Consider the following 51,241-nt stretch of genomic DNA (forward strand, 5'->3'; position numbering starts at 1 on the left):
ATCTTCCCTCAGGCGCGTGCATGCACGCTCCCTGAGGGAACCCCTCCAGCGTCCATCACCGTTCTTGCTCAAATCCCCACGCTTTCGGCATCACGAAAGCTGCTTATGCACAGTAGGCGCAGCTGCTCTGACCCGCTTTGCACAGTCCCACGCCAGCAACCAGCCGATACCCCACCACAGCGCCAATCTGCTGGTCCTCAGGAGCCAGCTGTATCTCGTCGGCTGAGACGAAACTGCCGGTCGATATGTCCAAGAGGCTGTTGTAGAGTTTCGACGCACCGAGCGCCGTGTTGATGAGCTCGGCTTGCTTGAAGCTTGCCCGGATGTAGTGCGACGCGGCCTCTGCGCTCTTGTGGCCGAGGAACGCTTGGATGCTAGCCCTATCATGCCCCGCATCGGCGAGCGTTTGCGCCCCGGTGTGACGGAGCGAGCGCGCCGTGCTGTCCAGTTGCACGGAGAACCGCTTACAGAGAACCACTGCCCTGTCCCAGAAGGTAATTGGTCCGGTTGCGTTGAATAGCCGCAGCCGCCCGTGAGCGAGCGCCGTCGCGTGCAGCCTCGCGACGAGCGGAACCCACTCCGGTTTGACTTGGCGTAGCAACTCGAATTCGTTGCCTGGTGTTTGCTTTGCAGCATGGAACGAGAGCACGCAAGCAAGGTCGTCGCTTGCATCACGGAAGAAGCGGACATGCGTCACGTCGAGGCACAGCGCCTGAACTGGTCGCATACCGTGTTGGTAGGTGATAAGCAGTGCGACAGCGCCCTCCACCTGTCTGTCGGTCAAGTCGTCCTCGCTCGCCGCCGCATCCAGAACTCGAACAATAGCTGCCTGGGCGTCAACGGAAGCCACACGCTCTCTCTTGCCTATGCTTCGCTTGTTCTGCCGGAGGCCTTCCTTCACGAAGGTGTCCAAGCTCTTCACGAGAGGCATGTGAACTGCTCGCCAGTGGCCGGCGCCAGCCTTGCAAGCTAGCTTCAACACGGCCTTCGCGACGTTCGTCTCCAGCGGGTGGCTCAGCACAGTGGTCCAGGTCTCTCGCAGCTTTTCCGCAGGGGTAGCGAGCAGTTCCAAGATGGCTGGCCATTTGGCTATGAGGACGTTGGCGAAGGTCCGGAATGGTGCTGGGGAGGACGCCCGTCGTGTCAGCAGAACAAGCGCTCGCTGTAATTCGCCAACTTGACCCTCGGCGAACTCCAGCCGTACCGTGCTGCCAGCTGCAAAGACCTCCCAGTGACGGTCCGCCAACCTCACCACCGACTCCCGTCCGGAATACTTGTCGAAAAGGGTCATCAACGCGGGGGCAGCGGGCCACTTCCAGTCCAAGGGAGATTTCCCACCATGCTCGGACTGAGGTTGCGGGAGGGCGATTTCAATGGCGTGGTTCACGCAGAAATCCCCCGCATAAGACTAGTCTTTTCAGCAAACAGTGTGTTCCATGCTTGCATCAAGTCGTCCTGAATCGCCGCACGTGCGTAGTGCTCAGGCATGGCTGACCTCGCTGACCATCCGAAGAACGCCCGCATCCGTTGGATTGCCAACTCGCGGTCGGGGTTCAGCTCCATAAACATCGTGTATCTGGCCGTGGCGCAGGTGTGTCGCAGGTCGTGAGGCGAAATGTTCGTCTTGCCGCCAGATCTATCGAAGAGGCTTTGGATTGCCTCGGGTGCCAGGGCATCCGTCAGTTTCCTGAAGACCTTACTTAGTGCCTCGGCAGAGAGCGGGGCCCCCGCCTTGGTGGTCAGTAGGAAACCATGTCCGGCATCGGTAGGTCGATGCTCGGCGGCGAAGTGCTGGTAGAGCAGAGCTAAGTCCTCTGACACCGGAATTTGCCTGTGGGATTCCAGAGTTTTGATGCGTGGCGTGGTCGACCTCGGATCGTTCTCGAACACCGTGGTGATGTCAAGCCAACGAACCACCTCTCCTGACTCCGGGTCCACGTCTTCCTTCAAGGAGTCACAGGCCAACAGCAGTGCTTCGCCACGACGGAGCCCAGCCAGCAGCATTAGGTTGACGATGAGCCAGTTCCGCACGCGCGTTTGATACCCCTTGAAAGGATTTCGAGGCGAGCTGGGATGCGCTACCTCAAGGAGGTCCAGCAGCGTTGTTTTCGGCAGCGCACGAATGAAGCGGAAGCCACCGAGACGGGGGGCGCGCATCCTGCCCATGGCTGCCAGCATAGAAGCAGCTGCGGCCCACTCTGGGTTACTAGGCGCTAAGCGTTTGGCCAGCGATTGCACGAATGCTCTGACTACGCCCCACCGCTGAACATCAGTCGTGTTGTAGGCCGGGTCGGAGGTTGTCGTTAGATAGAACGACTCCACCATGAGCATCACGCCCTCAGCGTCCCGAGTGCTCATACCCTCGTCGAAGGCGTCGGCACCGAAGCGTTCGTCACAGTACCGATAAAAGCTGTCCAGATGCTGGAGGTACAGCTTTCGCGTGCTGGTCGCCTGAGAACTACTCGTGAGGCCTAGGGACCACGCCGTGGACCATAGTCTTGGCATGTGTCTCACGGGGTCAACGATGACATGTTCAGGAACTGCTTGAGTACGGACGAGCACTGGAGATAACGGTTGGGGATACCTCTACGTACAGAGCTTTCCCTCTAAGTGAAATGCAACACTAGCCATGGTACCTCTTAATCGACGATAGCTCTATCGATGATTCCCCCGGTGAGGGGGTCAGGGTTAGTTGCTAACCCTCCTGGACTCGCTTCGGTCCAACCTTCCGGAAGCTTCTGTTCGCGTGATTCCATAGTTCTGCGCATAGCCTGTCGCTTCGCATTCCCCAATAAGTTCTCGTTCATCCCGCTGCTCGCTCCATAGTTGTGTTGACTTGGGAGATATGCAGCACAGGATCATGCAAACATGAAGGCCTGGGCGCCACCTTCGCCTCGTCGCCATCTGCCGCAAAAATTGAAGCCCGCAACACGAAAGTCGTGTCTGCGGGCCATGGGTTGGTGGTCAATGGGACAGGCTCAGTCGGAACTGGTCACCGGGTGCGGGCTTGAGGCGAGACGCGGCCGACGACATCCATCGACTCATTTCTGATGACCGGTGCTCGATCGTGTTCGATACCCCGCACTCCCGAGCTTTCACGCGGGCACCGAAGTCATACGCCATGGAGTCCGCGGAAGCGATCCAATCCATCATCTTGAGCTCCGCGAGACAGCTCCCCTTAATACCGAACAAGTGAGCGCGAACACCTTTAGGCAACCGTCCCTCCAATCCCGAGAGAATGGCGTACAGGCCGTGAGTAGGGTGATTCAGCGAACGCCGGCATACTGAACCGACACCGATCAGAGCGGGTGGGGCCAGCCACGGTTGCCAGCGCTCCCATACTTGCATTGTTAGATCGAGACTTCGTAGATACGTCTCCACGTTCCATCCCTGCAGTACGGGTACGATTGGCTTGATCATGTTCGCCACTTCGCGCGCAGTTAGGGTCCTTGCGAGCCTGTTTTGCCACTCGTACAACACGCGTAACGACGCCTCCAGCAAAGTTGCCGTTGTGTTCACGCGGTAGTCCACTTCCTCTTGGTTGCCCGCAACCTGCGGCTCGCAGCAAAGGTCGGGACTAGACATCCAGCGAGCACCACACAGATTTGCAAACTCCAGGTACTGCTCGAGGGACCATGGATAGACGCCGGCAATGCCGTCTTGTCGGCCCTTCTTCTGCCAAAGACTGATCGCCGAGTAACCAGCTGAGTCTAGGGCGAAATCCATCTCAGTCAGATCCGTCGCCGCCGGCATTACAAATTCACGCTTCGTTGGGTTCCAGAACGCGTTCGCGCTCACCATCGCTGGGTAGCCTTGCTCGAATGCGTGGAAGGCCAGGCGGCCACCGCGGTGCGGAATGCCAATCCGCATGACCAACTCATCTTCCAGGATCGCATTCACCTGTCCTACCGGCATTCCCATCGTCTCTCCATTCATATCGCAGCACTCCAAGGTTGATTTGACCTGGGAGGGATGCAGCACAGCGTCAAGTAATCTTTTGGGATACGGGGGCGCCATGCCGAGTACAGTGCACGCGGGCTGTTCAGCGGGCAGGCTGGGCCTAAAGAAAAAACCCGCCGGCTCTCGAGGAGCGCGACGGGCGGGTTTCACGTTTGCGACAAGCTGCGCGGCGCCTGATCAACACCGGCTTCCTTCAGGATCGCCTCTTCGGTCCAACCGTTCGATAGGAGAAATGCCACCTGTGCTTCAGTACCGTCATTGTTGATTCCCGTGGCACGAGCAGAGCACTCATCGTGCACTACACTATCGAGCACGGATTCATCGCCCGCTTCCAGCACGAGACCAGCGATACGACGGGTGTCAGGCTCTGCCAATGATTCGCTCTGGGCGTCCTGGAGGAACTTGACCACCATCGACATCCCCAAATGGTGCCGGACGTCATCGTAGGCATTTAACTCCACGCCACGAAGGAAGGGATCGTCCGGCCGGCTCTTATGCCAAGCGACTTTCCACCGACGGGCGGCAGATGCGATGTACGCCTTCTCTTCATCTGTGATGCTCGCCTGAAACGCTTCCTCTGCAGCGTCAACTGCTAGCACTGCCGCCTTGTTTGTTGCTTTGCAGCTCCCAATCACGGCTCGAAGGGCGTTGCGCAGCTCGAACACATCGGTGCGTCTCGCGATCTTCGGTAGGTTCATGCTATTGCTCATTTCGCTTCTCCAGATTTGCGTGCGAAGTGCGTCCCAAGCGGGAAGCTCGTCCCCGCGGGTTGAATGATTGGTGTTGACTTGAGCCAGAATCGATGTCTTGACGCTGAAGGTATGAGCCACAGGTTCGCGCAAGGTAAGACGGTCTAGCGCCAGCGGCGCGCTGCTTGCGGGAAAAGGAAAAGCCCGCAGCACGAATGTCGTGTCTGCGGGCGGTGGGTTAGTGTGGTCAATACGATCGAGCCCTGACAAGCTTCATCAGCCGGTCGTCGAGCTGCTCGTAACCTGAGAAGACAAGTGACAGCTGATCCTTGATTTCCCGTTGGGTTTGGCCATCCTGTACGGGAATGGCCACGGAGATGACGCAGCGTGCCGGCATGGGATCGAAGTCCACCGGGAAGACAATCATGGAACCCGATGCCCGTTCTCGCATAGCCAGGACAGCTTGCGTGCACTCGGACATGACAAGCTCCTCGTCCGGAAGATCCTCAGCATCCCTGCCCCAGAACTCATCACTGAAGGCGACTTCCAGATTGCCAAGAACATAAAAGCGATCGTTGATCGTCGCGAGGTACGGGAGTACATACCCGGGGCCATCCTGGAACGGAACTGCAGCCAGGATGCCTTGAGGAGCATCGCCGGTATGCAGTTCGCCGCAGGCGTTGGTGTTGAACTCGATCGTCGGATAGTTGAGGGCCAGTGACAGCATTCGATGTCTCCTTGCGAGTGCGTGGCGTGGGAGCCGTTGGTGGATAGCTTGTTATGCCGCACAGCGCAGTGGAAGATCTGCCTACCCATTCCTGGCGGGGAGAGAAGAACAAAAGAAGGGGTGCGTCAGACCGATGGTCGATGACGCGCCCCTTGTCGAGGGTTGAGCTGGCTCTACGCCTTACTGTAGCGACGGCCTGGGCCATCGTTGTAGGCCACTTTTCCGGGCGAGAACTTGCCTGAGTACTCAAAGCCTTTGTCCCGTACGGCATTCCGGACTATGAGCTTATTCGAGCTTTGGTCGCGCTCCTTGTGGATGACGCAGTGCGCCTTCTCGACTTGCAGGAGGAACTCGATGTCGTCCTGAGCAACGAGCAGCTTGTCCTGCAGTCGCTTCCTACCACTGATTTGTCTGCCGATGATGGCCGCGCACAGTGCGGCGATCGCACTGGTCAGAATACTACCGACGGCACTAATGATCGCGGCTTGAACAGCCGGATCTTCCAGGTGAATGAAAGATTGCACAGAGCTCTCCTGATGGGTTGACTTGCGGAGAGGTATGCGAAACGCCGCGGCGTAATTTCAGCACTAAAGCGGCAGGCAGTCGGGGGGGGGGACTGCAGTGGTGGGCCAGCCGGCAGAACGCCGCCGGTGGCCTGGTCCATCATACTACTCAGCGATCAAGAACCTATTCGGATTCCGCCCTAGCCAAGAGGGCTGCCTCCCGCGGCCAGACCACGTCTTGCCGGTCTTGGGATCGCGATACTTCGGCGCGATAGGCTGGCCCTTCTTGGGACCTCGCCGCGATCGCTTGGCAATGTCGTCCACTGTAAGGCCATACTCCGCCATCAGTTCCTGAATCCTCTGAATGACACCCGCCACCTCTGTCTGGCGAGTCTCCGCGATCTGCGCCTCTAATTTTTCCTTCTGAGCAAGAAGGTCTTTCAATGTAGCCATTCACCGGTCTCCAATTTACCTTACGTATAACATCCTACTATAGACAAGGCCGGGGCAGGACTCGGAATAAAGCCCAATTTTGTTCGGCATCGGATTACTCCCCGCGCTGCAGGTAAAGCCCACAAACCAAAAAGCCCGCCTTTTTAAGGGCGGGCCTCGTGGTGCAAGGTTGGCCGTTAGGCCATTTCCAACTCAGGAGCGTCAGAATTCGGTGAAAGAGTGTTTGTCACTCAACATGGATACATTAGACCGCAGCCAAATTCTGTTGGCAACTACTATTACCCCGGGGTATCAGCCGCGCATTCCACTGACACACTCGAGCGCAGGATTGAGATTGAACCCCGGTGCGCCGCGGAACATCTCCGCCGCACCCCGGAGGTAGGAGAGCATCATTTCGGTTACCAGCCATCTCCTGCCCAGACGTTCGGCTGCCAGCCCCGTCTTCACGGTCCCGGCAAAGAGGTCAACCACCAACTCACCAGGTTCAGTGCAGAGGCGGATAAAAAAGTCCGCGATATCGGTCGGCTGCATGGCGCCGTGGATTGGAAGGCCAAGGGCCTTCGCATGCTGGCGATAGGCGCGCGTGTCCGAACAGGCATGGCCGCGCTCTATGACGTTCCGCGGAATCTTGCCGGAAGTAACCTTGCCAAAGGAGCTTGGCCGCAGCCGGTACGCTCCGTCGCCGTAGATGGCAGTCCGGTTGGCGCCGCCGCTCTGCATGAGCTCCATGTGTCGATCTGTATGCGGTTCAAGTACGCGCCGGTTGTCCGATCGAACCTTCAATGGATCGTTTGTCAGCCAGAGCACCTGCTCGTATGCGGCGGAGAGCTGGACCCGTTTCACGCAGGCCCAGTATGTGGGGCCCGGCGGCTTCGAATAGTTCACCCAGGGGATGCGGTCCATAAGGCTCAATCCGAGCCGATCGCGAAGTGCCAGGGTAAGACGTTCGGGGTAGAGGGAACGCGCCGGACTCTTCTCCTCGAATATGTCCAGACCGATGTTTAGGATCACCGAGGCCCCTGGGATTAGATTTTTGGCAATCGGCTCCACTGCATGGCAGATGAAGTCAACGTAATCGGCCTCCGTCGGGTTCCCGTACGCACGTGGCCGTCGCAATGGATAAGGGGTCGAAGTGACCACGAGCGCGATCGGCTCGTCAAAACTGGGGAAGGTGCTTTCGGCCTTGCTCCATATTGCAACGCCGAGATCTGTACTGAAGGCAACCAGTTTCGTCGTCGCCTGCGCCTTGCACAGATCCTTGCTCGCCGCATCGGCGAGCTTCCAGACCCCCCGCTCACCCTCGACACGCTCAAGGACCCCGGCCCGCCGGAGAGTTTGCTGGTACCAACGAAGGCGGCGCTTCTCTGTACTGTGCATCGCGCCACTCGCGCCAACCGGCACGCGGCGCTCCAGCGCAGCCGCATCAATGGCGCCACTGTCCGCCAGAACCTCGTACAACCGCTGGTTGTCGAGCGCCCCATTTGGGGCGTCTGCATAGGCCGCGGTGATGTGCCCAAACAAATCCAGTTGCGTCGTTGATGATTCCATTTATCGCCTCATGCGTCATAACACGTATGCATAATACGTAAGTCGAATGATGCAGGCAAATCCCGGCGCCCGGTGGCTCCCTTCCACCCGTGCCGCCGTACTCGCGCGTGGCCAGGGCAAAGCCTCGCGAAGGCGCCGGCGGCCCACGCAGCAGCTCATGCGTCCGCATGTGATGCATCTCTATGAACCAACAACGGCGGCTTAGCCGTCTACCATTCAAGGAGAACCAAGGATGATCCACAACGAAGAACTCAGCTTGCCCCACACCAACGCCAGTCCTGCACGGTTGTTCACCGATGCCGACCCCGTGGCGATGGGGCTCGTCTACCTGACCGAAGGCGGCTCCCGCCGACGCTCACCTCAATCGGAGGAGCGCGCTCGTCGCCTGGTGGCTTGCTGGAATGCCCTGATCGGAATGAGCACCGAGGACATCGAAACCATGGCGGCAGAAGCCAAACGCAAGCGCCAAGTACTCGCCGCTGATGAAGCCTTGCTTCCAACGAACTGACCCACCGGTTCCACGCCTACGACGGCTCGAACTCCTCTGCCCGCGTGCTCGACTTCGGTCGGCCGCGGGTTTTTTGTTGGAGCACTGACGACGCGCGCACCTCGCAGAAACGGGTACGGCGATCATTACAGGCCGATGTGGGGCATCCCTCTCTGCAATGTCAACTCAGGAGAGACTCAAATGCATCAACAACTGGCTGTTCGACAAGCGTCGCTTTCAGTAGAGGCCGTCATCTCGAAGCGGGTACGTCTGTACGACAATGGCGGAAAGACTCTTGATCGCTATACCGCCGTGTACCTGTTCGATCGTGAGCGAACTGGTATGTACGGGGCACGTGGCATGAACGAGAGCCCGTTCCATGGTATCGGCGCCTACTGTTCTGCAGCTCCTGGCCGGCATCTTGGCCGCCGTGTCAGCCTCGCGGATCTACCAAGCGACTGTCAGCGCCTGGTGCGTACCGACGTCGGCAGTTTCATTGCGGCGCAGACCGAATCACAAGCGGACTGATTTCCACCGCGTTGAAGAATGAACCCGACCCGCATCCGTTAGAGGATGCGGGTTCATTTTTTTACTTGAGTCAGCGCTCCCTGGAAGCGATTATCGGAATCGTAGGCAGTGATGACAACGCTACCAAACGTGTCTGCCTCTGCGCTCCAGTTTTCTGGCAGCGCCACCGGGACTTTCACCTCTCGTTGATTGATCTTCATGAGCACCCAACATTCACCTGGCGAGGTCGCCGCAAACTGACGCTCCCACGGCACCTGTGGCCGCAAGCAAGCCGTCCAGAGGATCGTGGCTATCTTCCGCTGTCTTGTTGTCACCCGACTCGGGGGCCCTCTGACAGCGAACTGGCTCCGGGCGATCTAGCCACCCGATCATGTGCGTCAGTAATCGGATGAGTGCCCGGCTGAGGCGACCAAGATGGTCAGTCCGAAGGGCCACAATCGAAAAGCTACCGTGCTCCGCATGGTGAGAACTACTCGCGAAGGTTTGTCCAATGTCCATCATCGCGCCGATCAATACCGCCTTGCCATACGCCTGGTCGTTGTAGCTAGCGATTTCCGCTTCCGTCGGCTCTATTTGACGCGACATGATCTCACCCCCTGCAAATTAGAGAGACCACACCACACCCAACGTCAGCAACAAAAGGCCAAGCACACGCACGAGTTTGGCTGAAATGGTGTCAGTGAGAGTGGCACCGATACCGCCGAGCAAGAAGGCTAAAGCTATCCCGATATGCTGCAACGATGCAGGGATGGACAACGACGAATGTGCGATTTCAAGCAGCTCTGGCGTCAGTAGGAGCACAAGTATTGCAAAAAGCGGAAAGAGCCATTTGAGATTGCGGTCCAAGTATGAAGTAACCACGCTATGTTCTCCTTCGATGATGCCTATAGGCCGGGCTTTGCCTCGAGCTTCGTGCCCAAAGGCGATGCCACAAGGTTGTTGATCTCGTCCGCGCGCTTCTGTTTTGCTGCGAGCGCGTACTGCTCTGCCGACGAAGGATTGGCCCGAATCTTCTCCACGAGAATTCTTAACTCGTCCAGCGAATCACTGGTTGGACGCCCTCTGGCCGCACGCCAGTCGGCTACAAACTGAGACACCGACTCAATCCGCAATGCTTCGAGCTCGGCAAGCATCTGTCGCTGCTCTCGATCCCGGGCCTCTTGCGCCTGAGCCCGATAAATCTCCAGTTGGACATCCCCATCGCGCCCAATCCCACTGGACAGAATGGCGGCCACGACGACTGCAATTGCGCCCAACAACAGAATCCGCATCACCTACGACCCTCCCCGTATCAATCTCGCTGGTCGGCATGCGGATCTTCCTGGGAGGAATCCCGTCCCATACCGGTAACTTGTCAGTCCGAATCATATCACGTATGCATAACACGCACCGATAATACAGAAGGTTCATTTTCGCACCGGCACGGATGGCCGCAGCAGCAATGCGCGTAGAATTGATGCCCCAGCTACGACACCGAGAACCGAAGAATGTCAGCCACAATCCCACTGCTTCGCCAAGCCATCGAACCCATCCTGGGGACCATTCAAGATCGAGTACATGCTGTGTGGATCGACACCGCCGGGAACACGCTTACGGTGCGCTTCCAGACGACCCCTGAGGACTCCGCCGGCATGATGTTGCACGTGGTCGTCAAGGATGCAGCTCAGAGGATTGGTATCCCGAACATCCTGACCCAAGGTATTGGCGTGCGAGGGCTTGGACGCTCGCTCATTGCCTCAGTGCGATCAGTGGCGGGCCAGGTCGGCTATCGCCTTTTCATCGACGACATGGTTCAAGGCTTCTATCGCAAGAGCCTTGAATGGGGCGCCATCGAGGTAGATCACGAGACGGTAGAGATCACCGATGCTACGCGCCTTGCCGACGTTACACCGGGCCACAGCACGTTCAAGGCCATCAACGCCAGATTCCTGACAGACGAACAAGTGCTGGCCGCACAAGAGCGATTCCTTGCGGCTAACCCTAGTGTTCTTGCCGAACTCAATGCTTTTTCGCCAGAGCTCGCCAAGATTTACCACATCAATCTGGAGGATCAGCGCAAGAAGCTGGCAGCCGAGGCCATCGCCACGCAAGCGCGGCGAAAGGGTATCGACGCCTTCGAAGTATGGCTGGAGCACGCCATCGAATCCCCCAGCGAGCGCACGAGCATCCTGGAGCGCCGCCAGGAACTGATTCGCGCTGCGATTGGCAACTAACAGAAGCCGTTCACATTGGCCGTCCCAGCGACTGGGAGCCCCCTCGTTGGAACGGCGTCAGAAGTTGTAAGTAATGGCGCCCTGGCTCTCCGAGATCCATTTCTTGGCGAGCAGGGCCTTGATGATCGACTCAACCTCGCGATCGGCGAGAGTCGCGGGGCGGAACATCGAATGAATGTGCTTGGCTAACGTGGCACGCCGGCGCGGCCGTGCCGCCTTCCGCGAGCGAGACAATATCTCTCTGGCCTTCTCCGCTGTGCACTCGCGCGTGGTGCCGCCGGCTGGTTTTGCAGCCTTGGCACTATCTGGCTTTGTTGGCGCTTTGCTCGCCGGCGCAGGCACTGCCTGGGGTACCGACCTTGGAACCACGCTGCTTGCCTCTGCCTGAAGGGATCGCATGACATGCGGTTCCGCGACATGCATGCCATTGCTCTGCAAGGCCGGTTGCGTCGGCCTTGGCGCCGGCGTCACGGCCCCAAAGTCAACCACAATCGGCTCTGCTGCCGGCGGCGCGTATGGGGCGTCTGGGGTGTATCCGAATGCTTCTGCGATGGTCGTAACACGGCTGGCGGGGATTCCGTGCTGAGTCCGGAGCCAATCGAGTAGCGGATCAAAGCCCTTGTCCCGAGACAGGACCACCACCGGTCCCTGCTCACCAGCCTGCGCCATTCGGCCGAGCTCGAAGGCAATATGAAAGTCAAGTGCGTTTGGACCGGTGCCGCTCGAGCGCACCCAGCGAGCGCGCTCCCCCATCTCCTGCAGCCCCATGGCCACCTCGATCGGTACTTTCCGCTGCAGCTCGCCCGCGAACACGGCGATGCGGGTGTCCGGCGCTAGCCGCCCAAAATCGATCGCCTGCACATTCTCGAAGTCGACAAGCACGACAGGGCCACCCATCACTTCGACCCCAGTCCTACTGCCCCCACCAGGCCGCCGAGCCGGCCAACGCTTCCCTGAAAATCCTGCACTCGAAATCCTCCCGATGCACGTTTTATGTACTTTTGACAAATTCTACCAATACTCACTGCGCCGGCGTAACAGCCGGTACACGGTCGACGTTGTCACTTCGGGATGACGCGATTGCGTCGGTGGTATTCGGTAGCTGCTATCGGGCCCAAACGGAGGAATCTGCCCATGCAGTGGGGCCAGGGGCCTACGCTGCCTCGCTGGCGAACAAATCGTTGACCTCCTGGTGCGCGAAGATCTCAGCAGCCCAGCCTCCCTCATTCCCAGCGATCTGCTTTGCAACGGAGGCGAGATAGGTGCGGTTGCCTGGTCCCGAGACGGAAGTGATGACCTCCTTGATGACCTAGTTGGGCAGACGCCTGAGAAGTCCCCTGGAGCGGCTTGCATTTAAGCTGCGGCCTCGCGGAGGATCATCGGCTTCACGGCCGCAGAACCGCTCAGATGAAGACCCGATCGCCCGCTACAGGGGGGTCTTCAGGCTTGGCACTCGACTCTTCAGCGGGGGCTACTGCCTTCGGCGAGAACCGAACAGAGTGGAGGCCGCAGAGCTCTTCCATCTCAGCATCGCCCAACAGATCGTGCACGTTGTACAGCCTGTAAAGAATGGCGGCCACCGAGCGGCGATGCGAAGCTGCGATGTCAACGTAGGGCACCTTGCGCTCAACCTCATCCTTGAGGAGCGCATCTTCCTCCGGCGACCACTTCGATCCCTTGGATTCCAGCCCAGGAGCGCGATCAGTGTCTGCCTTGGGCGTCGCACCGTCGGATGTCCCCACCAGCCGTGTGCGCGCGAGATCTATCCAGACCTGGCGCTTGTCATTCTGGCTGGCGTGGAATTGAACGCTGGCGATGACAAGCAGCGGATCGACATCCAGACCCAGTGCGACTTTCCAGGCTTCGTCCACGGACAGCGACGCCTTCCCAGTGCGCCATTGCGAAAAATGCTGCTTCGACACGCCGAGATACTCGGCAAGGGTGACGTCCGCATGGAAGCCCTTGGCGAGCTTGAGGCGATCCAGCCATTCGACTGGCGACGGCATCTCGACCTGCCCGGCCTCGGGTACGCGCTTCCTTGCGTCAGCGGCGGCACCCGCCTTCTCAGGCACGGTCGGCAGTGGCACCCCCTGCAGCTGGCTGAGGGCCGCGGCGCCGGCGGCAGCGGCGTGGCGGATGTTGGAGTTCAATCTCACAACACCGTCTGAGTAGGTACGCCCGGTTTCCTCAAGTCCCGCCGACAGATTGAGGAGGATCTTGATGCTTCGTTTCGACTGAGCGTTGATGGACATGACAGACCTCCCGTATCACTTGACGAACTGCGGCGCTGCTCGCCGCCTCTACGCAAGCACCCCACTCCACTGCACCGCGACGATCGCGCCGGCGAACAGCAGAACGTCCCTCACCGCGTCAAACCCGATGTCGGTGGCCGCAGCGCCTTGCGCTCGCGCGAACCGCCAGCCTTGAATTGCGAGGACGAAGGCAAGTAGCGACGTCAAGAAGAACGGCCGAACGATCTCTGGCACAAGCGCCGCGAGCACGCCGAGCAACAGCCCGTCCCGAACCCCCTGAGTCACATCGCTGATAGCCAGCGTGCCAAGGCGGAAGACCGCCGGCTCGCCCTGTCGAGAAGGCAGATACGACATCCTCGCCACGTCATCAGCTTGCGCCAGCCTGGTTCAGTGCCTCACCAGCAGCGGCCCCACCGACTCTTGCCACACCGCGCTGGCAAGCCACGGGTAGAAGATCGCGATCACCAATCGGTAGACCGCATAGAAGCAGCCCGCCCGCATTGCGGTCGAAAGAAGCTCGAGCCTGTCCATGGTCACCGGCCTACGGGCAAGGAACTGGGACGGGCGCGATCGTCAGCGATAGCAATGAGCAGCGCCGCGGCGAAGATTGCAGCAACAATGCCAAAGCTGCCGGCCAGGTCAAGAATCGTGACCGGCACAGCGTCAAGCGGCGAGTTTGTCTCCGGCACAAATGACGCAACCCAACGGCATGCCGACAGGAGCTCTTTCTCTATGAGGATGAGTGCCCCGATCCCAAGTGCAAGGGCAATAACGAAGCCGAAATGGGACAGGCTTGCAGCCACGCGATCTTCCAGCAGTACCGGGGCTTTGGGCGTCTTGCGCCAGAGGAAGTAGAGAACCGCGATTGCCGCAGCAGAGAGAAGGACGAAGCCGATTGAGTGGAGCATGATCATACTGGTAGGTATTGTGGAGATACTCAAAGCCCGAGATCCGCACGGATCTTCGCGACCTCAGGCATCTTCCGGTACCGGATTGCCTTGACCCCTACGGTCTTCAGCAGCTGGTCGCGGCGGCGGTCAAGCGCCTTCTGCGCGCTCTTGTCATGCGTCGCGTCGTCGAGCTCGATGACAGCGACCACACGGAATTCCTTGTTGCAGACGATGAAGTCGCCGCGGTTGTGGGCCACCTGGTGACGCGCCTTTGTCTTGTCGACCAACGCCATGGTCTTGACCTTGAGGAACGCTCCAAACACCACCTGTGGTGCGACGATCAGGTCCCGGCCGGCGGCCTCTTTCAGGCGCCAGAACAAGTCCTGCTCATGCTCGGTCAACAGTGGGATCGTTTGGTAGTGTTTGGGGGAGTACTTCGACCCCGACTGCAGCCTCATGACGACGAGGTAGACGAGCACCGCGAGGATCGCGCAGACGACCACAAGACCGGTGTAACTGATCTCCATAGTCAAATCCTCGCTAGGCTGCGTGCCTCTACTAGCGCCCCCGCAAGCTTGTTCGTTTGCTGAGAGAAGTAGGCGAACTGTTTGGTATGCACCCCCAGCCTCACCATCTCGGGCAGGTTGTGGGCGACGTCGGAAAGCTCGTAGATCAACGCGGCGGCCCTGGAACGGCGATCCGCCGCACCCCGATCAGTTGGGGAAAATCGTCCGAAAACGCCGCGGCGAGGCTTTGGCTCTGCCACGATCCCGCTGAGCTTGCGAATCTGCATGAACGCCTCACCACACAGGAAGAGGGCCTCGGATTCCACCGTCTGTGGTGGCGCTGGTTCACTGACTAGTTGGTTCATGGGCGGTAGTGATGTCGTCGAATACATACGCTTCGATACGTAACACGTATCTATACTATATCATACGCAAAATCGTCGCCAGAGTGAGAGCGGCAGACATCCACCGGCCTGTCGGCTGATCGTTTTGTCCTTGCCAGAGCTCTGCATAGAGAGAGGGGGCGCACTACGTGTACGAAATCTGGCTTATCGAAGCGAATGGCGAGCGCGTGTTGGTTCGTGACGACGTCCTAGACCCAAACTTGGCACAGACACTCGTGAGCTGCGGGAACCAAGGTGCCGCACTCCGAGGTCAAGCGCACCGCTATGAAGCCGTGCCGGAGCCATTCGCCGATGCCGATAAGGCTTCCTAACGCAACAGGAATGCACCGGGCGGGAGATCCGCCCGGCCCTCCGGGAAACACAATGCAGACCGAAATCACTGAGTATCGGCAGTCACAGCACAGCCAAATTGATCAGGCTCGAGCAGAAGCGGTTGAGCGACTGCACCAGGCGACGGCGATCTATACCGCGGGGCCGGTGGTGGACCAACTCCTTGGGCGGCTTGACTGGCCTCGGGATGGGCGCCGGCTGGTCGACCCGAGCTGCGGTGACGGCATGTTCCTTGAGCGTGCCCTTGGAAAGCTCCTTGCAGCCAGCAAGCACTCGCGCCTAACAAGCGCCAGTCTGCTGGCGCAAGTCGAGGGCTGGGAGGTGCACGCAGGCGCGTGCATCGAGGCGCGTGCACGTGTCGCAGCTACGCTGTGCCGACATGGCTATGACCACGCGACTGCCACCAAAGTGGCCGAGTCGATGGTCCATAACCGGGATTTCCTGACTGACGGGCCGCAAACGGCCGTCTATCACGTTGTCGCCGGCAATCCGCCCTACCTGCGCTGGGTCAACGTCCCGCCCGTTCTGCAGGACCTCTATTCCGGCCATGTCCCGGATTTCGCTGCGAAAGATCTTCTGCATAGCTTCCTGGAGCGTTGCAGTCGTGCCATTCATCCGGATGGTCAGATCGGGTTTGTAACTGCCGATCGTTGGCTCCAGAATGCCGGGGCCGCGAAACTTCGCGCGACCTTAGGGACCCGGCTTGCCATTTCCCACCTTGAACGGTTGGACTCAAGCTCGGTGTTCTATCGCCCGAAGAACCGTCGCTCGGGCACGCCCCCGAGGGTTCATCCTGTGTCTGTCGTGCTGAAGGCGACGGCCGAACTGCAGCGTTCGCACGATTTTCGCGTGCTTACGGAGCGGCCAATCTATCCAGGCGTCGACGAAAGCCGTTATGAAGGCCTTCCAACGCTGGAACAGTTCGCCCAGGTACGCATCGCACCATGGCTCGGCTCTTCCGGGATCTTTGTGGTGGACAAAGAAACGGCCGCGACGCTGCCGGGCGAGTACCTGGTGCCAGCGGTCGACACCGATGACATTGTCGACGGCCGCCTTTGCACGCCGCGGCGATTCGCCATCAGGACGGCGCCTGGTGTGACGCCGTGCAATCGCCTGATTGAGCACTTGCAGCGCCATATGCACAAGATGGCGGCACGGGGCCGGCGGGGTACCTTCTGGCTACCGCCGGAGACCTTTCACCGCATGGATCTGTCCCGCGAGACATTGCTCGTGCCGCGGATCGCCACGTCGCCTAAGGCCGTGCGCGTCCCGCCCGGCATTCTGCCGATCAACCACAACCTGAGCATCGTGTGCGGTGAGCCTGACGTGCTTGATCGAGTCGAGGCCGCGCTCCGCTCGCCTCTCGCAGCGCAATGGGTGCGTGACTACGCCCCGCGCCTGGAGGGGGGTTATTTCTCGCTGACCACAACGTTGCTCAGGAAGATGCCGATCGACGCTCCGTTCGCTTGAACCACCTTTTGACGCGTTGTCGCGGGCACAACCATCTCCGTGAATTCCAACGCCAAACACGACTGAGGGGCGACATGAAACAACGTAAGAAACCATCGGTATCCCGGCTCACTAAAGGCCTGTGGCGCCAAGCGTATGACGCCGAAGAGAAGGCAGCCAAGTTACGCGAGTTGGGGTTTGACCGCTATGCGAACTCTGTTGGGGCGGCTGCAAGGGCTTTTTCCGATGCAGCAATTTTCTTGGAGGCGAAGGCAAGTCAATGACCGAGGATTTCTCGTCGTTCCTGGCGACGGATGCGCGGACCAAGCGGCGACTACCCGTTGACCTACAACGCTTGTGGAGACTGGATCGTGGCTTGTGCCCAGTACATGGCCAGCCGTTGAGCCTCTCGATCCAGGCGGAGCCCATAGACCGTGCGAGCGACCTCTCTCCTTTGGAATGTCCTGTTGCGGGTTGCAGGGCCAAGGTTTCAGCATGGGACTGGAATCTCCCGGGCAACGAGAATCGTCCCTATTGCATTGAGAGCCTTGGCGACTGAAATCGGTGTCTAGGCCCGCTGATTGTTGATATGTCGCGCAGAGCGTCGGAAGTGTGAATCTCTTTCAGATCGAGAAAGTCATATGCGAATCGAGTTTTGCCAGAAAGGCACATGGGCCGCGCTCGAAGCAGCCCGCGAATGGTGCCGCGAGAACGGTCTATCGGTCGGACAATCAAGCGCCACGGGGCCGTCCGGCTTGCTTTTCGGGAAGGTCGATTGGATTGCGAAATGGCGCAATCTCACCGAGGCAGAACAAGACGCGTTGCATGGGACCATGAGTGGCGACTTTCGAGAGGGCCCGATCGTGATCGTTCTCAAGGATGAAGCAGTCGCCGCGCACATGGCCGTCATGAAGGCCAAGAATCCACCAACGGCCTAGGCTGCCTCAGCGCGAGAACGGTGCCATGCAAACGACAAGGACTGTCTACTTCACGATGATCTTGCATCCTGCCTCGGGATGGACGCGCGTTGGAAATGCCTATCCGAGCAAGGCGGCTGCCAAGGATTGGGTACCGTTCGTTCGGCGGGCGTGGAGGGGCCTTCGAACAAAAGTAGAGCCGTGCACATTGCTGTTTGACGATGGGGTCCTCAACGAAGAGTCTCGGCGCTTGCTCGATCAGAAGTTCAACGTCGACGCTGAGGCGAGAGCGCCTCAAACGTGATTCGAACGGCGAACCACTGGGCAATCTCAACTTGACGAAATTTACAATAACAGATAACAATACGTTGTGTGTATTGCTATGAGTCTGCGACGCTCAGTTTGAAGCGCCCGTACCGGCCGGCAGCCGGTAAACCCGAGTGCACTGCGCTCGATTTTGGAGAGAAAGATGGAAGCAGCCGATCGATTCAAGGTCGCTGGCCAGGCTGGACTGGTGTTCGCAGTTTGTCTTGCTGGCTTGGGGTATTGGCTGGGCGTCCTCAAAGGCCTGTTGCCAGCCTCCGCGTGCATCATTGCGGGGGCAATGATGGTAACCAAACGCCAATGGGGCGCCGGATTTGCAGCAGTGATTGTGATCATGGCGTTGTCCATGGCCGGCCAAGTGCTGCCGCCGTTGCCGTTCTGATGCGGTGCGCGACAGCTTTCGTGAATTGGAAAGGGAGCGGCAACCTGCCCTGATAACGGCAGAGTGGACCGCGCCGGCTGGGGCGTTGCTGGATCGCACCGCGTCGGGGACCTAAAGGAAGGACAGGACCATGTTGGATTGGATTTGGGCGGGCATTTGTTTGATCACCGGAGTATGCATCCTTGGTCGCAGTGTCTATGTCGAGCATCGAAGCATGGGTAACGGTGATGCAGCTACGCATCTGCTAACGATACTGCTCGGGGTGATCCTCCTGTTCTTCTCGGCTTTGGCAATGTACGAACCATGGCTCATTCCATTGCGCGCGTGGTTCTCGAGCACCATACCTGAGCCAGGAACCCTATTTCATGACCTGACGACCTTCGCTTTGACACTCGGTGTGGTCACGATCTACGTCATGGCCGTCGGAGCTGCCACGATGCTCCCGTTCGAAAGGTGGTTGAAGCGTCAAACCCCGAGCCAGAGAGCTTCATCGATGCGTTGTCCCGAATGTGGGGCGCAGCGCAGTCGCGGATGAGATGTACTGCGAGCCCCACGTGCCCGGCAACTTTATGTATGACAAGTAGACTCAACATGTGGGCAGCATTTTCCCTAGTTTCCGCGGCAGTCATAGCCGCAGTTCCGGCGATCGCACTCGCATCGCCTACCGACGATCCCATCGCAATGGCCATTGCCTCTTCCGGCGTGGCCGTTGAGCAAACCCTCAGCCCCGACCAGGCATTCCGCCCGACAGTGCAGCAGCACGGGCACGAGATTGAGCTCCGGTTCTCTATCGCCGACGGATATCACCTCTATCGGGACAAGATCCGCATCGAGACCGACCCACCTGGCGGCCTTAGCGACCCTGTTTTCCCAGCAGCAGAAGTGAGGGTGGATCGGGTTCTTGGTCAGCAGAAGGTGTTTTCCAGGGACGCCACGGTGCGGCTGACAGTGGCAGAGCAAGCCCCCCATCGCTTCAAGATGACGGTCAGGTATCAGGGCTGTGCCGGGGTGGGCGTCTGCTTCCCGCCGCAGGAAGCGCGGTTCAAAGTCAAGGGCACGCCCTCCCCCGTGAAAGCAGTCTCATCTGCTCCGCCGCCGGCGTCGCCCATGCCGACGCCGATCGCGCCGATCGCCTCCGCTCCAGAAGCAGCCCCGGCAGCCACACCCCTCGAGGGGACGGACATGCCGCCGGCGGCAACCGATCAGAGTGAGCGCCGCGGCCTGATGCCGTCGTGGCTGGGAATGTTGGCGGTGGCCACGATTGCCATCGTCCTGTCCGTGTTTCTGAACGCCTTCGAGCCGTTGAGGCCCGATGCAAGGAATCGCCACCGGTTTGCCAAGGGGTTTGGACTCCTGCTGTTCTTGTTCGGCGCCGCACAGATGGTCGGCGTGTTTGCCGGCGGCAGGAGCCTCCTTGCCCCTCTCAGCGTCCTGCTATCCGCCCGCTAGCGCAGTAGAGATGATCGAGGCGCGTTAGTTGTCAGGACCGCGGTATTCACACACGAGTGCACAAATGCAAGTCGCCAGCATTGTTGTAGAGGGCCAGGTATGTCGGGACATGCACGACGAGCATCCAGGGCTCGCGTACTTCTACATGGATGGCCGCCGGCAGGTGCCGATCAGTCATCCGCTTTCAATGGCGGATGGCAAGGCCCTCGCTGAATCAGCGTGGCAGCGGTATCACGGCGAGTCGAGGTCAGCGGACGAATACGAAGAGTACGACGGCCAGTTCACGCCGAGCCGCGTCCTCCTCCTGAACAACGACGAGGCTGTCCTTCAATGCTATGAGGGGAATGGCTGGCTGACCGAGTTTGACTCACCCGAGCAATGGGCCGCGATGCTTACCCAGGCCGGTGAGCTCACGTCTGAAGCGTCCATCGAGGCTGGCTGGGATAACTTCAGTACCGCGAAGGGGCTTCGAGCTCAGGCGACCCACCTTCGTCGGCGAGTATCAATTTCTCAGGCCCATTTCGGAATGTTGCCGGCGCCGAAATCCCGCCCGAAGCCACCTGCCCCTCGCATGCGAGGGCTGGACGAGCGGGTTGCTCTCGCGCTGGCACGCATCACCCGCATTGCCTACCCTGAGGAATGGCGCAGTGAAAGGGAGTCCGTAGAGAGAGCAGCTGAGGCCGTCGGTAGACGTGACTACCACGCAGGCCTGGATGAGCCCCCCATCATGTTTGCCGACGAGCCTATCCTGCTGAAGGCATGGGCGGAAGGCCGCGCCGAGGCCGCAGATCTCGAGTAAATCCGGATTTCAAGATTATGCCCCTCCCCACGGCGGCCGGAGGAGCCGCGCCCCTTGCCGAGAGTCTCGATCGCCCTTAGATTGGCTGAGTATCGATAACGACGCACCGTGCAGGAATAACAGATGGAAGAGAACGACCGAAAGAAGAAACCTCTTTTCGTGGACGGGGTTTGGTGGCCAATGACTCAAAATCCGTTCCACAACGGCCGGTACCAGGTCCAAGTGAAATCTGGGGACATCATTGATGTGAGGTGGAAGAACGGGAAGTGGAAAGGCCCGATCGACAGCTTCGCTCAATGGCGCGGGAGGGAGCTCGCGGATATCACGACGCACAAACCCCATCGTCGCAAGATGAATCTCTACCATATCAGCAAGCCCGAGAAGTATGCGATCGCCGCAAAGGGCGCGTGGCTGCTAGCTAGACGTGCCGTCGGCATGAAGCGTAGCGGGTCGGCATACAAGTACTACCTCGTCGCTCACGCGATCGCAAACCAGTCCCTGAAACGGGCAGACAAGGAATGGATCGAGCGGTTCAAGCAGAACCCGGTCAACGAATCGCTCGTGGAGGAACAACGCGCAAAGGTCGACCGCTTCTTCAAGAAACGTGGCGGTAGGCCGCCCGCTGCGAGCATTGAGTTGGGGGCGATCGGGCGTTGACCGTCAACAGAAATGAAAAAGCCCTGCAAGTGCAGGGCTTCGCGAGATTCCGGGGCGCAGATCAGCGCCGGATGCCGGCATAGGCTCCACCGGAGACCGCCGATGCATCCCATTGTTTGGCTTGTTCAGCTCGCTTCTTCAGCGCCTCAACGCTCATCTCAGGACGCGCGAGCATGGCTCGCACACGAGCAACTGCAGCTTTATCTGCAGACTCCTTAGTACGGCGCACCTTCGGTGCCAAGCGGCCAGTCTTGAGATCCATGATTTGTCCTATTGATTTGTCGTGCCCAAATGCCAGGGTGATCACAAATGATCAATTGGAAGGGTAATTGCGTACATTCTACTGCCTTTTGGCGGGGCGCGTCATCGTGCTTACCGTCCTCCCCAGCATCCTGGCCTTCGTGTAGCCGTTGGCTTCATAGTACGGGACCACTGGTTTTAGTGGCTTTTCGATCACAATGTATTCGGACTCGAAATAGACCGAGAGGGCATCGAGAACCACGTCAATTGCGACGAGCCCAAGTCCATCGATCGCACGATTGTCCAAGTCACGCTCGAGGAAGAGAAGCGTCGTGAGTTCGCCGGCGCGACTAACGCGCACCAGGCTCAGAATGCAAACGACATTCTTCGATCGAATCCCGATAAAGCAGCTCCTTGTATTTGAGCTGCACTTCCTTTGGGCCAGGGCCCAGTTCAACTGCGCTTGAGATCCCCAGTCAGCGATGATCTGCGGAACGACTGAAGTGTGGACGATTTCCACCTTAGCGGAGGGATCGTCAAACAGCCCGCGCACCTTGGCCTGTGCTTCGTCAATCGCATTTTGTACCTGCTCAACAAACCTCTTACGGGCCTCTGCTCTAGCGGACATACGTCTCCCAGTTATTGCACGGCACGCGCCGGCGCCCCCTTCTTTGGGGCCCTAATTGTACGAGATGCTCGGACAGCTCGAATGTTGCCAGTATGCGACATATCAGCTTTCTCACGTTACGACCGAGCTCCCCTCCAGCAGCACTCATCAGCGATGGGTATCCGTCTGGAGCCCCAGCACGATACTTGCGTTATTTTTACGTATTAACATACACTTTTACCGAGGTATCTTCCAAATTACAACGCCTTCACTCTCGTCAGAATGCGCAATGAGCCACTCCAGAACCTGATGGATCAAGCCCCTCGCGGTCAGCCGATGGACACAGAAATGCTCCGCGATATGGGCATATCCGAACGCGCCCTTAGCTACCTGGTGAGCGCCGCCTGGCTCCAGCGGCTCGGGAAGGGCGCCTATCTCCTGAGAGGCGACCACCCAACCACAGAAGGTGTCATAGCGTTCTTGAGCCGGCGCATAAGGGGACTCCACGTAGGTGGAAAAACCGCTCTGGATTGGCAGGGTGTCCGCCATAAAGTCGCCTTCCGCCCGACGGTCGTACTTTGGGGACAGGACTCATACAAGTTCCCGGACTGGGTCAAAGACCATCTCAGGTATTCGTATCAAACGACTGACCTGTTCGAAGAATCGCTCCCATACAGCGAGGGCCTGAAGCCAATACCCGCCGGCAATCCATCGGTCCTCGTGTCCGTCCCTGAGCGTGCGTTCCTCGAGCTCGTCAGCGACGTCGGCAAAGGCCAAACGCTCGAAGAGGTAGTGAACATCCTCGCCACAATGCGGAGCATACGAGCACCGGTCCTCCACTCGTTCATGGCGCAGTGCACGCGAATCAAGGTTCTCAAGCTTGCGAGAACCTTGGGCGAGGAAAGCGGGTTTGCATGGGGCGAGGACCTCCAGCCGCATGTCGACAAGCGCAGCCGCGGAAAGCGGTGGTCAAACAAAATGAAGGATGTGCGGATCACGCTTAAACCGTGAACAGCCGCCCCCCTCCCCTACTCAACTCTCTTCCCGCGCCAACACACATGACAGCCGAACAGACACTCCTCCTCCGGATCGAAGACCCAACGCACGGCAAGATTCTCGTCTGCCAGATTGACAACCGCTCTGTTGTTTCTCGCGATGCATTAGAGCTGGCTGAGATATTCAGGAAGCTCGGCCGGACTGCAGAGGACATCTCAGCCAACGCGTCCAAACTGCTCGTCGGGATCGGCGGCTACGACGCCGACTCTCGCGAACTCTATGAGATCGAGGATGTCAGGGCCTTCATCCAGGATCTCACGTCGAGGGTACCCTGGTGGTTCGCACTGCTACACCCTACTCTGTCGCTCACCTGGATCTGCTGCTTGATCGCCAAACCCAAGGTAACGCGACATGGGAGCTCCCTCAGGATCGTATTTGATCCTGCCGCGGCGAAGCACGCCCTCGGCATTGCGATCGGCGCGGCCTCGGCGCACCTCCTCCAGATCCGCACACCGGAATGGGAGGCGGATACCATTCTGCAGAACCTGAGCATCACGGCCAACGAGTTGCTACAGGGTTTGAACCCGGTCGACGCGGACCCGCTCGTTTCAAGAGCTCTCCGAGCACGTAACGCGCCCTAGCCTGCGCATCCTTGCCCGAGCGAACCCAGCGCCAGAAGGTCGGCCACTGCCCCACGAACAGCCCGGACTTGACACTCATACGTGAATCGCACAAACTCCATAACACGTACTTATAATTTCGGAGTGTCGAATCATGGCGATGGCTGCTGCCGCGGTGCAAGCAAACATTGATGACGAGTTCCACAACTATCACGCGCTAATCGCGGGGGGCCATTGGTCACTGCAGCACGCTCACGACGTCCTCGCCCACGCAGATCGCGATGGTCTCGATCTCTTCAAGATCGCCGGCCTCGCCAAGGCGATCGCGTGTCACCAATGCGGATGATCTGGGAGAGAAGCCAATGGTTCGCGAACTGAACAAGATTCCCACCCTAGCCTGGTGGATTGCTGAAGTCATCTTGTGCGTGGCGGTCTACTGCCTTCTGGAGGGGCAAGCGATCATCTTTGGCAGCCTTCCAACGTGGGTCGCTGCCGCATCGATCGCCGGCTTCGTCACCATCGTCGCTGTACTCGTGCTGACGAAACAGTACAAGTACGTCTACATGCCGTTCCTTCTCGTCGGGGGTTTGTGCATTCAGATTGGTGCTGCAGACGCTCTGTCTGTCCCAGCAACGGCTGCGGGGACTATTGCAATGCCAACGCCTGCCCAGCTTGGCTCCGTCATTGCATGGGCAATGTCCGCCATTCTCGTGTTGGGCGCCATTGCGTCAGTCGCCGCGTATCCCATGCTGCTTTCTTCCCCGAAACGTTCCAGCCCCACCAAAAGGAATGCCATGACCCACACCGAGCCCACGAACGCTGTCACTCTTCCGGCTGCAGATCTGGAGCACATCACGAAGTTCATCGGCACGGGCCCCGGCAAGGATGTTCCGTCTCCCGTGGAGATGGTCAAAAGAGGTGTACTCCCGCTGGCCTACCTCGATCGGTTCGGCCAAGATTCGACCTATCACGTCGAAATCGATGCTTACAAGAAGGGCACCATCTAGGGCGGCTAGACAATCGAAAAAGATATGGCGCACGAGCACCCCGTGATGATCGGCCGGTAGCCGGTGGAGTTTATGCAGTGAACAAGACTACCAAAGACTTACTGGCTCACCTTATGCCTGGAATATTCGCCGTTGTTGCGTTGGTGTCCGTGTTGCTGGGTGTCCCGTACTTGATGGCGAAGTCCGGCGTCGCATCGTGGTTTTTTGAAACATCGCAGGCGCATCCCGTCATCGTTGGATTCGCGCTGCTTCTCACCGGAATTCCGCTGCTTGTCTGCGTTCGCCGGATCTTTGGCAAGAACTAATCGGAAAGGCGCCAGGCGCGATCTCCTCGCCGCCCCAGTCAAAAGTAACAGGTACAGGAGTAAGGATGAAACGCAGGGAAATGATCGGTGCCCTGATGCTATGTGTCATGCTCGCGGCTTTCGTGCTGGCGTGCATCAAGAGCGGGGTGGGCCTTGCCTTCTGGAATCTCCCTGCTCTATCGGAAGAGGCCCGAGCCGGGTTCGGGAAGGCTTTCCTGATGGATTTCATCATGCTCAATGTTTTCTTCGTGGCAGGGCCGTTGATCATTGCCCCGCTGTTCGGGCAATCCCAGTGCTTCGCGGGCCGCCCACAAGGTGAGTGCGATGGCGCGATCCATTCGGAAACACACCTGAACGGGAAGATTGAACGACGAAGAGGCGAACTCTGAAAACCTTGACGCTGCTGGTCGGTGCCGCCCTCAGTTTGGCAGGGGTGTCTCACGCAGGTATCTTGGAGGACATCGGCGCGGGAGCATACAAGGCAATCGGGTCGCCCGGCTACACCACGGTGATTCCACCGGGGACGCGGCTCGCGGTTGGTGGGGAAGCTACAGTCATCAGTGGTAGCGATCTGTGCCCCAGCGGACGCGGCCAGTGAATCGAATGGCTATTCCTCTTCGCTGGTGTAGCTACTCTGGGCTCTGGGGATCGACCGCACATGGATTCGATTTCAAGTAAGCAAGCATGTCTTCGCCTTGGCCTAGGACCGCCGCGCTTCCGTGTTGCTGTCGCGTGATCTCAGTGCTGCCGGCGCCTTTGGAACGCAGCATGATCAAGGTCAGCGGTTGTCGGAACCATGCGTAGCCGCCTTTGGAGCTAATGTAGCCGCTCATCTTCGGTTCGCTCATGCCCAAGCTGGAAGCAGCTCTTTCGGCGCCCTTTTCATAGAGACATCCGAACTCTGCAGCAACGACAAATTTTGCATTTGGCGGTTCGAGCGCCAATTCCTGTTGCGTCATTGCGCAGCCTGTGACAGCCGAGAGGACAAGTAGTGATGCAACGCTCTTTGCTACGCTCATTTGGTCCATTTCCAATCAAATCGCTTGCTTCAGTACGGCCGCGCGATACTGTGAGCGCAGTAGCAGATCCGGAACCGGCGCAAGCACTTCAGCCATGAATTGGAGCTCTACGCAGGAGTCCACGCCGTGTTGCCGTGCGGCCCGATTAAAGGCGCCCTGCGCGGCCTCGAGTTGTGTCTTGTCGCCTGACGCCAAGCCGCGAATCGCGACTCGCTCTGCTTCAGTAAGGATCGTGCTCACTCTTCCTTGATCGGGTCATTGGGCAACCACATCAGCGCCCCGTCTCGTTCATTGCCAGCGATGGTTGTCCAGCTCCGGCCCTGTTCATCGAACGCCACGCAGCCAGGCTGCCAACGTTCAGGGTTCCGAAGTTTGTTCACCCACCCCTGCGCCTTGCCCTCAAACACCACTACCACGCCGCCCCGGCCAACGTAGCCCCACTGTTGGCGCCAACGCCTCGCTTCGTCAAACAGACTCATAGCCATTTCCTCTACACAGGGCCGGCTTCCCTGTGCGCCTTCTCGCGATCGCTCTCGAAAAGGCGCTTGCCGGTCTTGTGGTGCTCCACCCAGACTCGCCAACCGTTCTTGTCGACGACTGCGGCTACGTGAAGCGCGGACTGGCGGGCCTAAGGATTTCCCGCATCGCCAACAATGCGGCCAGTATTTCCCAGCACGTACATCACGTTCCAAACCTTGGTACTCACCCTGCGGCTCCTGTGGTTCAAATGACTCGCAATTCCGAGGCCTTGAACACGCCGTGCCAAGGGACCAGGTTGGCGCCTTCGCCTCGCCAGATGCGACGCCACCAGTTGGATAGCTTTTCGCGTTTGTAGCCGTCGAGCAGTACTTCCACGCCGCCATCATCGAGCACATACCTGACCGTACCGGTCTGGCCTGACCGATAGCGCCAGAACCGCCTATCAATGTCCTCAGCGATCACGACGCGTACACCCTTGCCGAGCGCGCACGCCCGTTTGCTATTGTCGGATGCGACCGTGTCAACGGTGGCCTCCGCCAACCACTCCTGCCGGCCCGCGAGCCATTCTTGATACTCTGCAGACGTGAGATATCTAGCTCTCTCATCGGCTGCGCGCATCGTCCGCTCGCTCCATTCCGATAGTACGAGCGCCAGCTCAGACTCACCTGACTCTGACTTGTGCTGTGCCAGCAGGCTGGCTTCCGCTGCCTGCGCACGCCAAGCGGCGACCTGGCGTTCATGGAGCTCTACTATCTGCGCGTTCGGAACGCCTCCGCCCACATCAGGTTCAGGATGCTTGGCCTTGATCCCGCTGACCGCTTTGCCCACAGCGGCAAGCAGTGTTTCGATTGTGGCAGTCATGGTTGCGATTTCTATGCCCAAGCGTCGTTGATCAGTGCCGCAAACGTGAGCAATTCCGTGTCGATTCTGTGCCGGACTATTGGCAAGTAGTGCCACCTCGGGATGGACGCCGCCTCGATGAGCCACTGAAGCTGCGCGTTCTCCCCAAAGTTTGCTGTCATGTTCCACCAGTAGGTCAACCTGCCGCCGGCGTGTCCATCACCGATCAACCGATGGACCTGCAGCGCGAACGATTCAGACGCCTCGAATACGACATAGGGACGGGATGGCCGAAAGGCGTGCCCCTCACACGACCAGAGTGTACGAACACCCACGATGCTGTTCAGTGCGTCGCACACGGGGCGGATTTTTGGCTCAATCAGATCCACGTCGTTGTCCGGTGCAGTTAGCTCGCCTTGTCGACCGTGGCCGCATTCTTCATGTAGGCCGCGAACGATTCGACCAGCGACCCATCGGGGCGTCGCAAAGACATACGATCTGGATGCACCGTGTCTCGGAGGACAATCCATACTTCGTCCGTTCGGGCGCTCAGTCGGACCTTGACCGACTGAGTGAAAGGACGGACAACGATGCATTCTTTCGCGCCGTCGGTCGGAGCTGGTCCGAACACCTTCGTCATGGCGCGGTCTCGCTTCGGGCAAGGGTCGAATCCTGATACCGCTACAGGCTTCCCTTCAACTGCGATCTGGAAGCCAGGCGCAAACGCGATCGTCATTGGCTCTCCACTGACAATCGACCCGATTTTCTCAACCTCCTCGCATCCGGTCAGCACCATGCCGGAGAGAAGTGCCGCAACAACGATCGTCTTCATCGTACTTTTCCTATGCTCCGCGCTTGGCGTCGATGACGCGATGCAGTTAAAGCAGCGTACTCCCGTCGCCCTTCTGAAGCTTTCCGCGGCGCAGGATTGGCACCAAGAATCGCTGATAGCCCTCCCAATCTTCGAAGATCTCGACATTCGCATGATGCCGGTCGAGATCACCGGTAATCCGGAGGAGGACCACCCCATCGCCTGCGCTCAACATGCGCCGCAACGTTTCCGCATGGTCCTGTCGACTGAGCAAATATCCCAGGCTCGTCAGACCCAGCACCGACCCAATTTGCTGCGGCTTGGCACCCAGCAGCGGCTCGGCCGGGACCTCTGAGAGCAGCATCATCAGCATTCCTGGCAGGAGTTCCGGATCATCGACATTCCCAGCGATATCCAGCGCCATGGTGATCGCCTCTTGATGGCGCGTCACGGGCACGGAGTTCTGGTGATGCAGCGTCTCCCAATGGGTCAGAATTGTTGTGGCATTGGGCCGGCGATCGGCCGGGTAAGGTCCTGTCATCTAGTGCTACCTCGTGAATGATCTGTCTACCAACATTGTCTTCGCACTCCGCACAACTCGCCATCAATGATTGCTTGCACGGCCGCCGCCTGAATCGCTATTGCTATACTCCGCGCATATACATACATGTTATGCATCTTGTTCGATTTGGTGCTATTTGTCAAGATGCCCGCAAATCGTGCGAAGGTGGCCGGCAGCCGCTGCGGGCCGAGCGCGGGTCCGCGTCGACCGGGTTCAAACCCTCCAGCAACTCGTCGGCGGTGACGCTCACGTTCTACTGAATGGTCTTCTGTCTCTCGGCCTGCCGACGACGTCCAATAAGACACCACCCCAACTTATCCCCATGCGTTGCGCATTCCTGTGTTGCCAGGTCTATGCAAGGAGGCTTGGAGCCCTGGGGTTCCCAGGTGCTTAACTCAACACAGGAGAAACATGACTGAAACGAAACATCACAAAGCCTGGTGGGCGCCCGTTGCGCACTTCGCAGCACATACTGTCGTCGGCACGTTGATCTTCTTAATCATCGGTAGCGTCGCTGTCGGCTTGTCTTTGCTGATCCGGTTCCTGGAAACGGTCGGAATTCCAACCTTCACCCTCCAGGTGATCTCGTTCCTCGAGCACACGATCACCGTCGTTGACGCGGTGTTATACTTGGTGTACCTCGGCATCACTGGATACCGGGCCGTCAGGGAGATGCTCGAATGATCAAGACCAGCTTTCGCTCGGAGTTCGTTACCGCAGCTCGGGAAGCCCCGCGTCTGTTCTTCGCACCACTTGTCGGTGCTATCCAGGCAGTGCGCAAAGAAGCTCGCCGCACACCGACCGAACAGAACAAGGAAAGGCAGGACTCCCTGCATGGCTTTCGGAAACAGCGTTCTTAACGACTGATTTCTAACCCACAGAAACCGCCGGCGCTATGCGTCGGCGGTTTTTTTATGCCCGGCGTCAAGCGCCCGGGACCTGGCGCAGTGGCGTGCCACCCATGTGCTCTGGCCAAACTGGCGTCGGCAGCCCGCCCGTGCGCACCACGCCAGTAATCAGGCCGGCCAACTGCTGGTGATCAAGGCAGTCCACCTCCTCAAGGCAGTCAGCGATCCGCTCGACGACATGCCAGTTCGCCCGCATAAAGCGCGTGAGCACTGCCAGCATGTGTTTCTTCAACGCTGCAACCTCCCTCTTGTTGGACTCGATCTCCAGCTCGTTACTTGGATTGGCGAAGTACACAACATCGCTGCGCAACAGGAGGTATGGGCCAACTAACTCGCTCCAGCCTTCGAGGTCTCCGGACACGCCCATGCCGTGAGTCCCTGCACGCAAAACCTCCGCCACCATCCCTGCGAGGTATGTGTACAGTTTCCACTCCAGCATGGCCATGCTGATGTCACCCTCCTTCAGCGATGGCAGCGAAACCTGCCCCAGATTCGGTGAGATGGTGTCGAAGTCAATATAGGCGATCGCGTCCTCCGGCACCCGATCGCCCAAGCTGTACATCAGAGCATGGCCAGCCTCATGAATTGCCACTCCCCTGTACTGTCCCCTAGCTGGGCGCGAGGCGAGCATCTGGTGGTATGGGGTCTCGAACGCGTAATGATTGGTGCGCAGCCGCAACAATCGGAAACGCAGTAGGAGCGAGAGAGGATGGGCAAACGCCAGCACAAGTGCCGCGACGACGAGTACTCCAGCGACTAACGCTACAGGATTGGCCTGGTATAGCGCCGCCGCACGCTCCCAACCCAACCACGTGACACCGGCGAGGAGCATCCCGTACAACGTGCCGGCCGTCACCTCCCCCAGCAGCGTCGCTCGTTGAAATGCCGGCATGAGAAACCACGTCGCACCGCTCAGTGTAAGAGCCATGCCGATCGCTCCGCAGAAGATCCGGCCGGCCGTAGACCTTGCATCGATCAGGGATGGCTCTCGCACAGCGAGCCACAGCACTATCACGCCCGCGGCGAATAGCGCTGCGTGGCCGGCTTGGAGAAAGCGCCGTGTGTGGGCATCATAAGTCCGGCGTAGCTTCGAACGGCCGAGGATGTAGATGAGCTGGAAGAACTTCACGGGCCCGTCCTTGAACAGGATCTTTGCCAGCGTGAGGGTCAGGCTATGGCGACGCATGTGTGCTCCGGTTCCAGTGCCAGCGAGGCGTTAGCCTGAGCGAACTGCGCGCGGCGGGTCGCCGTGATGTCGGCGCCAGCGCCCATCGGCTCGCCTTCCAGATCAAACGGATCGTTCATGGTTCCTCCAATTGAATGCCAAGGACCTCCGCGCGCAGTGCAAGCTGATTCGTGATCGCCATGCCGGGCTCGGCAATCACCGACGCGCGAATGGCCTCAGCCCATTGCTCTGGAGTGCTGCCCGTCATTTGCAAAGCTGCGCGATCAGCCGCAAGTTCTTCCTCTATCGCTCCGCAACGACTGAAGGTTTGCAATCGACGCGCTGCATGCGCGACTTCATGCGCCAGGATCAGGCGTAAATCGGTATCCGATAACCTCGCTAGAAAAGCTCGGGAAATGGAGACGCGGTGCCAAAAAGGGGAGTAGTGAGCGCCGGCGTTTGCGATCCCGAACGCAAGCGAGCTACGCAGGCCCGCGGCCTTCGCCAAGCACGCCAGTTCCGAGATCACCCAGGGTGCGCGCTTCCACGATGTCTGTATCTCCTGCGGGCTGAGACTCGCCCTGTAGCGTTTAGGGTCTGGGTCGGTGGTACGCCAAATCCACACGCCAGAACCTACAACAGTGGTCGCCAGCAACAGTAGTTTGATGAGATTAATCATGAACGCGATCGTTCTCAGAGCAATGCCTTGCGCCCCGTCTCGATAGCGCGAATGCGGAGCGAAAGAGTGGGGAAGGCAGAGGCGGTGGAGAACCAGCGATGCCAGGACTTCGAGGGGTAGAGCGCGGCGAGTTCGGGCGCCATCTTCTCCGCGGGCTGCGTGCTCCGCGAAGTCCAAAATATCCCGGCATCAGAACGTGTCGGTTCCAAACATGTTGCCGTTGACGTCGACATGAGTGCCAGCAATCATTGGCATCCCGTTAGCAGGGTTCACGGCCGGCGAGTTGGATTGGCCTCGATCATAGTAGTCGTCATCGTCGTCGACTGACGTGTAGGCGGTTGCTGCACCCAATCCGGCGGCAGCGACTACCCCCGGAGTGTAATCATGATGCACATCATCGGAGGACGGCGACTGCCGTACGTGAGCGACCTTGCGGGCTTCCTCGCGGCGAGCCAACTCCAGGTCCATACGCGCCTTAACAATGACGTAATCCTTGTTCATCTTCCGGATCGTCGCCAGTGTGATCTCGTCTGGGCGCATACCCATCTGCGCGGCCAACCAGCCCACCGCCTTGTAGCGGCCAGCGTCAATCATGTCATCACGAATCTTCTTCTTCCCAATCGCAGACTTGAGTTGCAGATCCAAGAAGTAGCCGCCTAGCCATGCAAGCGGCAGCCCAAGCAGCAAGCCAGTTGCCCCGTAGATCTGCGCGGCGCAGGTTAGACCTACCAATGGCACAACAAAGGTCGCTGCCTGGCGAGCCACTTCGTAGCGGACCTGGCCAACCGGTCGCTTCGGAAGGGGAACTCTTTCCCAATAGAGTTCATTCTGACCTCTACTGATCAGCAGATGCGCCACTTCCAGAAGCTCGAGTGGCATGACGTCTGCCATAGGATCGCGGCGAGTAGCCCGGCTTGTGCTCATTGAAAACGTCCCAATAGGAGTGAAGTGCGGAGCGTTACTCGAATATTGCCCTCAGCACGTCGAGAATCACGACGACTACGCCCAGAACAACTGTTGCGACGGTAGCGACCGTCCCGAAATCGCCCCAAGTAATGGTTTCATCCCCCATCAGGATCAAAAAGCCGCAGAGGAGAGCGACGCCCGCAAGCGCCAGTGGAAGAGCTCGGCGCCAAGGGGAAGAGGCCCACCACAGGAACTGCGCCAAATATGCAAACGGCAGCTTGGCTGCCTCGTAGACGCGCCTATTGATGGGTGGTGGTTCCCCAGTCGACAGCCAGTCATAGAACTTCTCTTGTTTGCTCATGTTCTCACAGTATTCGAATCGTCCGATATCGCCGGCCCAGAAGTAGCGGCGTCGCCGTTGTCCTCCGCGCCAAACCCGCGACCAACGGCAACATGCCAGGGTTCGCGATCGACACGCAGCCGTCTAGTGATCAGTTTGTCCAGGCACTCTGCGATGGGCGCGAGATGCTGCCAACGCGTCGCCTCGAGTGCCATCTCGCTGATCGAGATATCTTCGGTTACGGAAAGGCCGGCTCCCCTGTAACGACGGGCGGCGCCCCAGAACTCGTTGGCGCTCTCAACTTCGTGGATGGGGGTAATCGGCTGGCCATACTCCTTTGCGAGGTAGCAGAGCATTGCGGTCCCATAGCCATGCCGCTGATGGTGTGGAGCAATTCTGATGTCGAAGACATAGACGCGGTCCGACAGCGGCGAGATGGAGTATCTGGCCGTGCCAACCTGGTCGCCGGCTATGTTGTGGATCGTCGCACTCAGAACAGGGTTCGGTGAAGTGAAGACCTTATAGAAGTCAGCCGTGGTGGAGACATCGATCGAAGGCAACCCTTCCCTCGTGCGCTTCCTTCGCGCGGGGAAGAACCAGTCCCATACCGTCAAAACTTCTCCTCGCAGGGTCGGTCAACAGAGCACTTCACCTGCGTCGCCTCACTTCACGGTACGATCCATGCTCGGTTGCAAGATAGGCGCAGAACAGAGACCCAACGAACCATCCAATGGGCAGGCCGACGGGCAAGAACAAGCCCAGAGAAACCCAGCGGGACACAAACCAGTCGACAGCGAGTAGCGGCAGCAGTGGAAGGACCATAGCCAATACGGGTGGCCAACCCCAATCGTCTGTCTTGTCCAGGTAGGCAAACACCGCGTCAACAACGGCCATTGCGTAAGCCTTCCAGATTTCGTATGCGCGAACCATACCTTCCCTCCCCAAAGCTCTAGTCAAGATCCTGCCGAGGCGTCAAACATGCCAGGGACAAGGCCAGCATGCAGATACCGAAGAACACCCATGGCATTGCTACATCGATTCGTAGTTGAACTGCACCGAGTCCGCCGGCGGCGGGATCAGGCAGGTTGGCCGATATCTTCGTGATAGCGCCAAAGCCGAGAACGAAGACGCCAATCATGGCCAACGGCACATAAAAGCCCGTCAGCACGCATCGGACCAACGTCAACAGAGCGGCTACCGCCGCTGCGACGACCGCAGCAACCGGAAGCCCTTCTGTCAGACGAATCCCGCCTTCCTGAAGGAAATAGAGGGTAACGGCAACAGCGCCGCCGACATATATGCCGCAGCCAATCGCCCCAAAGGCATCAAACACCGACTTCGTTGGCGATGCCGCACTACCAGTTACTTGATTCATCCGAAGTTTGCTCCATAGATGCGACGTCCTCGGCCCCGCGGCTCTCGCTACCGCTTCGGGCCGCCCTCGAACTTGATGAAGAACAGCCCAATGCAGCAGGGTATAAAGCCTACGATAAACATCAGGAAGCCCCCATTGAGCAGTTTCTGCCAGAACACACCGCCGATAAGCAGAACTAGTGTCACTAGCAGGTAGCTGACGACAGCGACACCAACCAGGTTCAACGACTGTAGCGACTTGAGCATGCTGTTTTCATCCCCTGAGGTACATGGATCGTCCGGTGGAAGGCAGAAATTAGGGGCGCAGCGCGACGGCAGCACGCTCGGTTCATTCCTGCGTGACGAGCCGCACCTTGAGGTTTCGGGCGGCACGCCGAATGCGTGAGGCCGCTGCCCTCGCTGTGTCGCCAACCTCTGTCCAGTCCGCGTGCCACCACAGGATTACCTGGGCGGCGGCTGACACGTTATCCGCCCGAATCACGGCAGCGACTTCCGCAACCACGCCCGCCCACCATGCGACGCCTTCGGCGTCGTGGGCCTTCCTGTCGATTGCTGTTCGGTAGATCGCCTTTCCTACCTCGAGGGGGATGTCCATGCCCGTCCTTCGCAGTATTTGGTATGCCCCAATTCCGGTAAACGGACAAAAGCCGGGGGATCTTGAACGACTTCAAACCCACACGTACCGGCAGCGACGAATATCACGCCGAAATCCGCGCGTGACTTGACTATAACAAACAGACACGCGGCTTATCAATACGCGTTATGCGCATTCTATGTACTCACGGCCGCGCCAGTGGCCAAGACCGACGAATGTCGCCCTGGTTGTGCGCCCGCCACCGGGAATCCGTCGTAGAGTTTCCCGTCGAGCAAGCGACCTGCGGCCTTCTTCCCTACGCGCCCCATACAGTGCCTGTCATCAACTATGCCGTCGACAGAATCAGACCAGATCGGGTAACCGACGTCTTCCCAGCGATCGCCCTTCCATTCCATCGTCGCGTATCGTGTGCTCTCCAAACTGTCGTCGATTCGCGCAGCGTTGAAATGATCCCACGGCAACCATTCACCCCACTGCTTGAACAGGAAGGCAATACCGGCGGCTACGGCTTGGTCCCTCAAGCTCCTTACCCAATCCGGATGCGCCGGCCTTGCGTGGGGCCCGCTCTCGCAGCCAACGATCACCCAGTCGACGAAGTCACGCATCGCTGGGTTGTGAATAGGGTCGCTGACGTGACCGGCGCACGTGCCACAGTATCCGGCCTCCATTCGTTCGCCTTGGGCGAATCCGGTTTCACAATGCGGATAGCTCGGGGTCAGGAAGTCACTGATGTCTACTGGCGCTAGTAGTGGCTCCATCGAAAGGAAGCGCACATATGCCGGCACTTCGAGCAGCTTTGGGATGTCGCGATCCGCTTCTGCCTGATTGACAATAGTAGCCCCAACAAAGACGTTTGCAGGGGGATGCCCGCTACGCCATTCATCGACCCACTCGCGCAATGAAACCGCGTCAGCGATAGCGCCGGCGCCGCTGTTCCAAACGTAGTCGCTGGCATCTGCCAGCCGCTTCTTGAAGTTGCCGATGCGCTTTGTTAGCAGGAGCCAATCGAGACTGGGCGTCCGGCGCACCAGGTCAAGCAGATCCACCAGCCATTCGATCGGCACTGCATTGTCTAGCCAATCTGAAAGACTCGCGCTGAACACCCGCTGCCGGCGCCCATGCTCTGCATAGAACTGCGCGTGCTCTCGTTCCCAGCGCAAGGGCTGTTTCCAGTTCTCAGCGGAGGTCCGGTGACGCGGTTGCCTCGTACCGAACTTCACGCCCAGCACGCGAACTGGCGTCGATACCTCCGCGTAGCAATGATCGCAGCCAGGGCTGACAGGCTCGCAACCGAGCCAAAAATGTATGGTCCGTCCACTCGATCTTGCTACCCTTGCTCATGGCTTAACCTTCTCGTCGGGGTCGTACCCAAACTCGCGGCAGATCGCTGCTGACACTGTGCTACCGGTGCTGAAAAGCTGATGCACCAACACCCAGCGTATTTCGCCTCGACGCGGAGCGATCGCCCGCAGATTGCGCATCGCGCGCTCCAGCAAGTCACGTTCTTTGAAGGTATTGTCCGCAAGGGTGATCGTCGCGCTCTCCTGGGCGCGTTGGCGATCGTCAGCACCCGACGGCATGGATACAACTGGCGGCGTCCTCATCACGCCCGGCCGGCCTGCCTTTTCTTCTGGCCACCTGGCAAGGATGCGCTTGAGTTCGCGCGTGGCGGTTGCCCGTTTGCCATCCGAGTTCGATGGCAGTTCCTCCGCCACCGTGCGGTTGCATGCAGCGCAATTCGCCGCGTAGGAGGTAGCTTCGCCGGTACCGCGCCCGCCGGCAGTCGGCATGATCTTGACTGTTTCCTTGCCTCCGCATTCCGGGCAATCGAAGCTCTCAAACGTGGACATGACAGCCTCCATCTCCGCTATCGCGGGAAGCGGCCTCGCCGGCAATGGCCCGAGCGGTGTTGAGCGCGAAAGACAGGGATCTATGCGCACCGGTACTAAGGCGAGTGTCTGAATCGGAGCGAACCAGTTCGATTTCACCGACTATGGCCACCAGACCATTCCCCCTGTGCTCACCCGCCTGTCTCTGCCTTGCGGCACAAGCGTGCTGCAGCTCCTCGCCCAGGTCTTCGGCGTTGTCGGCGTGGTCAGGGTCTCTTGCCGTTTCAGCGGCGGCCAGGTGGCTACGATGCGGCGCCGCAGCTTCTCGGCGCTCAGAGTCGGCAAGCACGCTCCGCACAAACCCCAACAGCTTCTGATTGAACTTCCTTGACCATTCCCTCTGCTGCCGGCGCGGGGAAATGAGACCGTGCATCGCGGCGAAGTCAAGAATCACGGGTTCAGAAAGAGGGGCTGAGTCGTGCGGGCCGGTAGCCAGCTGCTCACAGTACTCTCGTAAGCGGATCTCAAAGGCATCCGACAGATCGGTGTCTCCCTGATGTACCGCGCTGCGGTGTAGCTGCAGTAACTCTCGAAACTTCCTCTCCTTCGAGTCTCCTGCTGCTTCGGCATGTCCGGCGCTGTTGTCAGCCATTTCGACCCCGCGCATTCTTTGTTTCAATGACGGCGCGACCAGCATCGGTCAGGCGAGCACGAACGTGCTGAATAGTCCCCAATGGCGCGTCCGGCTCCCATTCAATCAGACCCGCATCCTCGAGCTTTCCGACCATCACGTAGGTCAAGCCGCCGCGACCGGGAGTCGAGTATGGGCCCGTGAAGAACTGGGCAGAGCGCCGGATCTCGCCCCCACGCCCGATGTGCTCAAGCCAGCCGCGCATGGCCGGCGTCACCTTGACTTCAACTGGCGCAGCGCCTGAAGCAGGCGCCTCCATATCGGGCGCTAGCGGCAGCGCAGCGCTGGGTTGATGAACACCTGTCGCCGCCCCGCGCAGCGCCCACTCTGCCTTTTGAGCGGGGCCCATGGCATGGCCGGGTTGGTCGTCTGGCAGTTCGTCAAGAGCATCAAGCGCATTGGAGAGGGAATCGAAAGATCCTGCATCCACAACGTGACAACGCCGTTGGGCGACCACTTGCTCTTCCGAGTCGTCCATTGCGAGGTAAGCACATCGGGCAACTTCGATCAGCTTGGCAACGACCGGATGACTAGCGAGGCCACCCACGTGCTCGGCGCTTGCAGGGGCCTCATAGACAATTCGCACTATGTTGGCCGCATACTGAATGTTGTTTCGGTAGCTCTGCTCGGCCTGGTCGATCCATGATCCGTCTGCCATGCGCAGTTGGTAGATCGGCTCCGGCGCAATTGCTTGCCGTGAGAATAGATCCGCCATGCCGCCCGACACGCGCTCTCCGCCGTCGATCTCCCTGGATAGCCAACGGGTGTAAGCCTCCCGGCTTTCAGGGCGGTAGTAGCCTTTGCCCGCCACCTCGTTGTAGAGCTTGCGCATGTCGTAAAGCATGGTGCGCTGCGCATCTGCGGGGAGTATGCCAAAGCCGTGATTCAGACATGTTGCCATGCTGGCCAGGAGCGCGACATCTGGTTCGTGGGGGAGTGCCGTTGCGATGCTGACTGCTTCGAGCATGTCGAGAAAGTAGACAAACACGCCGTGCGGATCTTCCTTCCCGTGCGCGTCGTACCGTTTGAAGGTGCGCTTGAGCCCGAGTTCTCCCGCCTGCGCAGTAGGCTCATTCATGGGCAATCGTGCCGTGGGCGCCGCGAAAGGAGCTGCCAGCATCGCCTGCTGAATGATGCCCTCCGCCCAGCTTTCCGACGAATCTGTATGTTCGACAATGGCGTCAATCAATGCCTTCCTGAGATCCGGCGTCGTATCATTGCCCGCTCCGGCCTCTGGCACAGCGCCGGCCAGCGCATCGCGCACGTAGTGGATTACTCGCGAATCGAAAGCAACCGGCAATCGATCGCCAAAGCGTTCGAACTGCCCGGCCACACTGCGCAGCACGCTTTCCAGCTCCAAAACGCGGTCATTTGGTGCTGGAGGCGCACCATCACCGAGCACCGATTCCTCCTGCTGCACGCTGCCCCGCTGGTGGATGTAGAGTTTCGTTCCGGGCGGAGCTTTCTTGGCATCAAGATAGGCGATCGTATATTCCGATGACCCCGGCATGTGGTGCGTTTCTCCTACGGGATCATCCATCGGTTCCGGAAGGTGTAGTGCTGCATCCGGCCATTGGTTCATGTCACGCATTGCCACCTCCCTTATCCTCTGCGGCGATTTCCGCCGTGCCGCGCTTCTCCGGCTTGTAATCGCACCAGCGTTGCCACTCGCCTTCCGGGAGCTCGTTGCCGACCTCTCTTCCTGCCCATTTCTCGAACACTTCCGCTTCCACTATTGGCAACCTTCGCCCTAAGTTGACGGTAGGTCCGTCGTACTGGATTCGCCCAACCGGGCTGACGTACGTAATCACGCGGTCATTAACGAAACCGTTTGAATGGGCCGGACGTTTGCCGCGCCAAACCTGCCCAACAGAGAACTTAGCCACGCTCGCCTCCCTCGGTTGCGGCCGTGTTCTCCGCAACCAAGGCGGCGCGATCGATGTAGATGCCGAACGATTTGCACTGGTGGCCCTCGTTGACTTGATCCAGCAAGCCATTTGTGTAGATGATTTCGTAGTCCCCGCATTCAGGCCCGTCTACGCCGAACTGCACTTCCCCGCACACAAATTCACCTATGCACACAGGCGCGGCTACGCCCGCCTCGCTGCCCTGTTGTTGGCGAGTGGCGATTTCACGCGCAAACGGCAATGCGCTGTCCGGATGAATGCTGTGCGTGCGGCCGATTTCGATCAGATCGTTATCCGTCAGCGTCGCTTGCGCAGCCTGTTGCAGGCCGCGCGCATAACCCTTTTCTTCCTCACGGATCAGCGCCGTAGCATGCTCGCACTGCAGGCGCGCGATCTCGCGATGCAGGTCGGTATCTTCCTCGACGTGCTGGCGCACGAGGGACTCCATTTCGCGATACGTGGTGATGTCGATTTGGCAGGCGGGCTCCTGCGCCATCGACGTGCCGAAGTGCTCTGCAGCTGCAGCGTGGTCGTCAAACTTTTCGTCGCAGTGGAAACAGCGCCACGGCATCAAAGTGCAACCCGCCTGCGCTGCGGGTGCCGGTGAGGCGCAGCCGACTTTCTGTACGCTGACGCCGCCGAGCTCGAATGCGATCGACCATTCCCATGCTTCGCCTTCCCGCAACCACTGCTCTTGCATGTCTTGCAGAGCGTCCTCCAGCGAATTCGTGCCATCGTCATGAGTGTCATCCGCAGACCCGAGCCATTCCGAGACCAGGAAATCGCGCACACCATCCATACCGACGACGATAGCCGCCGCAGGTAGATCGGTTTCGCCCCACGCTTTGCACAGGTACGTATCGCCGGCGGGCCCGCCCGCTGATGCGGCGGTCGCGGCGTACTTCGCCAGCATGTCCAGCACGAATGCAGCGACCATCGGCTTTCCGATCCGTTGCTGCTGGCTGTAGGTTGCCCATGCCTGCGCAATCTCGGCCTCCGTTGGCGCTGGTACGGCGGGCGCCGCGTCAATGCGCGCCACCACCGGCGCGATCTGAGCATTCTCAGCCGTCTGCGCGGCAGTGGCGTCTTTGGTGTCAGTCATTTCGGTCCTTGGGTCATTTCGAATCCTGCAGATCAGGCTGGGAGCTGCTGCGGCGTGACATCGATCGGCGCAACTATGTGCAAAAGGCGCTCGCTGATGTCTGCGAGAGTGGTGGCCATGTGCTGGTTGCCTCCCAGGTTCGCTGCTGCGTCGGCTTCCATTGCGATCTGTAAAATGCGATCGCGTAGGGGGCGATCCATCGAGACCGCGGCCGGGACGTACTCTGGAAGCGGCGAGTGCTTCGGCTTTGCAGCCTGCTTCGCGCGAATCTTCTCGACGATGGTCCAGATCCTGGCGAGTTCAGTTTCGCCTGCCAGGTGCATGTCCGCGCCGCTTGCGAGGCACAGAGCAGCGAGAGTCACCATCACACCCCCGATCTCCTGTTTCAGTTCACCGGGCGGGCGGCCGAACGTGTAGTCGACCAGCTGATGGGCTTCGCTGCATGTCATGCCGTTGGCTTGTACGAGCTCGGTTGCCTCTTCATAGAAGCGATGGTTGCGCTCTGCGCGATCCGCGGCGATCTTCGCGCCGAAGCACTCGAGCATCCAGGGCTGAACGCGCCATTGGAATGGTGCAAGACGAATCGAGGCACCGAATGCGGCGACAAGCTCGGATAGCTCGGCGTATTCGTTAAGGAGCCTGACGATCATGCCGTGCCCGCCACCAAACCCGCTTCCGGAGTACGCCTTTGCCCAGTAGAGAATTGTCTCGACCGGTTGCCCATCCCAAACGACCGGCGGCGGAGCTGCGGAGACAAACCCAGCCCGGAAGGCCCTGCGATTACCCGCCGTCGGCTTGAGGCCTGATGCCTTGAAGGCCTGGAGCATGGCATCCCCTCCGCGTGGCGCCGGCTCTGGGGACTCGGCGCGGATCTTCGCGGCGATGATCTTTGCCGCGCTTCGAAAGAGGTGGTTGCGACTTTGGGAGCAGGTGCCTTCTGCGATGTCCGCCGCTCGTGTCAGGCCGGCGGCATACACACCCGTCCCGCAGTGCGGGCATCCCAAATGATCTCGCTCTTTCGCTTCCGTGGCATCTACTGGCGCTGGACATCCGCCATGCGGTACCGCCATGTTGGCGTCTGCAAGCAACTTCTTGATGCGCTCAACGTTCCCCCGGTTCTCGTCAGAACGCGCACGCATGCGACCGCGGGCGTTCTCGTCCGGCTCATCGGCACGCATATCATCCCAAGCTGATGCACTCGACTCCAGAATCCGTATCACCTGTTCGGCGAACGTCGACCGCTCCTGAGGGGCGTCGTCACGTCCAGAAAGCTGCGCCAGTTCGGGCGGTTCGACCCCCAGGAACACGGCTTCCGGGGCGTTTGGCCAATCGACCCGAATGGTCTCGAACTCACCCTGCTGCCAGCAGCGCAAGAACGTGATCCCTTCTTCGGCGGTGACAGCATATGCGATGGCTGCGATCGCCGCCGACGATCCGTTGGTACGCGCCATATGTGCTTGTGTCATGCTGATACCTCCTCGCCCTGTGTCGCAGTGGACTTGCCATAGAGGCCATTGAAAGCGTCGACATCACCGCGAGCGACATAGACGCTCCTGTCGCCAAACACGAAGGTTGCGCCTCCGTACTTCGCACCGGGGAAGAGAAACTCCGCAAGACAACGCATTCCACCGCCAGGCTCGGTGGGTTCCAGCGTGGAACCGCAGATGTGGACCCGCTTGATCGTTGCCTGGGGGTATTTCGCTAGCACGAGCTCGATCAGTGCTGATTCTGCGGCGGCACGGCCGCGGAACCACGCCCGGTGCTCCCCCTGACACGTTCGCGAGCAGTAGGCGCGTTGTCCCTCCGTGACAATCTCGAAGTCATCGGGATCGAGGTCCTCGTCGGCCAGTGCATCGAACATGTGCTGGCTCACCTCGCGCTCGCAGTGGCTGCATTGGATGGTCCAGCCGTTCTCGATCAGGGCAGAAGCCGGCACCGGGCCCGGAGCGTACTGGTCGAACTTCGGTGAACGCTTGCAGTGCTCCACCGACTCGAAGTCCGTACCCATTTCTGCGGCGCCCTCCCGCCGAGCAACGACATTGGTGCTCGCAAAGCGAATCGCCCAGCCATCGTCACCGTCGTGGACCTCGAACGCGAGAAGTTTCTGTGGGACATCTTCCTGAATGGTGGTCATCTTCAAGCCTCCGGTGAATTCGCTGCGGTGTCCGGGCCCAGTGCGGCCCGCTTTGTGTTCGGTGACTCAAGCGAGAGGCAAACCCAGCCCGGGAAAAGGCCGTATCCCGTCAGCACGTGCGAGACGACTCGCCAGATCTCCTGCCCTGTGAAGAGCACCGGTGCTCCGGTCTGCATTTCCGCAGCGGAGTAGACGGTCTCCTTGAGGAGCAGTACGTCACCTAGCCTGTAATCGCGGTCGTCGAACCGGATCTCATGCGTCTTCCGCCCGTCCGCAACGGCGTTGAAGACTTCACTGTCACATTTCAGGGAGTGTTGGATGGGGCCTCGGGGTTGGGTCCGCGCTCGCTCGAGGGCATCGGCGGCTTCACGGTCCGACCAGCTGCCCGTCAGGACCCCGTGCCAGTTAAAGCAGGCCCCGGACGTCGCGATGACATGGTGGAGGCGCTTATCGAGCGGGATGTCAGGCTGTTGCGCCTTGCCGGCGAGGTATCCGAGGAGCGCATACCAGTCCTCGTTGGACTTGGCCATGTCGTGCGCTGGCCCCCAACGCACCCGCTGGTGCATTGCCTCGTTGTACGACGCGTGCACAAAGTGCGCCACTTCCGGCGTGTTGATTCGACGAAACGCGGCGGCGTCAGCGGCATCCTTGGCGGAGTTCTCGACCAAGGCTCGTGCCCCAGCCAGTTCTTCCGCCAGGGCCATCACCGTGCTTTGCCACTCGGGCGGGAGATTGACGGCATCGCGCCTGGTCGCATCCAGATCCACTGGACCCTGCACCGGCGCCGCCTGTTGACCATTCTTCGCTACATTACACGTATGCATACGCTGAAAGGGGAATCAGTTAGCGGACTTCGGTAGTTTATCGGACTGTGTGGCTTGTCAGAATCCAATGGCGGACCGAAGGCTCTCGAAGAACGACACCCGTGATTCCTCTCGAACAAGGTACCTGCCGATAGCGATATCGTATGGTTCCACAAGCATGGCCTCGAGCGCCAAAACGTCTCGCTCCAGATTCGCTCGATGGCACGCGTTCCCCGCCAACGCATCCGGAATGTTGTGCGCCGCATCGGCGACCATGAACAAGTGCTCTCGGCCCAACTCGTTCAGGTCTCGCGTGGAGAAGTGGCGGAGCCGGCAGAATGCCTGGTGCAAGGCCTCGCACGCACGCTTTTCGATCTCGGTCATCACGATGCCGGCTTCATGGGTTGCTGAGCGAGCTCGAAACTGATCGGACGGTGAGGTGCCGCTTCGCGATGTGCCATTTCCATCATTCTCACTGCTCTCCTGGTATGTGAGCCCCGGCGATCACCGACACTCAGTTCAACTGTCGCAGCTGCTGCCCCGGCACCACCTTGAATGCGGCGCCATACGAAAGGGCTGTTCTGATCGCCAACAAGAGGGCCGCATCAGGCATTTCCGCCTGCAGTACCAGGACCGCTTCGCCGGACTCAAATTGCTCCCTGAGCACGTCTTGAATGTCTATTTCTCTCTTTGGCATTTCAGGTTGCGTAGCCGCAAGTCGCATGCTCGACCCGCCAGCCCGTCTTGTTGTCTTGGATGGTCCGTCTGAGAACCAACTCGCATCTTTTGAATCCGTCGCCGTGCTCGGCGCTAACGTAGGCCTTGCTACCGGCTATCCGGACACTTTGCTTGATTGCGACCGGGTCGGTGCCGGTCACATCGCTGATATAGGCCTGTGCCACCTCGCGTGCGGCGGATTCCGCCCCGAAATCAGGAAGTTCGATGCAGCCCGAAACGCCAAAGGCTGCCAGAGCGGCAACCAGGATATTGACCATGCTTGAGCACCCTCCGGTGAGACCCTCAGCCTAAGCGCCGCCCCTGGTGATCACTTCTTGCCGACGACGCTGGATAGAATCGTATCAGCAATGCTTCCCGCGACCGCCCCGGCTTCCTTCACAGCAGAGATCGCCTTTTGCTCCAGGTTGAACTGGCGCGTCAATGCTGTCACTTCACATCGCACCAGATCGCGCTTCATGGCACGCACTTTGTTTGCGTAGCTTTCGGCAAAGATCGACTTGGACCAGTCCCAGTCAATGGCGCCCGGAGCGGCTTCCCACGGAGAGCTCTTCCCGGTGATGCGGTTGGACTCACCATTGAATGCGTCGACGGCCGCACCGACCAGAACCTCAAGGCCTAGTACGCCTGGGCCAAGTGCAATCTTCTCTCCGGTCGTAAGGCTCCTCCTGTCTGCACGGAGGTTCCCGTCAATCTCCGACTGCGTCGGCGGGTCGCCAAAAATGTTGATCTCGCTGGTCATCTTCTTCCACTCAGATGGTTAGGCGTGAGAGGTTGCGCTTTGAATGGCGATGCCGAGGTCGCGAATGCGGTTCAGCAGGGCCACAGGAACACGGATGGTTTCACATCCATGCGACTCGGTCGTCGTCCATTCCTTGCTGTCCGCATACTGCTTGCGCGACTGTGCCGCGAAGTCCACGACAGTATTGATGAGGTCAGCAGTTTCGTTGTCGATGTGCGTTGCCATTGCGCGATTACTTACGTGTCGATTGTGTGTACTTGGACTACAGTCGTTGTTGGTTTGCCTCACGCGGGTCACGCACCGCAACCTTGCAGCGACTTGCTCTTCCGTCTTTTCGCTTGTTTAGCAGCATGCATTTCAGCGGCTGCCGAGCACCATCAAGTAGGAGAGGAGAATTCCGAACATCGGCAGGACCATCAGAATGTCGCGCTCAATATCGCAAGTCCCGGACGTCCTCGACCAAATTCTGGCGTCGGCGATAAATGGCAACACGAGGGCGGCTAGTCCAAGAACTTCAGATCGAAACTGTGGCTGCATCGCGCTCGAGAGCATCAGTACCAAGCATGTCACCAGCGCGGTGAGGTTGATCGCAATCGCAGCAAGGATCAGTAAAGTCCACGCTCGAAATCGCATGGCCAAGTAGAACATAGCCGTTAGACCGACAGCCAGGAGAAACCACGCCCTTCCGTCGTACCAAGCAGGGATCAGCTGCGGCCATTCGGCTGGCGACGCGAGCACCAGATGTAGCCACGGGAATGCCAACGCTGCTGCAATCGCCAACCCAACCATCTGCGCTTTGAAAGTGCCGAGTTTCAATGCAAGGAACTTAAACGCTCTTTCCCCACCGAGAAGGCAGACTTCGAAGATCACTTGGATCACTGCTATGCAAGCGAGGGGCCAAACTTGATAGAGCAAATCCATGATGTCTTTAGATGGGTACAGCAACTTGATTGATTACGAGCAGGCCAGACGGAGCACGGCTCAACGTGTGAGCAGGGTGCCAACAATCGCCGCGCCTACCGCACCGGTGAAGCTAAGTGGCTTGTCTTTCGGAATCGCGCCAACGCCGGTTGCAATGTGATGCAGTAACTCGTTCTGCTCGCGAAGCATGCCTACTTGCATGGCCATGAGCCTGTCTTGTGGAGACGGCTCCAGGATGCCGACCGCCTCACAGATGCGCTTGATGCCTTCCTCGTACGCCGTTTGTTTTGCCGACTTGTTCAACTCTTCGAGAAAGTCGAGCATCTGCCCTCGTGTCGGGTTCGTCCGCATAAACGCAGACAACCGGGCAGTCAACGCTAGTGACCTATCGCAAAGCTCTCGCGCTCGTGCAATTTGGTCCGGCCCGGCCGGTTTGCTTGCTAGTTCTTGTAGGCTCATGTCACGTCAGGATGAAAGTGTGGATGCGCAGTGCCGAGGGTCATTACAACGCTTGCCACGATGACCGCAAACGCGAGCAGTACAACTGAATTTCGGCGATAGAACTCCGGAGCGTACTTTTTCATGGTTTGCTGCGCTAATTAGATCGCGCGTCACAGGGCCGCGATCCCCTCTTCTGCCATGCTCGCACGCACCTTGTTCAACTCCAGTTTCACAGTAGCCAGATACGAGCGCAGTTCCGGTACCGGAATGACACTCCCTTCAGTAAGCTTGCGTTGCAGGCTCTCGATCCTGGCGAGGCAGGCATATTCCCTGTGGCGAAGCTCAGCCTCCTTGGTAGCGAACTGGGGAGGCTTCGGGCGTCCCGTCTCTGCACTCATCGTCATGCTCCAGGACAATCGAATAATAACACGTATGTATAATACGCGAGCGGTAAATGTTGTCAAGCCGAGAAGATTCACTCAGGCTGAGGCGCTCCGCCGGCGGGCACTGCTCCTGCTCGGCCGAGGGGCATTCGGATGCAGATCCGCATCTTCCTTCTGAATTACCACCATGCCCTTGTCGACGAACGTGTTGATCTCGGAGAACATCCGCCTCTGCACCATGCGAGAAAGGCCGATGCCGCCATCGACACCCAGGCCATCCTGCCACTGGCGGTCCGCGTCGACCGCAACCGCCCATTCGCGCAGCACTGCGCGAGCTGCCGGAACAGTGCCGCGGATCTTCGCAAAGATCTCGAAGAGGTCTGGGTCCACGGAAACCGAGCTGCGCTTCTTGCGCCCGTCGACTTCGCGGGTGTACTTGATGCGGATGAAATCGTCTTTGGCCATGGCCCGCTCCCTTGCGCGGTCTCTTCTGGATTCTGGTGGTTGACCGGCCGCCGTCAGGCACCGGCCAGAGCGGGCTCTTCCGCCTGCGCCGTCTGCGGCAGAGCGGCGACCAAGGCAGTGAGCTCACCCAGCTTGGCGAGGACCTCGTCACGAGTATTGCCCGCCATCAGCAAACCCGTGTAGTTCCCTGCTCGTCCGAACTCGAGCAAAACGGCACCGGTTTCCTGTTGCACCACGTCGATGGTGACTCCGTTGGACATACTGACTTGTCCTGCATGCATGAGGATCTCCTGTTTGTTAGGTAAAGGAAGCCACGGCACGCAACTCGGCCAGGGCGACCTTCCGATTCGTGCCGATTCCGAGATAGATCTCTCGGAACGCGACGTACGAGAAGGCGGAAAGGAAAGCGAAGACTACCGGCGCCGCGATCGGCGCGAACGCGACCGTCAGGGCGAGAAGTCCAAAGGCAACCAGGTAGAAGCCAAAGATGGCGCCGATGTTCATGCGCGGCAGCCCCGCTCGACCGGTTCGGTAGGCCTGACGCCAGTTGACGCCAAAGAAGCTGATCAGGTGGTACTGGAAGGTCGACGCCACCAGCGGCATGATGAAGCAGCACAGGAACATCAGCATTCCTGCGATCGGCAGAACGAACATTTCGTTGATCGCGGTGAACGTGTCGGTGGCGCTCCAGATCGACTGCAGGCCCGGGTTGTGGAATGGACGCAAGGCGGCCGTGATGTTGCCGAGCAGCAGCGCCGGCAGCGCGTTCAGTACGGCCACCGTGAGTACGACAACTCCCGCGTAGCGCAGTGTCACGCCAAACCCGCCCATTACCACGCCCACCATCTCACCGATCGTGCGTTCCGATGTGTCGTCAACAAGTGCAGCGACGCGAATGCCAAAGAGGAACGCCATCGAAGACAACACGGTGGCCAGCACGACGGATGTCCGGACCAGGCTGGCGGCGATGCAGAACACAGCCATCAGCGCCACCCAGGCGATGAAGCCGCGACGAATCAGGTCCCCGGCCTGTCGTGCCCATCGCAGAACGGCAATCGCCGGCACTGGCTTCGGCGAAAGATTGTGGTTCATCGTCCGGCCTCCACGGCTGCCGCGGCCTGTACGGCGCCCTGCTTTTCCCCGTCTCGGGAGAGCGCCACGATCTCCGCATTGCCGAAGCCCATTTCAAACAGGCTTGCGTAGGACGCCGGCCGGCATACCAGATCCGTGCGAGCGAGAACGGCGCTCACCGCACTCACGATCGCCTCGGTGACCTGGTGAAGCGCGTTGCCCGAATCCTCCTTTGCCCGGTAGATGGTGACGCGGTCATCGTCGATTTTGTGGCCCAGCTTGACCAAACCCGTTAGAACAGCTTTGCGCAGCGCGGTGCCGTTCGGATCGGCACACGCGGCCTCGGTCGTGGCCACGCCGTCCTCGCTGCAAGCTTCTGTCGGCGGAGCGTCCGCTGCGGCGCTACCGATCGACGCGCGGCGCTCTTCGATCTCCCTCACGGCAATGTCCGGAGCGGCGACCATGGCCATGCGGGCCAGCTCGCGGGCGAGCTCCGCCGGCGTGTAACGGTGGATGCCGGCCAGCACGCGGTCCATGCGCTCACGGAAATACAGGGCGTCGATGCGTGGGCGTTCGGTCGTGGTGTGCGGCATGCTTCGTTCTCCGTTGATCTCGCAGAATTGGGTACGGGCGATCATTGCTGGTTGTCTGCTGACGATCCAGTTGCTCGCCGAGTGAGTTCGGCCTCAAGCCGGGCGATCTGGCCGCGCAGGATGGCGCGGCCTTCTGCAGCGCGGCTGTGATCGCGCTGACGGCCGGCTGCCCCACGGCCGCCCAGGGTGGTCGGGTCTACACGAGCAACCGATGCGGCGACCGATCTGCTCACCTTCCGCGACAAGGCGCGAATCCGTCGATGGATTCGCGCCGCCGGCGCAGTGCGCAGGTTCCATGCCGCCACCTCAGTGACAACGCATCTCGCATCCGCTGCATTCGTGCCGAAGAGCGTGAGCTCGAACGCGAGCCCGGCATCTCGCGCGGCCCGCTGCATGGCATTCAGGTCTTTGTGGTCGGCCTCGAATCGAGCACCGAGAATCCCCTTTGCCAGCTCGATCGCCGCCGGGTCAGGCTCGACAGGGTAGGCCGCGCTCCACGATTCGCCTCGGCGCCCTGCGGTCTCGTCGCTTGGCAAATCCAATGACAGCAGCCGTTGCGCCTTCCGCGCCGTGCGGCTCGATGGCTCGTGATCAAGCTTTTCCATCGAATCCCCCCAAACCCGTGCCGACTTGACCAAACGTCGAATCCAGATGTGCCATCGTCAGAGCTGGGCGCCGAGCCACGCAGCGGACGTGACCGCCACGACTGGATTCGGTCGCGGGAAAGCGCCCTTCTGTTCGGTGACACCCGACTTGCGCTCTGCCACGGCAGGCACCTGGGCGAAGAACTTCAGGCGAGCAACGAACTCTTCCTCGCTGCCCACCACCAGGCCATCCAGCTCGTGGAGCCCCTTGTCGCGCCCGGCATCGGTGAGCTCTAGTTTCGCAGGCCACGCCTTCATGCGGTCGTACTGGCGATCGCCGCCATATGCTTCGTTGAGGTGACCGGCAAACCATGCATCCCAGTGCACCGGGCGAACCTTGAGCAGTTCACGCCCGTACATGGGTCCGTCTTTCGACTCCCATACGTCCGGACCGTAGTAGCGACTGCCGGGGCCGATCTCGGTATCGGGTGCCGTCGAATCGCCGACGTAGCAGAAGCCCTGCATGCTGACCTTCGGATTGAAGTACCAGCCGCCGCCGAGACGAACGCACTTCAGGCCGCGGTGTGTATGAAGTTCAATGGAGCTCATGATTCTTGGTTTCTTGACCAAACGTCAAAATCAGATTGCGACGCGCGCAGTGGCTTGAGCCCCTGCCCCGTGTGCGTCCTGTGACGCCGCTGCCTGGGTGCGGTCACACGAAGCGAGCGCGGCCAGCGAGTGGGAGTCGATCTCTGCGCCGGCCGGCACGATGGAACGGATCTCTTCGTTCGCCCGCAGGAGCATCGCAACCCAGGTGCCGGTCGGAATGGACACCCGGGGGATGACACGCATCTCCGGAGCGCAGAACACCGCGCTGCCATTGGCGCTATCGAACGTCCAGCGGATGGGGACTGTGCAGCGGGACATGAGCCGCGCAAAGATCGCGGCCGTCGGGACGCCCTCTCGTGCGCCGCAGCAGCGCACGAGAATCGCCCAGACTTCTTTCGCCTGCTGCTCGGTGAGTGCTCGGACCTTGTTCATCATCATCCCAATTCTCCGAAACTTGACCAATCCAACGACATGAGACGTGCCGCCTTCAGGAGCCACGACGGCTATGGCGGCGCCACGCAGGGGCCGCACCCAGCCATCCGTCCTGGGCAACCATCACGCCGCCACCGCCACCCGCAGACGGCTGACTACCTCCGGGCTACCCAGGAAGAGCGACTCGGCCAGCAGACCCTTCCGGATCATCTCGACGATCACATCCGCCATTATCTCGCGGCTCACGCCAACCTCTTGCGCCAGCCGCGGAACGTGAAGGAGGCCTTGCCGGAGGATCGCCAGTTCCACCGATTTCTCGATGTCAGTGCCAGCACCAACCGGCACTTGCGCCAGCGCGACCATCGGGGCATCTTGTTCACGCGTGGCATTTTCCGCTACATCACACGTATACACAACAGGCACGTAATCAAAACCCGGAATCTGGCCAAGCTGCTCCCCCACTTGTTCGGTGCTCCTCTCGCCCGGGGTTGGCTGAGCTTCAGGCACGCGATCCCCTAGGATCGCGATGATGTCCTGCATCTGGGCGTTGAGCTCGATAACGTCCTCGGCGCGGGTGAGGGCCACGAACAGCAGGTGCAGTTCCTGGACCAGTTCGGGCGTATCCAGAGTCAGCAGCTCGCCATTTGCCGTGACGAAGTCTTCGAAGTCGTCGAGCAGCAGTACCTGGCTGAATTCGAGACCCTTCGCACGATGGGCCGTCGAGAGCAGAACGTCAGCGTGCTCTGCTTGTTCCACTGCCTCCGCCTTGATCCTCTCGACCAGCGATGGGATCGCGCTGCGGTACTCCTTCACCACACCGATCAGGGAGAGAATTTCCTTGTCGTCAACGCCCGTCGCGTACTCCTCGAGCTTCTCCA

The 51,241-nt window shown here is 59.6% G+C and carries 79 protein-coding genes (1 of these 79 cut by a window edge); 19 read left to right on the forward strand and 60 right to left on the reverse strand.

Features of this window, described 5'->3' with window-relative positions:
• Positions 1-103: 103 nt before the first annotated feature.
• The 8 genes from FFS21_RS20855 to FFS21_RS20890 form a co-directional block, all read right to left on the reverse strand.
• Positions 104-1,387 (reverse strand): site-specific integrase, encoded by a 1,284-nt coding sequence (locus tag FFS21_RS20855; protein ID WP_137926691.1) that lies wholly within the window; start codon positions 1,385-1,387, stop codon positions 104-106.
• The gene (locus FFS21_RS20860; protein ID WP_208110732.1) at positions 1,384-2,178 is read right to left on the reverse strand and encodes a tyrosine-type recombinase/integrase; all 795 of its coding nucleotides are present in this window, start codon (positions 2,176-2,178) and stop codon (positions 1,384-1,386) included. The genes FFS21_RS20855 and FFS21_RS20860 overlap by 4 nt, the downstream gene beginning before the upstream one ends.
• A gap of 786 nt (positions 2,179-2,964) precedes the next feature.
• A complete protein-coding gene (locus FFS21_RS20865; protein WP_029309217.1) occupies positions 2,965-3,936 on the reverse strand; it encodes a deazapurine DNA modification protein DpdA family protein in 972 nt (323 codons plus the stop codon).
• A gap of 170 nt (positions 3,937-4,106) precedes the next feature.
• Positions 4,107-4,670, reverse strand: coding sequence for a hypothetical protein (locus tag FFS21_RS20870; RefSeq protein WP_029309216.1), 564 nt, complete (start codon positions 4,668-4,670; stop codon positions 4,107-4,109).
• Positions 4,671-4,896: 226 nt separating this feature from the next.
• Positions 4,897-5,376 (reverse strand): hypothetical protein, encoded by a 480-nt coding sequence (locus FFS21_RS20875; protein WP_029309215.1) that lies wholly within the window; start codon positions 5,374-5,376, stop codon positions 4,897-4,899.
• A gap of 173 nt (positions 5,377-5,549) precedes the next feature.
• Positions 5,550-5,900 (reverse strand): hypothetical protein, encoded by a 351-nt coding sequence (locus FFS21_RS20880; RefSeq protein WP_225934806.1) that lies wholly within the window; start codon positions 5,898-5,900, stop codon positions 5,550-5,552.
• 144 nt (positions 5,901-6,044) lie between these two features.
• The gene (locus FFS21_RS20885; protein ID WP_029309213.1) at positions 6,045-6,332 is read right to left on the reverse strand and encodes an H-NS histone family protein; all 288 of its coding nucleotides are present in this window, start codon (positions 6,330-6,332) and stop codon (positions 6,045-6,047) included.
• Between the two features lie 291 nt (positions 6,333-6,623).
• Positions 6,624-7,880 (reverse strand): DNA methyltransferase, encoded by a 1,257-nt coding sequence (locus FFS21_RS20890; RefSeq protein WP_029309212.1) that lies wholly within the window; start codon positions 7,878-7,880, stop codon positions 6,624-6,626.
• A 232-nt stretch (positions 7,881-8,112) separates the two neighbouring features.
• On the opposite strand from FFS21_RS20890, the gene FFS21_RS20895 reads away from it, so the two are divergent.
• Positions 8,113-8,388 carry a hypothetical protein gene (locus FFS21_RS20895; RefSeq protein ID WP_017512758.1) on the forward strand — a complete coding sequence of 92 codons (276 nt, stop codon included), beginning with the start codon at positions 8,113-8,115 and terminating at the stop codon, positions 8,386-8,388.
• Positions 8,389-8,568: 180 nt separating this feature from the next.
• Entirely contained in the window at positions 8,569-8,895 is a 327-nt protein-coding gene (locus FFS21_RS20900; protein ID WP_225934805.1) for a hypothetical protein, read from the forward strand.
• Positions 8,896-8,948: 53 nt separating this feature from the next.
• Here FFS21_RS20900 and FFS21_RS32100 read toward each other — a convergent pair whose 3' ends face one another.
• The 3 genes from FFS21_RS32100 to FFS21_RS20910 form a co-directional block, all read right to left on the reverse strand.
• Entirely contained in the window at positions 8,949-9,095 is a 147-nt protein-coding gene (locus tag FFS21_RS32100; RefSeq protein ID WP_158664426.1) for a hypothetical protein, read from the reverse strand.
• 403 nt (positions 9,096-9,498) lie between these two features.
• Complete coding sequence (locus FFS21_RS20905) at positions 9,499-9,756, reverse strand: hypothetical protein (protein ID WP_029309209.1); 258 nt, start codon at positions 9,754-9,756, stop codon at positions 9,499-9,501.
• 23 nt (positions 9,757-9,779) lie between these two features.
• Entirely contained in the window at positions 9,780-10,130 is a 351-nt protein-coding gene (locus FFS21_RS20910) for a hypothetical protein (RefSeq protein WP_171020461.1), read from the reverse strand.
• Between the two features lie 252 nt (positions 10,131-10,382).
• Between FFS21_RS20910 and FFS21_RS20915 the strand changes: the two genes are divergently transcribed.
• Positions 10,383-11,108 carry a DUF6388 family protein gene (locus FFS21_RS20915; protein WP_029309207.1) on the forward strand — a complete coding sequence of 242 codons (726 nt, stop codon included), beginning with the start codon at positions 10,383-10,385 and terminating at the stop codon, positions 11,106-11,108.
• Between the two features lie 57 nt (positions 11,109-11,165).
• On the opposite strand, the gene FFS21_RS20920 is transcribed toward FFS21_RS20915, so the two are convergent.
• The 7 genes from FFS21_RS20920 to FFS21_RS20945 form a co-directional block, all read right to left on the reverse strand.
• Positions 11,166-12,005, reverse strand: coding sequence for a PIN domain-containing protein (locus FFS21_RS20920; RefSeq protein ID WP_029309206.1), 840 nt, complete (start codon positions 12,003-12,005; stop codon positions 11,166-11,168).
• 506 nt (positions 12,006-12,511) lie between these two features.
• The gene (locus FFS21_RS20925) at positions 12,512-13,360 is read right to left on the reverse strand and encodes a helix-turn-helix domain-containing protein (RefSeq protein WP_051723354.1); all 849 of its coding nucleotides are present in this window, start codon (positions 13,358-13,360) and stop codon (positions 12,512-12,514) included.
• A 48-nt stretch (positions 13,361-13,408) separates the two neighbouring features.
• Entirely contained in the window at positions 13,409-13,714 is a 306-nt protein-coding gene (locus tag FFS21_RS20930) for a hypothetical protein (RefSeq protein ID WP_029309204.1), read from the reverse strand.
• 33 nt (positions 13,715-13,747) lie between these two features.
• Complete coding sequence (locus tag FFS21_RS32105; protein ID WP_158664425.1) at positions 13,748-13,891, reverse strand: hypothetical protein; 144 nt, start codon at positions 13,889-13,891, stop codon at positions 13,748-13,750.
• Positions 13,892-13,893: 2 nt separating this feature from the next.
• Positions 13,894-14,268, reverse strand: a complete 375-nt coding sequence (locus tag FFS21_RS20935) for a hypothetical protein (RefSeq protein ID WP_137926693.1) — start codon at positions 14,266-14,268, stop codon at positions 13,894-13,896.
• A gap of 29 nt (positions 14,269-14,297) precedes the next feature.
• A complete protein-coding gene (locus tag FFS21_RS20940; protein ID WP_029309202.1) occupies positions 14,298-14,777 on the reverse strand; it encodes a DUF2726 domain-containing protein in 480 nt (159 codons plus the stop codon).
• Positions 14,778-14,779: 2 nt separating this feature from the next.
• Positions 14,780-15,121 carry a hypothetical protein gene (locus FFS21_RS20945; RefSeq protein WP_035833587.1) on the reverse strand — a complete coding sequence of 114 codons (342 nt, stop codon included), beginning with the start codon at positions 15,119-15,121 and terminating at the stop codon, positions 14,780-14,782.
• A 402-nt stretch (positions 15,122-15,523) separates the two neighbouring features.
• Here FFS21_RS20945 and FFS21_RS20950 point away from each other — a divergent pair, with 402 nt between their 5' ends.
• From FFS21_RS20950 to FFS21_RS20985, 7 genes are all read left to right on the forward strand, one after another.
• The gene (locus FFS21_RS20950; protein WP_029309200.1) at positions 15,524-16,960 is read left to right on the forward strand and encodes an Eco57I restriction-modification methylase domain-containing protein; all 1,437 of its coding nucleotides are present in this window, start codon (positions 15,524-15,526) and stop codon (positions 16,958-16,960) included.
• A 74-nt stretch (positions 16,961-17,034) separates the two neighbouring features.
• Positions 17,035-17,223, forward strand: a complete 189-nt coding sequence (locus FFS21_RS20955) for a hypothetical protein (RefSeq protein ID WP_137926694.1) — start codon at positions 17,035-17,037, stop codon at positions 17,221-17,223.
• A gap of 357 nt (positions 17,224-17,580) precedes the next feature.
• On the forward strand, positions 17,581-17,877 hold the full coding sequence (locus FFS21_RS20965) for a hypothetical protein (protein ID WP_051723352.1): 297 nt from the start codon (positions 17,581-17,583) through the stop codon (positions 17,875-17,877).
• A 448-nt stretch (positions 17,878-18,325) separates the two neighbouring features.
• The gene (locus FFS21_RS20970; protein WP_029309197.1) at positions 18,326-18,562 is read left to right on the forward strand and encodes a hypothetical protein; all 237 of its coding nucleotides are present in this window, start codon (positions 18,326-18,328) and stop codon (positions 18,560-18,562) included.
• Between the two features lie 591 nt (positions 18,563-19,153).
• Positions 19,154-20,011 (forward strand): protein-disulfide reductase DsbD N-terminal domain-containing protein, encoded by an 858-nt coding sequence (locus FFS21_RS20975; protein ID WP_158664424.1) that lies wholly within the window; start codon positions 19,154-19,156, stop codon positions 20,009-20,011.
• 64 nt (positions 20,012-20,075) lie between these two features.
• Positions 20,076-20,810, forward strand: coding sequence for a hypothetical protein (locus FFS21_RS20980; RefSeq protein ID WP_080711480.1), 735 nt, complete (start codon positions 20,076-20,078; stop codon positions 20,808-20,810).
• Between the two features lie 123 nt (positions 20,811-20,933).
• The gene (locus FFS21_RS20985) at positions 20,934-21,467 is read left to right on the forward strand and encodes a hypothetical protein (protein ID WP_029309193.1); all 534 of its coding nucleotides are present in this window, start codon (positions 20,934-20,936) and stop codon (positions 21,465-21,467) included.
• Positions 21,468-21,528: 61 nt separating this feature from the next.
• Here the strand turns inward: FFS21_RS20985 and FFS21_RS20990 are convergent, their stop codons facing one another.
• Together FFS21_RS20990 and FFS21_RS20995 are read right to left on the reverse strand one after the other, a co-directional pair.
• Positions 21,529-21,729: a hypothetical protein gene (locus tag FFS21_RS20990; protein WP_137926696.1), complete on the reverse strand. Its 201-nt coding sequence runs from the start codon at positions 21,727-21,729 to the stop codon at positions 21,529-21,531.
• A 78-nt stretch (positions 21,730-21,807) separates the two neighbouring features.
• A complete protein-coding gene (locus tag FFS21_RS20995; protein WP_029309192.1) occupies positions 21,808-22,335 on the reverse strand; it encodes a hypothetical protein in 528 nt (175 codons plus the stop codon).
• A 261-nt stretch (positions 22,336-22,596) separates the two neighbouring features.
• Between FFS21_RS20995 and FFS21_RS21000 the strand changes: the two genes are divergently transcribed.
• From FFS21_RS21000 to FFS21_RS21025, 6 genes are all read left to right on the forward strand, one after another.
• On the forward strand, positions 22,597-23,325 hold the full coding sequence (locus tag FFS21_RS21000; RefSeq protein ID WP_029309191.1) for a type IV toxin-antitoxin system AbiEi family antitoxin domain-containing protein: 729 nt from the start codon (positions 22,597-22,599) through the stop codon (positions 23,323-23,325).
• 47 nt (positions 23,326-23,372) lie between these two features.
• Complete coding sequence (locus FFS21_RS21005) at positions 23,373-23,951, forward strand: hypothetical protein (protein ID WP_029309190.1); 579 nt, start codon at positions 23,373-23,375, stop codon at positions 23,949-23,951.
• 133 nt (positions 23,952-24,084) lie between these two features.
• Positions 24,085-24,276 (forward strand): hypothetical protein, encoded by a 192-nt coding sequence (locus FFS21_RS21010; protein ID WP_029309189.1) that lies wholly within the window; start codon positions 24,085-24,087, stop codon positions 24,274-24,276.
• Positions 24,277-24,292: 16 nt separating this feature from the next.
• Positions 24,293-24,937: a hypothetical protein gene (locus FFS21_RS21015; protein WP_029309188.1), complete on the forward strand. Its 645-nt coding sequence runs from the start codon at positions 24,293-24,295 to the stop codon at positions 24,935-24,937.
• Positions 24,938-25,014: 77 nt separating this feature from the next.
• Positions 25,015-25,242: a hypothetical protein gene (locus FFS21_RS21020; protein WP_029309187.1), complete on the forward strand. Its 228-nt coding sequence runs from the start codon at positions 25,015-25,017 to the stop codon at positions 25,240-25,242.
• A 65-nt stretch (positions 25,243-25,307) separates the two neighbouring features.
• On the forward strand, positions 25,308-25,631 hold the full coding sequence (locus tag FFS21_RS21025; protein WP_029309186.1) for a hypothetical protein: 324 nt from the start codon (positions 25,308-25,310) through the stop codon (positions 25,629-25,631).
• A gap of 240 nt (positions 25,632-25,871) precedes the next feature.
• Here FFS21_RS21025 and FFS21_RS21035 read toward each other — a convergent pair whose 3' ends face one another.
• From FFS21_RS21035 to FFS21_RS21060, 6 genes are all read right to left on the reverse strand, one after another.
• On the reverse strand, positions 25,872-26,261 hold the full coding sequence (locus FFS21_RS21035; protein ID WP_029309185.1) for a hypothetical protein: 390 nt from the start codon (positions 26,259-26,261) through the stop codon (positions 25,872-25,874).
• A gap of 236 nt (positions 26,262-26,497) precedes the next feature.
• Complete coding sequence (locus tag FFS21_RS21045; RefSeq protein ID WP_029309183.1) at positions 26,498-26,740, reverse strand: hypothetical protein; 243 nt, start codon at positions 26,738-26,740, stop codon at positions 26,498-26,500.
• A 244-nt stretch (positions 26,741-26,984) separates the two neighbouring features.
• Positions 26,985-27,602: a hypothetical protein gene (locus tag FFS21_RS21050; RefSeq protein ID WP_029309182.1), complete on the reverse strand. Its 618-nt coding sequence runs from the start codon at positions 27,600-27,602 to the stop codon at positions 26,985-26,987.
• Between the two features lie 11 nt (positions 27,603-27,613).
• Positions 27,614-27,970 carry a hypothetical protein gene (locus tag FFS21_RS32110; RefSeq protein WP_029309181.1) on the reverse strand — a complete coding sequence of 119 codons (357 nt, stop codon included), beginning with the start codon at positions 27,968-27,970 and terminating at the stop codon, positions 27,614-27,616.
• Positions 27,971-27,987: 17 nt separating this feature from the next.
• Positions 27,988-28,413, reverse strand: coding sequence for a hypothetical protein (locus tag FFS21_RS21055; protein ID WP_029309180.1), 426 nt, complete (start codon positions 28,411-28,413; stop codon positions 27,988-27,990).
• Between the two features lie 46 nt (positions 28,414-28,459).
• Positions 28,460-28,933, reverse strand: coding sequence for a hypothetical protein (locus tag FFS21_RS21060; RefSeq protein ID WP_137926698.1), 474 nt, complete (start codon positions 28,931-28,933; stop codon positions 28,460-28,462).
• Between the two features lie 432 nt (positions 28,934-29,365).
• Between FFS21_RS21060 and FFS21_RS21065 the strand changes: the two genes are divergently transcribed.
• Positions 29,366-29,638 carry a hypothetical protein gene (locus FFS21_RS21065; RefSeq protein ID WP_029309178.1) on the forward strand — a complete coding sequence of 91 codons (273 nt, stop codon included), beginning with the start codon at positions 29,366-29,368 and terminating at the stop codon, positions 29,636-29,638.
• Complete coding sequence (locus FFS21_RS21070) at positions 29,635-29,814, forward strand: hypothetical protein (protein WP_029309177.1); 180 nt, start codon at positions 29,635-29,637, stop codon at positions 29,812-29,814. The genes FFS21_RS21065 and FFS21_RS21070 overlap by 4 nt, the downstream gene beginning before the upstream one ends.
• A gap of 64 nt (positions 29,815-29,878) precedes the next feature.
• Here the strand turns inward: FFS21_RS21070 and FFS21_RS21075 are convergent, their stop codons facing one another.
• The 19 genes from FFS21_RS21075 to FFS21_RS21160 all read right to left on the reverse strand — a co-directional run bounded on the left by FFS21_RS21075 (position 29,879) and on the right by FFS21_RS21160 (position 43,351).
• Complete coding sequence (locus FFS21_RS21075; RefSeq protein WP_051723346.1) at positions 29,879-31,048, reverse strand: FtsH/Yme1/Tma family ATP-dependent metallopeptidase; 1,170 nt, start codon at positions 31,046-31,048, stop codon at positions 29,879-29,881.
• Complete coding sequence (locus FFS21_RS32115; protein WP_158664423.1) at positions 31,030-31,167, reverse strand: hypothetical protein; 138 nt, start codon at positions 31,165-31,167, stop codon at positions 31,030-31,032. Before FFS21_RS32115 ends, FFS21_RS21075 begins: the two co-directional genes overlap by 19 nt.
• Complete coding sequence (locus FFS21_RS21080) at positions 31,164-31,706, reverse strand: M48 family metalloprotease (protein WP_029309175.1); 543 nt, start codon at positions 31,704-31,706, stop codon at positions 31,164-31,166. Before FFS21_RS21080 ends, FFS21_RS32115 begins: the two co-directional genes overlap by 4 nt.
• Positions 31,707-31,720: 14 nt before the next feature.
• A complete protein-coding gene (locus FFS21_RS32720; protein ID WP_255640210.1) occupies positions 31,721-31,849 on the reverse strand; it encodes a hypothetical protein in 129 nt (42 codons plus the stop codon).
• A gap of 46 nt (positions 31,850-31,895) precedes the next feature.
• Entirely contained in the window at positions 31,896-32,585 is a 690-nt protein-coding gene (locus FFS21_RS21090) for a hypothetical protein (protein WP_035833580.1), read from the reverse strand.
• A 79-nt stretch (positions 32,586-32,664) separates the two neighbouring features.
• On the reverse strand, positions 32,665-32,973 hold the full coding sequence (locus FFS21_RS21095) for a hypothetical protein (protein WP_029309173.1): 309 nt from the start codon (positions 32,971-32,973) through the stop codon (positions 32,665-32,667).
• Complete coding sequence (locus tag FFS21_RS21100) at positions 32,970-33,566, reverse strand: GNAT family N-acetyltransferase (protein ID WP_051723344.1); 597 nt, start codon at positions 33,564-33,566, stop codon at positions 32,970-32,972. Before FFS21_RS21100 ends, FFS21_RS21095 begins: the two co-directional genes overlap by 4 nt.
• A 335-nt stretch (positions 33,567-33,901) precedes the next feature.
• Positions 33,902-34,327, reverse strand: a complete 426-nt coding sequence (locus tag FFS21_RS21105) for a hypothetical protein (RefSeq protein ID WP_029309170.1) — start codon at positions 34,325-34,327, stop codon at positions 33,902-33,904.
• A gap of 47 nt (positions 34,328-34,374) precedes the next feature.
• Positions 34,375-34,572: a hypothetical protein gene (locus FFS21_RS21110; RefSeq protein WP_029309169.1), complete on the reverse strand. Its 198-nt coding sequence runs from the start codon at positions 34,570-34,572 to the stop codon at positions 34,375-34,377.
• An 82-nt stretch (positions 34,573-34,654) separates the two neighbouring features.
• A complete protein-coding gene (locus FFS21_RS21115; RefSeq protein WP_029309168.1) occupies positions 34,655-34,921 on the reverse strand; it encodes a hypothetical protein in 267 nt (88 codons plus the stop codon).
• Between the two features lie 176 nt (positions 34,922-35,097).
• The gene (locus FFS21_RS21120; protein WP_137926699.1) at positions 35,098-36,228 is read right to left on the reverse strand and encodes a DUF5131 family protein; all 1,131 of its coding nucleotides are present in this window, start codon (positions 36,226-36,228) and stop codon (positions 35,098-35,100) included.
• A gap of 30 nt (positions 36,229-36,258) precedes the next feature.
• Positions 36,259-36,771 (reverse strand): hypothetical protein, encoded by a 513-nt coding sequence (locus FFS21_RS21125; RefSeq protein WP_051723340.1) that lies wholly within the window; start codon positions 36,769-36,771, stop codon positions 36,259-36,261.
• A complete protein-coding gene (locus FFS21_RS21130; RefSeq protein ID WP_137926700.1) occupies positions 36,758-37,402 on the reverse strand; it encodes a hypothetical protein in 645 nt (214 codons plus the stop codon). The genes FFS21_RS21125 and FFS21_RS21130 overlap by 14 nt, the downstream gene beginning before the upstream one ends.
• Positions 37,395-39,032: a hypothetical protein gene (locus FFS21_RS21135; protein ID WP_137926701.1), complete on the reverse strand. Its 1,638-nt coding sequence runs from the start codon at positions 39,030-39,032 to the stop codon at positions 37,395-37,397. Before FFS21_RS21135 ends, FFS21_RS21130 begins: the two co-directional genes overlap by 8 nt.
• On the reverse strand, positions 39,025-39,327 hold the full coding sequence (locus FFS21_RS21140) for a hypothetical protein (protein ID WP_063834268.1): 303 nt from the start codon (positions 39,325-39,327) through the stop codon (positions 39,025-39,027). The genes FFS21_RS21135 and FFS21_RS21140 overlap by 8 nt, the downstream gene beginning before the upstream one ends.
• A complete protein-coding gene (locus FFS21_RS21145; RefSeq protein WP_137926702.1) occupies positions 39,320-40,387 on the reverse strand; it encodes a hypothetical protein in 1,068 nt (355 codons plus the stop codon). Before FFS21_RS21145 ends, FFS21_RS21140 begins: the two co-directional genes overlap by 8 nt.
• Before the next feature lie 95 nt (positions 40,388-40,482).
• Positions 40,483-41,916, reverse strand: coding sequence for a hypothetical protein (locus FFS21_RS32545; protein WP_063834267.1), 1,434 nt, complete (start codon positions 41,914-41,916; stop codon positions 40,483-40,485).
• Entirely contained in the window at positions 41,913-42,584 is a 672-nt protein-coding gene (locus tag FFS21_RS21155; protein WP_029309160.1) for a hypothetical protein, read from the reverse strand. Before FFS21_RS21155 ends, FFS21_RS32545 begins: the two co-directional genes overlap by 4 nt.
• Positions 42,585-42,586: 2 nt before the next feature.
• On the reverse strand, positions 42,587-43,351 hold the full coding sequence (locus FFS21_RS21160) for a DUF3850 domain-containing protein (protein ID WP_200876195.1): 765 nt from the start codon (positions 43,349-43,351) through the stop codon (positions 42,587-42,589).
• A 255-nt stretch (positions 43,352-43,606) separates the two neighbouring features.
• Here FFS21_RS21160 and FFS21_RS21165 point away from each other — a divergent pair, with 255 nt between their 5' ends.
• On the forward strand, positions 43,607-43,798 hold the full coding sequence (locus FFS21_RS21165) for a hypothetical protein (protein ID WP_137926703.1): 192 nt from the start codon (positions 43,607-43,609) through the stop codon (positions 43,796-43,798).
• 103 nt (positions 43,799-43,901) lie between these two features.
• On the opposite strand, the gene FFS21_RS21170 is transcribed toward FFS21_RS21165, so the two are convergent.
• The 15 genes from FFS21_RS21170 to FFS21_RS21240 form a co-directional block, all read right to left on the reverse strand.
• Complete coding sequence (locus FFS21_RS21170; RefSeq protein WP_017511129.1) at positions 43,902-44,084, reverse strand: hypothetical protein; 183 nt, start codon at positions 44,082-44,084, stop codon at positions 43,902-43,904.
• Between the two features lies 1 nt (position 44,085).
• Entirely contained in the window at positions 44,086-44,382 is a 297-nt protein-coding gene (locus tag FFS21_RS21175) for a hypothetical protein (protein ID WP_029309157.1), read from the reverse strand.
• A 50-nt stretch (positions 44,383-44,432) separates the two neighbouring features.
• Positions 44,433-44,864, reverse strand: a complete 432-nt coding sequence (locus tag FFS21_RS21180; protein ID WP_029309156.1) for a hypothetical protein — start codon at positions 44,862-44,864, stop codon at positions 44,433-44,435.
• Positions 44,865-44,882: 18 nt separating this feature from the next.
• Positions 44,883-45,089, reverse strand: a complete 207-nt coding sequence (locus FFS21_RS21185; RefSeq protein WP_029309155.1) for a hypothetical protein — start codon at positions 45,087-45,089, stop codon at positions 44,883-44,885.
• 132 nt (positions 45,090-45,221) lie between these two features.
• Positions 45,222-45,785 (reverse strand): hypothetical protein, encoded by a 564-nt coding sequence (locus FFS21_RS21190; RefSeq protein ID WP_029309154.1) that lies wholly within the window; start codon positions 45,783-45,785, stop codon positions 45,222-45,224.
• A 60-nt stretch (positions 45,786-45,845) separates the two neighbouring features.
• On the reverse strand, positions 45,846-46,109 hold the full coding sequence (locus FFS21_RS21195; RefSeq protein ID WP_011229296.1) for a hypothetical protein: 264 nt from the start codon (positions 46,107-46,109) through the stop codon (positions 45,846-45,848).
• Positions 46,110-46,396: 287 nt separating this feature from the next.
• Positions 46,397-46,624 carry a hypothetical protein gene (locus tag FFS21_RS21200; protein ID WP_029309152.1) on the reverse strand — a complete coding sequence of 76 codons (228 nt, stop codon included), beginning with the start codon at positions 46,622-46,624 and terminating at the stop codon, positions 46,397-46,399.
• Positions 46,625-46,705: 81 nt separating this feature from the next.
• On the reverse strand, positions 46,706-47,074 hold the full coding sequence (locus FFS21_RS21205; RefSeq protein WP_029309151.1) for a hypothetical protein: 369 nt from the start codon (positions 47,072-47,074) through the stop codon (positions 46,706-46,708).
• 53 nt (positions 47,075-47,127) lie between these two features.
• Positions 47,128-47,355, reverse strand: coding sequence for a hypothetical protein (locus tag FFS21_RS32295; protein WP_017511123.1), 228 nt, complete (start codon positions 47,353-47,355; stop codon positions 47,128-47,130).
• A gap of 16 nt (positions 47,356-47,371) precedes the next feature.
• A complete protein-coding gene (locus tag FFS21_RS21215; RefSeq protein ID WP_029309150.1) occupies positions 47,372-48,166 on the reverse strand; it encodes a hypothetical protein in 795 nt (264 codons plus the stop codon).
• Positions 48,163-48,783: a hypothetical protein gene (locus tag FFS21_RS21220; protein ID WP_029309149.1), complete on the reverse strand. Its 621-nt coding sequence runs from the start codon at positions 48,781-48,783 to the stop codon at positions 48,163-48,165. Before FFS21_RS21220 ends, FFS21_RS21215 begins: the two co-directional genes overlap by 4 nt.
• A complete protein-coding gene (locus FFS21_RS21225; protein ID WP_225934801.1) occupies positions 48,780-49,343 on the reverse strand; it encodes a hypothetical protein in 564 nt (187 codons plus the stop codon). Before FFS21_RS21225 ends, FFS21_RS21220 begins: the two co-directional genes overlap by 4 nt.
• Positions 49,344-49,400: 57 nt before the next feature.
• Entirely contained in the window at positions 49,401-49,931 is a 531-nt protein-coding gene (locus tag FFS21_RS21230) for a hypothetical protein (RefSeq protein WP_104670277.1), read from the reverse strand.
• A gap of 30 nt (positions 49,932-49,961) precedes the next feature.
• Positions 49,962-50,369 carry a hypothetical protein gene (locus FFS21_RS21235; protein WP_104670276.1) on the reverse strand — a complete coding sequence of 136 codons (408 nt, stop codon included), beginning with the start codon at positions 50,367-50,369 and terminating at the stop codon, positions 49,962-49,964.
• 117 nt (positions 50,370-50,486) lie between these two features.
• On the reverse strand, positions 50,487-51,241 hold the 3' end of the coding sequence (locus FFS21_RS21240) for a UvrD-helicase domain-containing protein (RefSeq protein ID WP_137926704.1). The gene runs 1,045 nt beyond the window's last position; 755 of the gene's 1,800 nt are visible here — the last part of the coding sequence; its start codon lies beyond the right edge, outside the window; its stop codon occupies positions 50,487-50,489.

Source organism: Cupriavidus sp. 2SB, from assembly GCF_005503625.1.
Lineage (GTDB): Bacteria > Pseudomonadota > Gammaproteobacteria > Burkholderiales > Burkholderiaceae > Cupriavidus.

What these genes read in the sequence shown, in the direction of transcription:
- FFS21_RS20860 (WP_208110732.1), bottom strand. Translation starts at nt 2,178, where the DNA reads ATGCTGGCAGCCATGGGCAGGATGCGCGCCCCCCGTCTCGGTGGCTTC.
- FFS21_RS20865 (WP_029309217.1), bottom strand. Translation starts at nt 3,936, where the DNA reads ATGAATGGAGAGACGATGGGAATGCCGGTAGGACAGGTGAATGCGATC.
- FFS21_RS20870 (WP_029309216.1), bottom strand. Translation starts at nt 4,670, where the DNA reads ATGAGCAATAGCATGAACCTACCGAAGATCGCGAGACGCACCGATGTG.
- FFS21_RS20875 (WP_029309215.1), bottom strand. Translation starts at nt 5,376, where the DNA reads ATGCTGTCACTGGCCCTCAACTATCCGACGATCGAGTTCAACACCAAC.
- FFS21_RS20885 (WP_029309213.1), bottom strand. Translation starts at nt 6,332, where the DNA reads ATGGCTACATTGAAAGACCTTCTTGCTCAGAAGGAAAAATTAGAGGCG.
- FFS21_RS20890 (WP_029309212.1), bottom strand. Translation starts at nt 7,880, where the DNA reads ATGGAATCATCAACGACGCAACTGGATTTGTTTGGGCACATCACCGCG.
- FFS21_RS20895 (WP_017512758.1), top strand. Translation starts at nt 8,113, where the DNA reads ATGATCCACAACGAAGAACTCAGCTTGCCCCACACCAACGCCAGTCCT.
- FFS21_RS20900 (WP_225934805.1), top strand. Translation starts at nt 8,569, where the DNA reads ATGCATCAACAACTGGCTGTTCGACAAGCGTCGCTTTCAGTAGAGGCC.
- FFS21_RS32100 (WP_158664426.1), bottom strand. Translation starts at nt 9,095, where the DNA reads ATGAAGATCAATCAACGAGAGGTGAAAGTCCCGGTGGCGCTGCCAGAA.
- FFS21_RS20915 (WP_029309207.1), top strand. Translation starts at nt 10,383, where the DNA reads ATGTCAGCCACAATCCCACTGCTTCGCCAAGCCATCGAACCCATCCTG.
- FFS21_RS20920 (WP_029309206.1), bottom strand. Translation starts at nt 12,005, where the DNA reads ATGGGTGGCCCTGTCGTGCTTGTCGACTTCGAGAATGTGCAGGCGATC.
- FFS21_RS20925 (WP_051723354.1), bottom strand. Translation starts at nt 13,360, where the DNA reads ATGTCCATCAACGCTCAGTCGAAACGAAGCATCAAGATCCTCCTCAAT.
- FFS21_RS20930 (WP_029309204.1), bottom strand. Translation starts at nt 13,714, where the DNA reads ATGTCGTATCTGCCTTCTCGACAGGGCGAGCCGGCGGTCTTCCGCCTT.
- FFS21_RS32105 (WP_158664425.1), bottom strand. Translation starts at nt 13,891, where the DNA reads ATGGACAGGCTCGAGCTTCTTTCGACCGCAATGCGGGCGGGCTGCTTC.
- FFS21_RS20935 (WP_137926693.1), bottom strand. Translation starts at nt 14,268, where the DNA reads ATGCTCCACTCAATCGGCTTCGTCCTTCTCTCTGCTGCGGCAATCGCG.
- FFS21_RS20940 (WP_029309202.1), bottom strand. Translation starts at nt 14,777, where the DNA reads ATGGAGATCAGTTACACCGGTCTTGTGGTCGTCTGCGCGATCCTCGCG.
- FFS21_RS20945 (WP_035833587.1), bottom strand. Translation starts at nt 15,121, where the DNA reads ATGAACCAACTAGTCAGTGAACCAGCGCCACCACAGACGGTGGAATCC.
- FFS21_RS20950 (WP_029309200.1), top strand. Translation starts at nt 15,524, where the DNA reads ATGCAGACCGAAATCACTGAGTATCGGCAGTCACAGCACAGCCAAATT.
- FFS21_RS20955 (WP_137926694.1), top strand. Translation starts at nt 17,035, where the DNA reads ATGAAACAACGTAAGAAACCATCGGTATCCCGGCTCACTAAAGGCCTG.
- FFS21_RS20965 (WP_051723352.1), top strand. Translation starts at nt 17,581, where the DNA reads ATGCGAATCGAGTTTTGCCAGAAAGGCACATGGGCCGCGCTCGAAGCA.
- FFS21_RS20970 (WP_029309197.1), top strand. Translation starts at nt 18,326, where the DNA reads ATGGAAGCAGCCGATCGATTCAAGGTCGCTGGCCAGGCTGGACTGGTG.
- FFS21_RS20975 (WP_158664424.1), top strand. Translation starts at nt 19,154, where the DNA reads ATGTGGGCAGCATTTTCCCTAGTTTCCGCGGCAGTCATAGCCGCAGTT.
- FFS21_RS20980 (WP_080711480.1), top strand. Translation starts at nt 20,076, where the DNA reads ATGCAAGTCGCCAGCATTGTTGTAGAGGGCCAGGTATGTCGGGACATG.
- FFS21_RS20985 (WP_029309193.1), top strand. Translation starts at nt 20,934, where the DNA reads ATGGAAGAGAACGACCGAAAGAAGAAACCTCTTTTCGTGGACGGGGTT.
- FFS21_RS20990 (WP_137926696.1), bottom strand. Translation starts at nt 21,729, where the DNA reads ATGGATCTCAAGACTGGCCGCTTGGCACCGAAGGTGCGCCGTACTAAG.
- FFS21_RS20995 (WP_029309192.1), bottom strand. Translation starts at nt 22,335, where the DNA reads ATGTCCGCTAGAGCAGAGGCCCGTAAGAGGTTTGTTGAGCAGGTACAA.
- FFS21_RS21000 (WP_029309191.1), top strand. Translation starts at nt 22,597, where the DNA reads ATGCGCAATGAGCCACTCCAGAACCTGATGGATCAAGCCCCTCGCGGT.
- FFS21_RS21005 (WP_029309190.1), top strand. Translation starts at nt 23,373, where the DNA reads ATGACAGCCGAACAGACACTCCTCCTCCGGATCGAAGACCCAACGCAC.
- FFS21_RS21010 (WP_029309189.1), top strand. Translation starts at nt 24,085, where the DNA reads ATGGCGATGGCTGCTGCCGCGGTGCAAGCAAACATTGATGACGAGTTC.
- FFS21_RS21015 (WP_029309188.1), top strand. Translation starts at nt 24,293, where the DNA reads ATGGTTCGCGAACTGAACAAGATTCCCACCCTAGCCTGGTGGATTGCT.
- FFS21_RS21025 (WP_029309186.1), top strand. Translation starts at nt 25,308, where the DNA reads ATGAAACGCAGGGAAATGATCGGTGCCCTGATGCTATGTGTCATGCTC.
- FFS21_RS21035 (WP_029309185.1), bottom strand. Translation starts at nt 26,261, where the DNA reads ATGAGCGTAGCAAAGAGCGTTGCATCACTACTTGTCCTCTCGGCTGTC.
- FFS21_RS21045 (WP_029309183.1), bottom strand. Translation starts at nt 26,740, where the DNA reads ATGAGTCTGTTTGACGAAGCGAGGCGTTGGCGCCAACAGTGGGGCTAC.
- FFS21_RS21050 (WP_029309182.1), bottom strand. Translation starts at nt 27,602, where the DNA reads ATGACTGCCACAATCGAAACACTGCTTGCCGCTGTGGGCAAAGCGGTC.
- FFS21_RS21055 (WP_029309180.1), bottom strand. Translation starts at nt 28,413, where the DNA reads ATGAAGACGATCGTTGTTGCGGCACTTCTCTCCGGCATGGTGCTGACC.
- FFS21_RS21060 (WP_137926698.1), bottom strand. Translation starts at nt 28,933, where the DNA reads ATGACAGGACCTTACCCGGCCGATCGCCGGCCCAATGCCACAACAATT.
- FFS21_RS21065 (WP_029309178.1), top strand. Translation starts at nt 29,366, where the DNA reads ATGACTGAAACGAAACATCACAAAGCCTGGTGGGCGCCCGTTGCGCAC.
- FFS21_RS21070 (WP_029309177.1), top strand. Translation starts at nt 29,635, where the DNA reads ATGATCAAGACCAGCTTTCGCTCGGAGTTCGTTACCGCAGCTCGGGAA.
- FFS21_RS21075 (WP_051723346.1), bottom strand. Translation starts at nt 31,048, where the DNA reads ATGCGTCGCCATAGCCTGACCCTCACGCTGGCAAAGATCCTGTTCAAG.
- FFS21_RS32115 (WP_158664423.1), bottom strand. Translation starts at nt 31,167, where the DNA reads ATGAACGATCCGTTTGATCTGGAAGGCGAGCCGATGGGCGCTGGCGCC.
- FFS21_RS21080 (WP_029309175.1), bottom strand. Translation starts at nt 31,706, where the DNA reads ATGATTAATCTCATCAAACTACTGTTGCTGGCGACCACTGTTGTAGGT.
- FFS21_RS32720 (WP_255640210.1), bottom strand. Translation starts at nt 31,849, where the DNA reads ATGGCGCCCGAACTCGCCGCGCTCTACCCCTCGAAGTCCTGGCATCGC.
- FFS21_RS21090 (WP_035833580.1), bottom strand. Translation starts at nt 32,585, where the DNA reads ATGCCACTCGAGCTTCTGGAAGTGGCGCATCTGCTGATCAGTAGAGGT.
- FFS21_RS21095 (WP_029309173.1), bottom strand. Translation starts at nt 32,973, where the DNA reads ATGAGCAAACAAGAGAAGTTCTATGACTGGCTGTCGACTGGGGAACCA.
- FFS21_RS21105 (WP_029309170.1), bottom strand. Translation starts at nt 34,327, where the DNA reads ATGAATCAAGTAACTGGTAGTGCGGCATCGCCAACGAAGTCGGTGTTT.
- FFS21_RS21110 (WP_029309169.1), bottom strand. Translation starts at nt 34,572, where the DNA reads ATGCTCAAGTCGCTACAGTCGTTGAACCTGGTTGGTGTCGCTGTCGTC.
- FFS21_RS21115 (WP_029309168.1), bottom strand. Translation starts at nt 34,921, where the DNA reads ATGGACATCCCCCTCGAGGTAGGAAAGGCGATCTACCGAACAGCAATC.
- FFS21_RS21125 (WP_051723340.1), bottom strand. Translation starts at nt 36,771, where the DNA reads ATGTCCACGTTTGAGAGCTTCGATTGCCCGGAATGCGGAGGCAAGGAA.
- FFS21_RS21130 (WP_137926700.1), bottom strand. Translation starts at nt 37,402, where the DNA reads ATGGCTGACAACAGCGCCGGACATGCCGAAGCAGCAGGAGACTCGAAG.
- FFS21_RS21135 (WP_137926701.1), bottom strand. Translation starts at nt 39,032, where the DNA reads ATGCGTGACATGAACCAATGGCCGGATGCAGCACTACACCTTCCGGAA.
- FFS21_RS32545 (WP_063834267.1), bottom strand. Translation starts at nt 41,916, where the DNA reads ATGACACAAGCACATATGGCGCGTACCAACGGATCGTCGGCGGCGATC.
- FFS21_RS21155 (WP_029309160.1), bottom strand. Translation starts at nt 42,584, where the DNA reads ATGACCACCATTCAGGAAGATGTCCCACAGAAACTTCTCGCGTTCGAG.
- FFS21_RS21165 (WP_137926703.1), top strand. Translation starts at nt 43,607, where the DNA reads ATGGCACGCGTTCCCCGCCAACGCATCCGGAATGTTGTGCGCCGCATC.
- FFS21_RS21170 (WP_017511129.1), bottom strand. Translation starts at nt 44,084, where the DNA reads ATGCCAAAGAGAGAAATAGACATTCAAGACGTGCTCAGGGAGCAATTT.
- FFS21_RS21175 (WP_029309157.1), bottom strand. Translation starts at nt 44,382, where the DNA reads ATGGTCAATATCCTGGTTGCCGCTCTGGCAGCCTTTGGCGTTTCGGGC.
- FFS21_RS21180 (WP_029309156.1), bottom strand. Translation starts at nt 44,864, where the DNA reads ATGACCAGCGAGATCAACATTTTTGGCGACCCGCCGACGCAGTCGGAG.
- FFS21_RS21185 (WP_029309155.1), bottom strand. Translation starts at nt 45,089, where the DNA reads ATGGCAACGCACATCGACAACGAAACTGCTGACCTCATCAATACTGTC.
- FFS21_RS21190 (WP_029309154.1), bottom strand. Translation starts at nt 45,785, where the DNA reads ATGGATTTGCTCTATCAAGTTTGGCCCCTCGCTTGCATAGCAGTGATC.
- FFS21_RS21195 (WP_011229296.1), bottom strand. Translation starts at nt 46,109, where the DNA reads ATGCTCGACTTTCTCGAAGAGTTGAACAAGTCGGCAAAACAAACGGCG.
- FFS21_RS21200 (WP_029309152.1), bottom strand. Translation starts at nt 46,624, where the DNA reads ATGAGTGCAGAGACGGGACGCCCGAAGCCTCCCCAGTTCGCTACCAAG.
- FFS21_RS21205 (WP_029309151.1), bottom strand. Translation starts at nt 47,074, where the DNA reads ATGGCCAAAGACGATTTCATCCGCATCAAGTACACCCGCGAAGTCGAC.
- FFS21_RS32295 (WP_017511123.1), bottom strand. Translation starts at nt 47,355, where the DNA reads ATGCATGCAGGACAAGTCAGTATGTCCAACGGAGTCACCATCGACGTG.
- FFS21_RS21215 (WP_029309150.1), bottom strand. Translation starts at nt 48,166, where the DNA reads ATGAACCACAATCTTTCGCCGAAGCCAGTGCCGGCGATTGCCGTTCTG.
- FFS21_RS21220 (WP_029309149.1), bottom strand. Translation starts at nt 48,783, where the DNA reads ATGATCGCCCGTACCCAATTCTGCGAGATCAACGGAGAACGAAGCATG.
- FFS21_RS21225 (WP_225934801.1), bottom strand. Translation starts at nt 49,343, where the DNA reads ATGGAAAAGCTTGATCACGAGCCATCGAGCCGCACGGCGCGGAAGGCG.
- FFS21_RS21230 (WP_104670277.1), bottom strand. Translation starts at nt 49,931, where the DNA reads ATGAGCTCCATTGAACTTCATACACACCGCGGCCTGAAGTGCGTTCGT.
- FFS21_RS21235 (WP_104670276.1), bottom strand. Translation starts at nt 50,369, where the DNA reads ATGATGATGAACAAGGTCCGAGCACTCACCGAGCAGCAGGCGAAAGAA.